Origin of the sequence: Micromonospora sp. NPDC005194, from assembly GCF_040608335.1 — a bacterium.
In the GTDB taxonomy this organism is placed as follows: domain Bacteria; phylum Actinomycetota; class Actinomycetes; order Mycobacteriales; family Micromonosporaceae; genus Micromonospora.
The window spans coordinates 112,245-167,098 of the sequence record NZ_JBEXIA010000006.1 but is presented as its reverse complement, the minus strand read 5'-3'; the positions used below and the strand labels follow the sequence as shown (position 1 = coordinate 167,098).

61 protein-coding genes (1 of these 61 only partly in view) are annotated in these 54,854 nt (G+C 72.3%); 27 read left to right on the top strand and 34 right to left on the bottom strand.

The annotated features are described in order from the left end of the window. The 3 genes in view from ABZU53_RS07550 to ABZU53_RS07540 are tightly spaced (at most 20 nt apart) and all read right to left on the bottom strand, a layout consistent with a single transcriptional unit that may run on beyond the window. Positions 1 to 415, bottom strand: partial view of an HAD hydrolase-like protein gene (locus ABZU53_RS07550; RefSeq protein WP_354854501.1) — the 5' portion only. The gene continues 251 nt to the left of window position 1, outside the view; the window shows 415 of its 666 coding nt (coding positions 1-415); the start codon lies at positions 413 to 415; its stop codon lies off the left edge, out of view. A gap of 20 nt (positions 416 to 435) precedes the next feature. Continuing rightward, positions 436 to 690 (bottom strand): glutaredoxin family protein, encoded by a 255-nt coding sequence (locus ABZU53_RS07545; protein WP_354854503.1) that lies wholly within the window; start codon positions 688 to 690, stop codon positions 436 to 438. Further along, positions 680 to 2,305, bottom strand: a complete 1,626-nt coding sequence (locus tag ABZU53_RS07540) for an AMP-binding protein (RefSeq protein WP_355064528.1) — start codon at positions 2,303 to 2,305, stop codon at positions 680 to 682. The genes ABZU53_RS07545 and ABZU53_RS07540 overlap by 11 nt, the downstream gene beginning before the upstream one ends. A 556-nt stretch (positions 2,306 to 2,861) precedes the next feature. Here ABZU53_RS07540 and ABZU53_RS07535 point away from each other — a divergent pair. The 3 genes from ABZU53_RS07535 to ABZU53_RS07525 all read left to right on the top strand — a co-directional run bounded on the left by ABZU53_RS07535 (position 2,862) and on the right by ABZU53_RS07525 (position 6,004). After that, on the top strand, positions 2,862 to 3,824 hold the full coding sequence (locus ABZU53_RS07535; RefSeq protein WP_354854506.1) for an ECF subfamily RNA polymerase sigma factor, BldN family: 963 nt from the start codon (positions 2,862 to 2,864) through the stop codon (positions 3,822 to 3,824). Between the two features lie 281 nt (positions 3,825 to 4,105). Then, positions 4,106 to 4,993, top strand: a complete 888-nt coding sequence (locus tag ABZU53_RS07530) for a DUF5667 domain-containing protein (RefSeq protein WP_354854508.1) — start codon at positions 4,106 to 4,108, stop codon at positions 4,991 to 4,993. 135 nt (positions 4,994 to 5,128) lie between these two features. Further along, the gene (locus ABZU53_RS07525; RefSeq protein ID WP_355064527.1) at positions 5,129 to 6,004 is read left to right on the top strand and encodes an HAD-IB family hydrolase; all 876 of its coding nucleotides are present in this window, start codon (positions 5,129 to 5,131) and stop codon (positions 6,002 to 6,004) included. Positions 6,005 to 6,013: 9 nt separating this feature from the next. Here ABZU53_RS07525 and ABZU53_RS07520 read toward each other — a convergent pair whose 3' ends face one another. The 11 genes from ABZU53_RS07520 to ABZU53_RS07470 all read right to left on the bottom strand — a co-directional run bounded on the left by ABZU53_RS07520 (position 6,014) and on the right by ABZU53_RS07470 (position 16,298). Further along, positions 6,014 to 6,871, bottom strand: coding sequence for a lysophospholipid acyltransferase family protein (locus ABZU53_RS07520; RefSeq protein WP_355064585.1), 858 nt, complete (start codon positions 6,869 to 6,871; stop codon positions 6,014 to 6,016). A gap of 340 nt (positions 6,872 to 7,211) precedes the next feature. Further along, positions 7,212 to 8,288, bottom strand: coding sequence for an NAD-dependent epimerase/dehydratase family protein (locus tag ABZU53_RS07515; RefSeq protein ID WP_354854512.1), 1,077 nt, complete (start codon positions 8,286 to 8,288; stop codon positions 7,212 to 7,214). 122 nt (positions 8,289 to 8,410) lie between these two features. Then, a complete protein-coding gene (locus ABZU53_RS07510) occupies positions 8,411 to 8,512 on the bottom strand; it encodes an AURKAIP1/COX24 domain-containing protein (RefSeq protein WP_007465623.1) in 102 nt (33 codons plus the stop codon). Positions 8,513 to 8,726: 214 nt separating this feature from the next. After that, positions 8,727 to 8,936 carry a helix-turn-helix domain-containing protein gene (locus ABZU53_RS07505; protein ID WP_007465625.1) on the bottom strand — a complete coding sequence of 70 codons (210 nt, stop codon included), beginning with the start codon at positions 8,934 to 8,936 and terminating at the stop codon, positions 8,727 to 8,729. Positions 8,937 to 9,148: 212 nt separating this feature from the next. Then, positions 9,149 to 10,333, bottom strand: coding sequence for an ABC transporter permease (locus ABZU53_RS07500; RefSeq protein WP_354854513.1), 1,185 nt, complete (start codon positions 10,331 to 10,333; stop codon positions 9,149 to 9,151). Then, a complete protein-coding gene (locus ABZU53_RS07495) occupies positions 10,330 to 11,202 on the bottom strand; it encodes an ABC transporter ATP-binding protein (protein ID WP_354854514.1) in 873 nt (290 codons plus the stop codon). The genes ABZU53_RS07500 and ABZU53_RS07495 overlap by 4 nt, the downstream gene beginning before the upstream one ends. Continuing rightward, on the bottom strand, positions 11,199 to 12,581 hold the full coding sequence (locus ABZU53_RS07490) for an efflux RND transporter periplasmic adaptor subunit (protein ID WP_355064525.1): 1,383 nt from the start codon (positions 12,579 to 12,581) through the stop codon (positions 11,199 to 11,201). Before ABZU53_RS07490 ends, ABZU53_RS07495 begins: the two co-directional genes overlap by 4 nt. A gap of 34 nt (positions 12,582 to 12,615) precedes the next feature. Further along, positions 12,616 to 13,905 carry a hypothetical protein gene (locus ABZU53_RS07485; RefSeq protein ID WP_354854516.1) on the bottom strand — a complete coding sequence of 430 codons (1,290 nt, stop codon included), beginning with the start codon at positions 13,903 to 13,905 and terminating at the stop codon, positions 12,616 to 12,618. A 61-nt stretch (positions 13,906 to 13,966) separates the two neighbouring features. Further along, a complete protein-coding gene (locus ABZU53_RS07480) occupies positions 13,967 to 14,542 on the bottom strand; it encodes a WHG domain-containing protein (RefSeq protein WP_355064523.1) in 576 nt (191 codons plus the stop codon). Then, the gene (locus ABZU53_RS07475) at positions 14,535 to 15,335 is read right to left on the bottom strand and encodes an alpha/beta hydrolase (RefSeq protein ID WP_355064521.1); all 801 of its coding nucleotides are present in this window, start codon (positions 15,333 to 15,335) and stop codon (positions 14,535 to 14,537) included. The genes ABZU53_RS07480 and ABZU53_RS07475 overlap by 8 nt, the downstream gene beginning before the upstream one ends. 42 nt (positions 15,336 to 15,377) lie before the next feature. Then, entirely contained in the window at positions 15,378 to 16,298 is a 921-nt protein-coding gene (locus ABZU53_RS07470; RefSeq protein ID WP_355064519.1) for a proline dehydrogenase family protein, read from the bottom strand. On the opposite strand from ABZU53_RS07470, the gene ABZU53_RS07465 reads away from it, so the two are divergent. The 3 genes from ABZU53_RS07465 to ABZU53_RS07455 are packed head-to-tail and all read left to right on the top strand — an operon-like array spanning position 16,297 to position 18,428. Next, positions 16,297 to 16,653: a hypothetical protein gene (locus ABZU53_RS07465; protein ID WP_354854523.1), complete on the top strand. Its 357-nt coding sequence runs from the start codon at positions 16,297 to 16,299 to the stop codon at positions 16,651 to 16,653. The genes ABZU53_RS07470 and ABZU53_RS07465 overlap by 2 nt on opposite strands. A 1-nt stretch (position 16,654) precedes the next feature. Beyond that, positions 16,655 to 17,821, top strand: a complete 1,167-nt coding sequence (locus ABZU53_RS07460; protein WP_354854525.1) for a glutathionylspermidine synthase family protein — start codon at positions 16,655 to 16,657, stop codon at positions 17,819 to 17,821. A gap of 19 nt (positions 17,822 to 17,840) precedes the next feature. Next, positions 17,841 to 18,428 (top strand): CGNR zinc finger domain-containing protein, encoded by a 588-nt coding sequence (locus ABZU53_RS07455; RefSeq protein WP_234582354.1) that lies wholly within the window; start codon positions 17,841 to 17,843, stop codon positions 18,426 to 18,428. Positions 18,429 to 18,446: 18 nt separating this feature from the next. On the opposite strand, the gene ABZU53_RS07450 is transcribed toward ABZU53_RS07455, so the two are convergent. Together ABZU53_RS07450 and ABZU53_RS07445 are read right to left on the bottom strand one after the other, a co-directional pair. Further along, positions 18,447 to 19,253, bottom strand: coding sequence for a sugar phosphate isomerase/epimerase (locus tag ABZU53_RS07450; RefSeq protein WP_354854527.1), 807 nt, complete (start codon positions 19,251 to 19,253; stop codon positions 18,447 to 18,449). 76 nt (positions 19,254 to 19,329) lie between these two features. Continuing rightward, on the bottom strand, positions 19,330 to 20,274 hold the full coding sequence (locus ABZU53_RS07445; protein WP_355064517.1) for a Ppx/GppA phosphatase family protein: 945 nt from the start codon (positions 20,272 to 20,274) through the stop codon (positions 19,330 to 19,332). An 80-nt stretch (positions 20,275 to 20,354) separates the two neighbouring features. Between ABZU53_RS07445 and ABZU53_RS07440 the strand changes: the two genes are divergently transcribed. From ABZU53_RS07440 to ABZU53_RS07430, 3 genes are read left to right on the top strand one after another with little or no spacing between them, the layout of a single operon-like run. Continuing rightward, positions 20,355 to 21,152, top strand: coding sequence for a hypothetical protein (locus tag ABZU53_RS07440; protein WP_354854569.1), 798 nt, complete (start codon positions 20,355 to 20,357; stop codon positions 21,150 to 21,152). 34 nt (positions 21,153 to 21,186) lie between these two features. Further along, positions 21,187 to 21,387 (top strand): hypothetical protein, encoded by a 201-nt coding sequence (locus tag ABZU53_RS07435; protein ID WP_354854531.1) that lies wholly within the window; start codon positions 21,187 to 21,189, stop codon positions 21,385 to 21,387. Next, positions 21,387 to 21,770, top strand: a complete 384-nt coding sequence (locus tag ABZU53_RS07430) for a type II toxin-antitoxin system death-on-curing family toxin (RefSeq protein WP_355064583.1) — start codon at positions 21,387 to 21,389, stop codon at positions 21,768 to 21,770. The genes ABZU53_RS07435 and ABZU53_RS07430 overlap by 1 nt, the downstream gene beginning before the upstream one ends. 13 nt (positions 21,771 to 21,783) lie before the next feature. On the opposite strand, the gene ABZU53_RS07425 is transcribed toward ABZU53_RS07430, so the two are convergent. Next, complete coding sequence (locus ABZU53_RS07425; RefSeq protein ID WP_354854535.1) at positions 21,784 to 22,362, bottom strand: TetR/AcrR family transcriptional regulator; 579 nt, start codon at positions 22,360 to 22,362, stop codon at positions 21,784 to 21,786. Positions 22,363 to 22,605: 243 nt separating this feature from the next. On the opposite strand from ABZU53_RS07425, the gene ABZU53_RS07420 reads away from it, so the two are divergent. After that, positions 22,606 to 23,259, top strand: a complete 654-nt coding sequence (locus ABZU53_RS07420; RefSeq protein WP_354854536.1) for an NAD(P)-binding domain-containing protein — start codon at positions 22,606 to 22,608, stop codon at positions 23,257 to 23,259. A 61-nt stretch (positions 23,260 to 23,320) separates the two neighbouring features. On the opposite strand, the gene ABZU53_RS07415 is transcribed toward ABZU53_RS07420, so the two are convergent. Together ABZU53_RS07415 and ABZU53_RS07410 are read right to left on the bottom strand one after the other, a co-directional pair. After that, complete coding sequence (locus tag ABZU53_RS07415; RefSeq protein WP_039906992.1) at positions 23,321 to 24,004, bottom strand: response regulator transcription factor; 684 nt, start codon at positions 24,002 to 24,004, stop codon at positions 23,321 to 23,323. Positions 24,005 to 24,027: 23 nt separating this feature from the next. After that, a complete protein-coding gene (locus ABZU53_RS07410; protein ID WP_355064515.1) occupies positions 24,028 to 25,308 on the bottom strand; it encodes an ATP-binding protein in 1,281 nt (426 codons plus the stop codon). 203 nt (positions 25,309 to 25,511) lie between these two features. Here ABZU53_RS07410 and phoU point away from each other — a divergent pair, with 203 nt between their 5' ends. Next, a complete protein-coding gene (gene phoU, locus ABZU53_RS07405) occupies positions 25,512 to 26,165 on the top strand; it encodes a phosphate signaling complex protein PhoU (protein ID WP_354854540.1) in 654 nt (217 codons plus the stop codon). Between the two features lie 49 nt (positions 26,166 to 26,214). On the opposite strand, the gene ABZU53_RS07400 is transcribed toward phoU, so the two are convergent. Beyond that, on the bottom strand, positions 26,215 to 26,982 hold the full coding sequence (locus tag ABZU53_RS07400) for a phosphoglyceromutase (protein ID WP_354854542.1): 768 nt from the start codon (positions 26,980 to 26,982) through the stop codon (positions 26,215 to 26,217). A gap of 153 nt (positions 26,983 to 27,135) precedes the next feature. Here ABZU53_RS07400 and ABZU53_RS07395 point away from each other — a divergent pair, with 153 nt between their 5' ends. Further along, positions 27,136 to 28,419 carry an MFS transporter gene (locus tag ABZU53_RS07395; protein ID WP_355064513.1) on the top strand — a complete coding sequence of 428 codons (1,284 nt, stop codon included), beginning with the start codon at positions 27,136 to 27,138 and terminating at the stop codon, positions 28,417 to 28,419. Positions 28,420 to 28,536: 117 nt separating this feature from the next. Continuing rightward, on the top strand, positions 28,537 to 29,826 hold the full coding sequence (locus ABZU53_RS07390) for an MFS transporter (protein ID WP_355064511.1): 1,290 nt from the start codon (positions 28,537 to 28,539) through the stop codon (positions 29,824 to 29,826). A gap of 369 nt (positions 29,827 to 30,195) precedes the next feature. On the opposite strand, the gene ABZU53_RS07385 is transcribed toward ABZU53_RS07390, so the two are convergent. From ABZU53_RS07385 to mshA, 3 genes are all read right to left on the bottom strand, one after another. Further along, positions 30,196 to 31,230 carry a hypothetical protein gene (locus tag ABZU53_RS07385; protein WP_355064582.1) on the bottom strand — a complete coding sequence of 345 codons (1,035 nt, stop codon included), beginning with the start codon at positions 31,228 to 31,230 and terminating at the stop codon, positions 30,196 to 30,198. Positions 31,231 to 31,665: 435 nt separating this feature from the next. Next, positions 31,666 to 32,175, bottom strand: a complete 510-nt coding sequence (locus tag ABZU53_RS07380; RefSeq protein WP_354854549.1) for a YbjN domain-containing protein — start codon at positions 32,173 to 32,175, stop codon at positions 31,666 to 31,668. A gap of 134 nt (positions 32,176 to 32,309) precedes the next feature. Next, entirely contained in the window at positions 32,310 to 33,674 is a 1,365-nt protein-coding gene (gene mshA, locus ABZU53_RS07375) for a D-inositol-3-phosphate glycosyltransferase (RefSeq protein WP_354854551.1), read from the bottom strand. A 207-nt stretch (positions 33,675 to 33,881) separates the two neighbouring features. Here mshA and ABZU53_RS07370 point away from each other — a divergent pair, with 207 nt between their 5' ends. After that, positions 33,882 to 34,646: an SDR family oxidoreductase gene (locus ABZU53_RS07370; protein ID WP_355064509.1), complete on the top strand. Its 765-nt coding sequence runs from the start codon at positions 33,882 to 33,884 to the stop codon at positions 34,644 to 34,646. 16 nt (positions 34,647 to 34,662) lie between these two features. After that, positions 34,663 to 35,451: a class I SAM-dependent methyltransferase gene (locus ABZU53_RS07365; protein ID WP_355064507.1), complete on the top strand. Its 789-nt coding sequence runs from the start codon at positions 34,663 to 34,665 to the stop codon at positions 35,449 to 35,451. Positions 35,452 to 35,462: 11 nt separating this feature from the next. On the opposite strand, the gene ABZU53_RS07360 is transcribed toward ABZU53_RS07365, so the two are convergent. Further along, positions 35,463 to 36,545 carry a UDP-N-acetylmuramate dehydrogenase gene (locus ABZU53_RS07360; RefSeq protein ID WP_355064506.1) on the bottom strand — a complete coding sequence of 361 codons (1,083 nt, stop codon included), beginning with the start codon at positions 36,543 to 36,545 and terminating at the stop codon, positions 35,463 to 35,465. Positions 36,546 to 36,614: 69 nt separating this feature from the next. On the opposite strand from ABZU53_RS07360, the gene ABZU53_RS07355 reads away from it, so the two are divergent. The 8 genes from ABZU53_RS07355 to ABZU53_RS07320 all read left to right on the top strand — a co-directional run bounded on the left by ABZU53_RS07355 (position 36,615) and on the right by ABZU53_RS07320 (position 44,623). Further along, positions 36,615 to 37,373, top strand: a complete 759-nt coding sequence (locus ABZU53_RS07355; RefSeq protein WP_355064504.1) for a maleylpyruvate isomerase family mycothiol-dependent enzyme — start codon at positions 36,615 to 36,617, stop codon at positions 37,371 to 37,373. A gap of 183 nt (positions 37,374 to 37,556) precedes the next feature. After that, on the top strand, positions 37,557 to 38,864 hold the full coding sequence (locus ABZU53_RS07350) for an extracellular solute-binding protein (RefSeq protein WP_355064502.1): 1,308 nt from the start codon (positions 37,557 to 37,559) through the stop codon (positions 38,862 to 38,864). 70 nt (positions 38,865 to 38,934) lie between these two features. Continuing rightward, positions 38,935 to 39,927: a sugar ABC transporter permease gene (locus tag ABZU53_RS07345; RefSeq protein ID WP_355064500.1), complete on the top strand. Its 993-nt coding sequence runs from the start codon at positions 38,935 to 38,937 to the stop codon at positions 39,925 to 39,927. After that, positions 39,924 to 40,757 (top strand): carbohydrate ABC transporter permease, encoded by an 834-nt coding sequence (locus ABZU53_RS07340; RefSeq protein WP_354859777.1) that lies wholly within the window; start codon positions 39,924 to 39,926, stop codon positions 40,755 to 40,757. The genes ABZU53_RS07345 and ABZU53_RS07340 overlap by 4 nt, the downstream gene beginning before the upstream one ends. Next, the gene (locus tag ABZU53_RS07335) at positions 40,754 to 42,133 is read left to right on the top strand and encodes a GH1 family beta-glucosidase (protein WP_355064498.1); all 1,380 of its coding nucleotides are present in this window, start codon (positions 40,754 to 40,756) and stop codon (positions 42,131 to 42,133) included. The genes ABZU53_RS07340 and ABZU53_RS07335 overlap by 4 nt, the downstream gene beginning before the upstream one ends. 19 nt (positions 42,134 to 42,152) lie before the next feature. Continuing rightward, on the top strand, positions 42,153 to 43,160 hold the full coding sequence (locus ABZU53_RS07330; protein WP_354859779.1) for a LacI family DNA-binding transcriptional regulator: 1,008 nt from the start codon (positions 42,153 to 42,155) through the stop codon (positions 43,158 to 43,160). A gap of 151 nt (positions 43,161 to 43,311) precedes the next feature. Then, positions 43,312 to 43,725 carry a RidA family protein gene (locus ABZU53_RS07325; protein ID WP_354859782.1) on the top strand — a complete coding sequence of 138 codons (414 nt, stop codon included), beginning with the start codon at positions 43,312 to 43,314 and terminating at the stop codon, positions 43,723 to 43,725. A 1-nt stretch (position 43,726) separates the two neighbouring features. Next, a complete protein-coding gene (locus tag ABZU53_RS07320) occupies positions 43,727 to 44,623 on the top strand; it encodes a GNAT family N-acetyltransferase (protein ID WP_355064496.1) in 897 nt (298 codons plus the stop codon). On the opposite strand, the gene ABZU53_RS07315 is transcribed toward ABZU53_RS07320, so the two are convergent. After that, positions 44,624 to 44,752: a hypothetical protein gene (locus ABZU53_RS07315; RefSeq protein WP_355064494.1), complete on the bottom strand. Its 129-nt coding sequence runs from the start codon at positions 44,750 to 44,752 to the stop codon at positions 44,624 to 44,626. Here ABZU53_RS07315 and ABZU53_RS07310 point away from each other — a divergent pair. Beyond that, the gene (locus tag ABZU53_RS07310; RefSeq protein ID WP_355064492.1) at positions 44,751 to 45,491 is read left to right on the top strand and encodes a DUF5753 domain-containing protein; all 741 of its coding nucleotides are present in this window, start codon (positions 44,751 to 44,753) and stop codon (positions 45,489 to 45,491) included. The genes ABZU53_RS07315 and ABZU53_RS07310 overlap by 2 nt on opposite strands. Then, positions 45,488 to 45,676 (top strand): DUF397 domain-containing protein, encoded by a 189-nt coding sequence (locus tag ABZU53_RS07305; RefSeq protein WP_354859857.1) that lies wholly within the window; start codon positions 45,488 to 45,490, stop codon positions 45,674 to 45,676. Before ABZU53_RS07310 ends, ABZU53_RS07305 begins: the two co-directional genes overlap by 4 nt. 337 nt (positions 45,677 to 46,013) lie before the next feature. On the opposite strand, the gene ABZU53_RS07300 is transcribed toward ABZU53_RS07305, so the two are convergent. Further along, positions 46,014 to 46,529 carry an O-acetyl-ADP-ribose deacetylase gene (locus tag ABZU53_RS07300; protein WP_355064490.1) on the bottom strand — a complete coding sequence of 172 codons (516 nt, stop codon included), beginning with the start codon at positions 46,527 to 46,529 and terminating at the stop codon, positions 46,014 to 46,016. A gap of 1 nt (position 46,530) precedes the next feature. After that, positions 46,531 to 47,322, bottom strand: coding sequence for an EI24 domain-containing protein (locus ABZU53_RS07295; RefSeq protein WP_355064488.1), 792 nt, complete (start codon positions 47,320 to 47,322; stop codon positions 46,531 to 46,533). A 68-nt stretch (positions 47,323 to 47,390) separates the two neighbouring features. Between ABZU53_RS07295 and ABZU53_RS07290 the strand changes: the two genes are divergently transcribed. Continuing rightward, entirely contained in the window at positions 47,391 to 48,374 is a 984-nt protein-coding gene (locus ABZU53_RS07290) for a WYL domain-containing protein (RefSeq protein WP_354859797.1), read from the top strand. A 45-nt stretch (positions 48,375 to 48,419) separates the two neighbouring features. On the opposite strand, the gene ABZU53_RS07285 is transcribed toward ABZU53_RS07290, so the two are convergent. The 6 genes from ABZU53_RS07285 to ABZU53_RS07260 all read right to left on the bottom strand — a co-directional run bounded on the left by ABZU53_RS07285 (position 48,420) and on the right by ABZU53_RS07260 (position 52,838). After that, positions 48,420 to 49,334 (bottom strand): SDR family oxidoreductase, encoded by a 915-nt coding sequence (locus ABZU53_RS07285; protein ID WP_355064486.1) that lies wholly within the window; start codon positions 49,332 to 49,334, stop codon positions 48,420 to 48,422. A gap of 46 nt (positions 49,335 to 49,380) precedes the next feature. Then, positions 49,381 to 50,118: an alanyl-tRNA editing protein gene (locus ABZU53_RS07280; RefSeq protein WP_354859800.1), complete on the bottom strand. Its 738-nt coding sequence runs from the start codon at positions 50,116 to 50,118 to the stop codon at positions 49,381 to 49,383. A gap of 11 nt (positions 50,119 to 50,129) precedes the next feature. Beyond that, positions 50,130 to 51,017: an alpha/beta hydrolase gene (locus ABZU53_RS07275; protein ID WP_355064485.1), complete on the bottom strand. Its 888-nt coding sequence runs from the start codon at positions 51,015 to 51,017 to the stop codon at positions 50,130 to 50,132. Next, positions 51,014 to 51,328 (bottom strand): DUF2516 family protein, encoded by a 315-nt coding sequence (locus ABZU53_RS07270; protein WP_234582317.1) that lies wholly within the window; start codon positions 51,326 to 51,328, stop codon positions 51,014 to 51,016. Before ABZU53_RS07270 ends, ABZU53_RS07275 begins: the two co-directional genes overlap by 4 nt. A 71-nt stretch (positions 51,329 to 51,399) precedes the next feature. Beyond that, positions 51,400 to 52,122: a hypothetical protein gene (locus tag ABZU53_RS07265; RefSeq protein WP_355064483.1), complete on the bottom strand. Its 723-nt coding sequence runs from the start codon at positions 52,120 to 52,122 to the stop codon at positions 51,400 to 51,402. After that, complete coding sequence (locus ABZU53_RS07260; protein WP_355064481.1) at positions 52,119 to 52,838, bottom strand: helix-turn-helix domain-containing protein; 720 nt, start codon at positions 52,836 to 52,838, stop codon at positions 52,119 to 52,121. Before ABZU53_RS07260 ends, ABZU53_RS07265 begins: the two co-directional genes overlap by 4 nt. Positions 52,839 to 52,950: 112 nt before the next feature. On the opposite strand from ABZU53_RS07260, the gene ABZU53_RS07255 reads away from it, so the two are divergent. Then, positions 52,951 to 53,748, top strand: a complete 798-nt coding sequence (locus ABZU53_RS07255; protein WP_355064479.1) for an alpha/beta hydrolase — start codon at positions 52,951 to 52,953, stop codon at positions 53,746 to 53,748. 99 nt (positions 53,749 to 53,847) lie between these two features. Here the strand turns inward: ABZU53_RS07255 and ABZU53_RS07250 are convergent, their stop codons facing one another. Beyond that, positions 53,848 to 54,807, bottom strand: coding sequence for an asparaginase (locus ABZU53_RS07250; protein ID WP_354859813.1), 960 nt, complete (start codon positions 54,805 to 54,807; stop codon positions 53,848 to 53,850). Positions 54,808 to 54,854 lie beyond the last annotated feature (47 nt).

Here is a 54,854-nt window from a genome sequence, read left to right as displayed (position 1 = left end):
CGACCGTGGCCCGCAGGCCGTCGACGCGGGTGAAGTGGCCGGTCAGCCCGTAGGTGTGCACGGTGGGCACCAGCTCCTCGTGGAACCACATGGACAGCAGGCTCTGGCTGCCCTCCCAGGCGGCCATCGCGGACTGCGCGTCGGCAGCCAGCTCGCAGGTCGTCAGGCCGCTGCGGTACGCGTCGTGGAAGATCCGGTCGAGGCGGCCGAACGCGTCGTCGTCGACGGCCTGACCGAGCACCTCGGCGTAGTAGTCGGCGATCGGCCGGCGGAACCGCGTCCGGTGCTCGTCGAGGGTGACCGTCGGCCCGCCCACGCTGGCGAACGCGGCGTTGGTGGCGGCCACCACCAGGCTGAGGTCGTTGAGCAGGGTGCCGTTCCAGTCCCAGACCAGGTGGGGTTGCGCAGGGGTCATCAGAGCACCATAGGCACCGCTCAGAGCTGCGGGGTGGTCAGGTCCCGCAGCAGCCGCTCCTCCTCCACCCGCCAGTAGCCGTGCTCCTTGCCGTCGAGCAGCACCACCGGCAGGCGGTCGCCGTACTCCCGTTCCAGCTCCTCGTCGCCGGTGACGTCCCACTCGACCCACTTGTCGCCGGTCACCGCGACCACCCGGTCGAGCGCCACCTTGGCGTCGTCGCACAGGTGGCAGCCGGGTCGGGTGATCAGGGCGAGTCGGGCGTCAGTGGCCATCGGTTACCTCCGTGCGGTCGGTCGGCGTCGCCGACCGGAGCTGGGTCTTGCGTACCTTGCCGATCGCCGAGTGCGGCAGGGCGTCGACGAACTCGACAGCGGTGGGGCACTTGAACCGGGCCAGGTTGCGTGCGCAGTGGGCGAGCAGCTCCTCGCTGGTCACCGGTCGGCCCTGCACCGGCACCACGTACGCCCGCACAGTCTCGCCGGTCCGCGGGTGCGGCACACCCAGTACCGCCGACTCGACCACCCCGGGGTGCCCGGCGAGCACCAGCTCGACCTCGTGGGGATACACGTTGAACCCGTTGACCAGGATCAACTCCCCGAGCCGGTCGACCAGGAAGAGGTCACCGTCCTCGTCGGCGTACGCGATGTCACCGGTGCCCCACCAGCCGTCGTCGTCCGGGCCGTCGCGGCCGTCGGGCCAGTAGCCGCCGAAGAGGTTGCGCCCGCGAACGACGATCTGCCCCGGGTCGGTGCCCGGGGCGACATCGGAGATGTCCAGCTCGTCCGGGTCGTCGTCGGGGACCGCCTGGCCGTCGCGCCACAGGTCCTCCCCGGTCGGGCCGACCAGGCGCAGCTCCACGCCGGGCAGCGGCCGGCCGATCGAGCCGGGCTTGACCACCGGACCGACCAGGGTGGAGGTGAGCACCGGCGCGGTCTCGGTGAGGCCGTACCCGACGTGCACCTGATGACCGGTGGCCTCGGTGAAGCGCGCCGCGACCGCGGGATCCAGCGGCGCCGCGCCGCACACCGCCACGCGCACCGACACGGTCGCCGCGCGGACCGCGTCGGCGTCGGCCCAGGCCAGGAAGATCGACGGTACGCCGACCAGCACGCTGACCCGGTGCCTGGCGATCTCGGCGAGCCCCGCCGTAGGCCCCGGCTCGTCGAGCAGCACGCCGGTGGCCCCGTGGTGGACGACGGCGCCGAGCACCGAGTTGAGCCCGTACGCGTGGAACAGCGGCAACGCCAGGAGAACGGTGTCCGTCGGCCCGACGACCGGCGGCTCGATCTCCGCGACCTGTTCGTGGTTGGCCAGCAGCGCACGGTGCGAGAGCATCGCGCCCTTCGGACGGCCCTCGGTGCCGGACGTGTAGAGCAGTACGGCCAGGTCGTCGCCGCCTCGGCGCGGACGGGGGCGCGGATCGGGCGCGTCGGCGGTCGGCGGCGTGTCGTGCACGGCGGTGAGCGCGGGCAGGTCGGCGGCCACCTCGGCGACCAGGCGGCGGACCCGCTCGGTGCCGATGAGCACCGACGCGCCGGAGTCGGCCAGTACGTGCCGCAGCTCCGGGGCGGTGAAGCCGGGGTTGACCGGGACCGCGACCAGGCCGGCTCGCAGTGCGCCGAGCCAGCCGATCACGAAGTCGGGGGTGTTGTGCAGCCCGATCGCGACCCGCGGCGGCGGGCCACCCGGGTCGGTGGGTGGCACGGCGGCGGCGAGGCCGTGCGCGGCGGCGGTCACGGCGGCGTCCAGTTCGGACCAGGTGACGCGCCCCTCCCGCCAGTACAGCGCGGGCCGGTCACCGTGGTCGAGAGCCGCCCGATGGACCCGGTCGGCGAGGTTCGGCGCGGGGTCTGCCGAGAAGTCCTGCACGGTGGTCGAGTCTGGCACAGCGGCGGTCGACAGGCCACGCCCGACGGTCGGGCCGCCAGGGCTGCCCGGCGTCCCGTCAATGGGACAGTCGCGGTGTCGTCGACACTCCGATCGAGTCCGGCCGATGGGACGGGTGGTGGGCCGGCCGACGCTTCGTCCCGGCCCACGCGGCGGCCGGCCGGGACGGCGCGGCCGATCGGCCAAACTGCCCCCGACCTGGGGATCCATCCAGGACCACCGGCCCGGGTCAAAGTCAAACGCACACGACGGACAACCGGTCCGCCACCGGTGCGACACAGCGGGAAATACTTCCGCCCTGTGTAACGGACTTGCCACGCGCGGGTGACGTTGGCCCTATTATCACTCGGGTCGGCTCACCCCATTTGCCGTGAGTCGACACCCCTCAGCCCGAGGAGGCCCCCGTGCCTGTGAGCGCATTGGACCAGCACCTCAAGGGGAACTGCCGCCCGTCGGCACACCCCGGAACCGTCCTGCCCGACCGGTTGCCCGGTCGGTCCGCACCGACGACCCGTAAACCAGCCCGGCCGGCCACCAACGGGACGGGGGCCGCGCGGTGACCACCTTCGGATACGCGGAACGCCCGGTCGGCCTGACTGGCCAGACGACCCGCTCCCCGGTCAACGAACGACCGGCGGCCCGCGCGCCGCTGGGCGACCCGCACGCCGCGATGCGTGGCGACAACGCCGCCCAGCGGACCCGCAACCGCCCACACACCAACGAGCCACCACCGAGACCGGCGGTCCCGGGTGGCAACGCGATGCCGACCGGTGGCCGTGTCGCCGCACCGGCCCGACCGACCATGCCCTCCCAGGGCCGTCGGGTCGGCGACGCGCCGACGGCGGCCACCGATCCGACGGCGGGCGAGACGGCGGTGATCCCGGCGGTCCCGGCCGCCACTCCGACCACCCCGACCACCCCGACCGGCTTCCCCAGCCGCCCGGACCCGTCCGACCCGGCCACCGAGGTCTGGACGCTTGTCGAGCGGGCGCAGGCTGGCGAGTCCGAGGCGTTCGGCCTCATCTACGACCGGTACGTCGACACCGTCTTCCGGTTCGTCTACTTCCGGGTCGGCAACCGCCAACTCGCCGAGGACCTCACCTCGGACACGTTCCTGCGCGCTCTCAAGCGGATCGGCAGCTTCACCTGGCAGGGCCGCGACCTCGGCGCCTGGCTGGTGACGATCGCCCGCAACCTGGTCGCGGACCACTTCAAGTCCGGCCGGTACCGGCTGGAGGTCACCACCGGCGACGTGCTCGACGCCGACCGCGAGGACCGGGGCCCGGAGGGCAGCCCGGAAGCCGCGGTGGTCGAACACATCACCAACGTCGCCCTGCTCACCGCCGTCAAGCAGCTCAACCCGGAGCAGCAGGAGTGCATCGTGCTCCGGTTCCTCCAGGGCTTCTCGGTCGCCGAGACAGCCCGCGCGATGGGCAAGAACGAGGGTGCCATCAAGGCCCTGCAGTACCGGGCCGTTCGCGCCCTGGCACGGCTTCTGCCCGACGGCTTCCAGCCGTGATTCTCGGCGGCGGGGCCGACGAGCGTCGATCAATGTCTCGGCAGCTCAGGCCCGGTCGCACCCGGTGACGGCGATCACTTTCTGTGATTTCCGCCCCGCCAGGCCCGTAACCCGTGCCCGGTCCGCCGCGTTTCTCCGGGTGCGACCGGTGGTTGTCCCGGCAGGCCCGGGGCACCGAGGTCCGACCGGCACGCCGGACGGCACCTCACCTCCGTGGTGTCACACCGCCGCCCGGTCGCTGGCAATTATGGCGGCCGACCGGCCGTGACCAGCGAGAGGAGGTGCCTGCGGTGGACGACATCCTCTTCTCCCGCCGGCGCGCCGAGCGCTTCGCGCAGCTTCTCGACGAGGCCAACGGCGGCCGGCGGCACCACGTGCGGTCCCGGGTGGACAGCCAACTGGCCCCGCTCGTCGCAGTGGGTCAGCGGCTCAGCGTCGATCCCCCCACGGCCGAGGTGGACCCCGAGTTCCGCACCGGCCTGCGAGCGATGCTGCTCGCCACCGCCGAGCGCGAGGGAATGGGCACCCCACCGGCGACGGCCGAGCCGGCTGCCCCGCGGGCCGCGGCCACGAGCCGCGGCTCTCTGCTACCCGCGGTCACCGCCCGGCGGGCCCGCGCCCGGGGCGCGATCCTGGTCGGCATCGCCGCCGGCGCCATCGCCGTCTCCGGGATCTCCGCCGCCAGCGAGAACGCCGTTCCCGGCGACGCGCTGTACGGCATGAAGCGTTCCACCGAGCGGGCCCAGCTCGCCCTGGCCAGCTCGGACGTCAGCCGCGGCCAGCTGTTCCTGGACTTCGCCCGGACCAGGCTCGGCGAAGCAGCCGAACTGCGCGGCGACCGCATCGGCTACAGCGCCGTCCTCGACGACATGGACGCCGACACCCGGCAGGGTATCCGCCTGCTCACCGCCGCCGCCGTGCAGCGGGCCGAGCCGGCCAGCCTGGACACCGTCAACACGTTCGTCGCCAGCCAGCGCCGGGCGGTGACCAACCTGCTCGACGGCGCCAGCCGGGCCGACCGCGAACGGACCCGGAGGTCGCTGGCCCTGCTGGACAGCATCCGTGAGCGCTCGGACTCGGTACGCGCGGCGATCGCCTGCGGCCTGCCGGCACCGACCGGCAGCGACGCGCTCGGACCCACCCCGACCACCTGCCCCGGCGAGCGCTGACCCGCCAGCCCCGGGACCGCCATACCGCACGTCTGACCGGCCGGGCCACAGTTCCCTGTGGTCCGGCCGGTCGACCGTGCGCTCCGGCTACCCTCGCTGGAGGCATCCGTCGTACCTGGTCAGGAGAGGAGTCGCGTGGCGCGCAGCCGCAAGGTGACGGTCAGCACCGACGCTCACGGTCACACCGCCGGGTGGGCGGAGACCGCGCTGGCGCCGGTGACCCCACCCGCACCGGACCCGGCCGCCGCGGCGTTCTTCGACGTCGACAACACGATGATGCAGGGCGCGTCGATCTACTGGTTCGCCCGCGGGCTCGCCGCCCGGAACTACTTCACGACCGCCGACCTGGCCCGCTTCGCCTGGCAGCAGCTCCGGTTCCGGCTGCTCGCCCGCGAGCACGCCGGGGACATGTCCCAGGCGAAGGACGCCGCGCTCGCCTTCGTCGAGGGGTGGCGGGTGGACGACGTCGAACGCCTCTCGGAGGAGATCTTCGACGAGCTGATGGCCCCTCGGATCTGGGCCGGCACCCGGCAGCTCGCCCAGCGCCACCTGGACGCCGGTCAGCGCGTGTGGCTGGTCAGCGCCGCCCCGGTGGAGATCGGCCGGGTGATCGCCACCCGACTTGGCCTGACCGGCGCGATCGGCACGGTGGCCGAGGTGCGGGCCGGGGCGTACACCGGGCGGTTGGTGGGCGACCTCATGCACGGGCCGGCGAAGGCCGAGGCGGTCACCCAGCTCGCCGCCGTGGAAGGGCTGGACCTGAGCCGCTGCGCGGCCTACAGCGACTCGGCCAACGACCTGCCGCTGCTCCGCTCGGTGGGCCGTGCGGTGGCGGTCAACCCGGACGGCACCCTGCTGCGGCAGGCCCGGCAGTACGGCTGGGAGGTGCGGGACTTCCGCACCGGCCGTCGGGCCGTCAAGATCGCCGTACCGTCGACGGCGGCGGCCGGTCTGGTCGCCGGCGCGGTCACCGCCGGCCTGGCGTTGCAGCGCCGCCGCCGCGCCGGCTGACCGTCGGGCCTACGGCCCGAAGGGGTCGGGTCGCCGTTCCAGCAGCGAGTGCAGGGTCTGCTGGATGGTCTCCCGCACCTGGTCGGCGAGGTTGAAGACCACCAGCGGGTCGTCCGCCGAGTCGGTCAGGTGCGCGGTGGGGATCGGCGGGCAGAACTCGATCAGCCATTTGCTGGGCAACGGCACCATGCCCAGCGGCCCGAGCCAGGGGAAGGTCGGCGTGACCGGGAAATACGGAAGCTTGAGCAGCCGAGCCAGGGGCTTGATGTCGGCGAGCATCGGGTAGATCTCCTCGCCGCCGACGATGGCGACCGGAACGATCGGCGTGCCGGTGCGCAGCGCCGCCGAGACGAAGCCGCCCCGACCGAACCGTTGCAGCTTGTACCGGTCGGCGTAGAGCTTGCCGACGCCCTTGAACCCCTCGGGGAACACACCGACCAGGTCACCACCGCCGAGCAGCCGCTCGGCGTCCGGGTTGCAGGCCACCGTGCCACCGGTCTTGCGGGCGATCTCCGACACCACCGGCATCCGGAAGACCAGGTCGGCGCCGAGCAGGCGCAGGTAGCGGTGAGCGGGGTGCTTGTCGTGCAACGCCGCCGAGAGGATCAGCGCGTCCAGGGCGACGGTGCCGGAGTGGTTGCCGACCACCAGCGCGGGCCCGTCGACGGGGACGTGCTCGACCCCGCTGACCTCGGTACGGAACCAGTCCCGATAGAGCAGCCGCAGCAGCGGGTGGAAGACCGCGTCGGTCAGGTCCGGGTCGAACCCGAACTCGTCGACCTCGTAGTCACCGGCCAGCCGTCGGCGCAGGAACGCCAGCCCGTTCGCGACCCGGCGGTCCCACTGGTCGCCGGGCCGATCCGGCACCGCCGGACCGGTGCCGCCCGCCCCGCCCGCGGTGGGCGGGACGCCCCCGCTCGCCGGTTCGTCGGTCGTCGTGTCGACCTCGTCGGCGGCCGGGTCGCCGCCCGCCACCGCCGGCTCGTCGGTCGCGGTGTCGACCTCGTCGCGCGGCGTCCCGGCCGGCGTGAGCCTGCTCGCCGGTCGGTGGCCGTTGCGCCGCGCCGGCTCCGCGTCCGGCACGGGTGGCCCCGGCGGTACGTCGAACGGCCCCATGCCCGCCGGCTCGCGCCCCTGCGTCGGCCCGGTCATGACGCCACCTCGGTTCGCGACCGCGGGGCTCGCCCAACCGGCGCACGCCGCGCGCTCATGACGACCGCTCCCGCACCGCGGCACGGACCTGCCGGATGCCGTCCAGGACCAACTGCTCGGCGGCGGCCAACTGACCCCGGCTGAGCACCACCCCACCGTTGTGGGCGCGGATGAAGTCGTCGAACGCGGCGGCGGTGGAGCGGGGTGTGAAGCCGTACTCCTGTTCAAGGCGCGTGGTGTCGACGACCCGCCCGTGCACGAAAAGATCGACCTGGTCCAGGCCGTAGCGGCCGAACCCCATGGTGCGGGCCAGCGCCGCGGCGCCCGAGAGACCCGGCTCCAGCACCGGCACGGCCACCCGACCGGCCCGCCGGATCGCCTGGGACAGCGACAGCACCCCCGGACCGGCGACGTTGTAGGTGCCGGGGTGATCCTCCACGATCGACCGGTGCAGCACCTCCAACGCGTCGTCGAAGTGCAGGAACTGCAACCGGGGATCGCGGCCGAAGACGGTCGGCACGAACGGCTGCGCGAAGTAGCGCGTCAACGTCGTGTCGGCGGTCGAACCGATGAACGGAGCGAAACGCAGCACCGTCGCGGTCACGTCGGCCCGGCGGCGGCGGAAGCCGCGAACGTACCCCTCGACGTCGAGGATGTCGCGGCCGAAACCGCCGCGCGGCACCTCGCGCGGCTCGGTCTCCTCGGTGAACACCGCCGGATCGCGGAACGACACCCCGTACGCGGCGGTCGACGAGCGGACCACGAGCTTGCGCAGACGGGGCGCCCGTTGGCAGGCGGCGAGCAGTTGCATGGTGCCGATGACGTTCTGGTCCTTCATGGCCGACCGGCCGCCGTGCTGCTGGTCGGGGGCGCTGACCAACGCGAGGTGCACCACCGCGTCGACCTCCAGGTCGGCGAGGAGCCCGACGAGCGACCCCGGGTCGACGCGAATCCGCTCGACCCGGTCCAGCAGATCGGTGAACTCGGCGCCCGGCTCCGGCGCGTCCACGCCGATGACCCGCTCGATGCGGGGGTCGGCGGCCAGCCGGGCAGCCACGTGCGCGCCCAGGTACCGACCGACCCCGGTGACGACGACGACCCCCGGAGCACCTGAGGTGCTTCCGGGGGTCATCTGACGCACCTACGCCGACAGGAGGGATCGAGCCGGGACGACCACGGCCTGATCACCTGAGCCTCCGGGGGTCGACAGTTTGGCAAGTGAGGCCTTATGCCGGGCTCAGCGCCCGGCGACGATCACTTGCCGAGACGGCGACGCTGGACGCGGGTCTTGCGCAGCAGCTTGCGGTGCTTCTTCTTAGCCATGCGCTTACGGCGCTTCTTGACCACCGAGCCCATACGACAGCCTTTCGATACAACGTGCGGGGCGGACCGGATGACACCACGCAGGTGGCGACGGCGACCGCATGCGGACAACGGACCGGACCGGTCTGGGCGGCAGGGCGCACCGGTGGGGTCTCGGTCGGGCTCCAGGGTAGCCGGAGAGCGTCAGCAGGACCAACGCGCCCCCGTCCATGCCGCCTACGTGGCACTCGATCGGCGGACCGGTGGCTCAGGCGGTTTCCTGAAACGCGCCCCGCAGGTATTCGTGCACCGCGTGCTCGGGCACCCGGAACGACCGCCCCACCCGGACGGCGGTGAGCTCACCGCTGTGCACGAGGCGATAGACAGTCATCTTTGACACCCGCATGACCGTCGCCACCTCCGCGACGGTCAGGAACTTGACCTCCGACAGCCGTCCATCGGACTGCGACCCGGCCATGGCTCACCGACCCATCCCATGCCCGGCGCGTGCCAACCCGACGGATGCTCCGGGCCGGGCGGCGACGCGCGTGTTACCAGTACGGTAGCGGGGCGGCTGTGACCGGCGCGATCCCTTCGTACAACTGATCATGCCCAGATCGTCGGTTCACCCGATCCGCGCTCCCGCTATCCCCCCGCCTGCGCCGGTCGTCCGATTGGCCCGGCCCGATCTCACTCGGCGCGCAGCGCCACCACCGGGTCGAGCCGGCCGGCGCGCTGCGCGGGAACCACCCCGAAGACGATCCCCACCGCCGCCGACACACCGAAGGCCAGCGCCAACGACCACCAGGTGATCGCCGCCGGGATCGGTGACAACGCGTCCACCAGCAGGGCGGTGCCCACGCCCAGCGCCATCCCGGTCAACCCGCCGATCGTGGTGAGCAGCACCGCCTCCAGCAGGAACTGCACGCCGATGTCACGGGGCCGCGCGCCGACGGCCTTGCGCAGCCCGATCTCCCGGGTCCGTTCCCGGACGCTGACCAGCATGATGTTGGAGACGCCGACGCCGCCGACGAGCAGCGAGATGCCGGCGATGGCGGCGAGCACGCCGGTGAGGACACCGAGGATGTCGCCGAGCACACCGAGGATCTGCTGCTGCGTGACCGCGCTGAACTCGGTGTCCGGGTGGCGGCGGTTCAGCTCGGCGACGATGCGCTCGCCCAGCTCGTCGATGCGCTCCCGGTCGGGCGCCTTCACCGCGATGCCGTCCACCCGCTGGGTGCCCCACAGGCGCTGCGCCGCGGTGACCGGCACGTGCACCTCGTCGTCCCGGTCGACGCCGAGGCTCTGCCCGAGGGGCGCGAAGACGCCGATGACCCGGAACCGCACCCCGGCGAGGGTCACCTGCTGACCCAGGGGATCTCGGTCGGGGAACAACGCGCGGGCCACCGAGTCACCGAGGACCGCTACCCGCCGGCTGGTGTCGACGTCCGTGCCGGTGAGGTAGCGGCCCCGGGCCAGCGACCGGGTGAACACCGTCGGGGTGGTCTCCAGCACGCCCTGGACAGTGGTGAAGTCGGAGCGGGCGCCGGCCCGTGCGGTCGCCCCGGAGGCGACGGTGACCGCGACCCGATCGGGATCGCCGACGACCCGGGAGACCGCGTCCACGTCCTTGAGCGTCAACGGCGACACGACCGGCGCGGTGCCCACCTCGATCTTGCCGGGGACGACCAGCAGCAGGTTGGAGCCGAGCCCTTCGACCTGCTGCTCCACCTTCTGCTTGGTGCCGGTGCCGATGGCGACCAGCAGCACCACCGAGGCCACCCCGATGATCACGCCGAGCATGGTGAGCGAGCTGCGCAGCCGGTTGGCCCGGAGCGCGTCCAGCGCGACCCGCCACGCCTCGGCGACCCTCACGCCGCACCGTCCTCGGGCTCGCGCGGAAGGCGCCCGGTGGCTCCGGCGGCGCCACCAGAGCCACCGGACGGGTGCCCCGGGCCGCTTCCGGACACGGACCGGGGCTCCGCGCTGGGAGCGGGGACCAGTGTCTCAGGTCGACCGTGATCGACGGACAGCGGTCGATCATGAGGTGCGGTGGCGCTGTCCGCCACCACCACACCGTCGCGCATGGTGATCCGGCGGGCGGCCCGAGCCGCCACCTCCTGGTCGTGGGTGACCATCACCAGCGCCACCCCGGATTCCGCGTTCAACCGCTCCAGCAGCTCCAGGACCGCCGCGCCGGTGACGCTGTCGAGGTTGCCCGTCGGCTCGTCGGCCAGCAGGACCGTCGGCTCGGTGACCAGGGCGCGGGCGATGGCGACGCGCTGCTGCTCGCCACCGGACATCTGGTTGGGCCGGTGGTCCAGCCGGTGCCCGAGACCCACCCGGCCCAGCATCGCCGCCGCCCGCTCCCGGCGCTGCCGGGCCGACACACCCCGATAGACCAGGGGCAACGCCACGTTCTCCACCGCCGACGTACGCGGCAGCAGGTGGAACGCCTGGAAGACGAACCCGATCGTCTCGTTGCGCAGGGCGGCCATCTCCGGCGGGGAGAGGGCGTTGACGTCCCGCCCGCCGATCACCAACCGGCCACCGGTCGGTCGGTCGAGCCCGCCCAACAGGTGCATGAGCGTGGACTTGCCCGAGCCGGACGGCCCCACCAGCGCCACGTAGTCACCGGGCTGCACGGTCAGCGACACCCCGCGCAGCGCCTCCACCGACACCCCGTCAAGGTGGTACGTCCGCGACACGTCCACCGCCTCGATGGCCGGCGGGGTGTCGGTCACCGGACCTCCTGGCCGTCGCGCACCTGGTCGGTGCCGCGCACCACGACCCGGTCGCCGGCCTGGACCCCGTTGAGGATCTGCACCAGGTCGGCCCCCTGGACGCCCACGGTCACCGGCGCCCGGTCGGCCTTGCCGTCGCGGACCACCCAGACCGCGTCCCGGCCGTCGGCGGAGAACACCGCCGAGGCGGGGACGGTCACCGCGTCGGCGGCCTCGCGTACGCGCAGGTGCACGATCGCGTTCATGCCGGGGCGGGGCGTCGGGGCCGGCGCGTCCTCGGCCAGCTTCCCGGGACCCAGCGTGAGGCGTACCCGATAGGTGACGCCGCCCTGCGCGGAGCTGGTGGGGAGCACGTCGACCGAGCGGACCGTGGCGTCGTAGCTGGCGCCGGTGACGGCGTCCAACTCGACTGTGGCGCCGACCCCGGCCTTGACCAGCAGCACGTCGGTCTCGTCCACCTCGGCGAGCAGCCCCAACTGCCCGGTGTCCACCACGGTCAGCACGGGCGTGCCGGCGGTGACCTGACCGCCGACCGCGACGGCGTCGTCGACCCCGGCGGGCGGCCCGCCCTGGGCGGGGGCCAGCGCGGACGGGTCGAGCCCGGCCCCACCGGCCTGCTCCAACAGCCCGGCCAGTCCGCCGTTGGCACCGCTGCCGGCCCGGGTGCCGCCGGGCTGCACCACCCCGGCGACCGGGGCACGCAGGGTCAGCGCGTCGACTGTCGCCTTCGCCAGGTCGTACGCCTGCTGAGCCTGGAGCCGCTGCGCCGCGGAGAGCGAGCCGACGGCGGAGTTCAGCCCGCTGATCCCCCGCTGCACCGCGCGGACCGCCGCGTCGGCGCTGCGCGCGGCGGCGGCGTACTGCCGCTGGGCGGACGTCACCTGGGTCAGCAGCGCGTCGCGCAGTTGCGGGTCGGCGATCTTCTCGGCGGCCTCGCGGGCGGCGTCGAACGCCTCCTCGGCCGCCTTGTCGGTGCCCCGCCGGCTGCTGCTCAGGTTGCCGGTGGAGACACCCCGGCCGGCGCGCTTGGCGGCGTCCAGCGCCTCCTTCGCCTGGCGCAGCCGCGCCTGGGCCGACGGGGACGCGACCACCGCGAGCACCTGGCCACGCTTCACCCGCTGTCCAGGTTGGACGCGCAGGCTGGCCAGGGTGCCGTCGGCGGGCGCGGTCAGGGTGGCGGCGGCGCGGGCCGTCACCGTCGCCGGGGCGTCGATCACCTCGCTGACCGGGTTGCGGGCGGCCGAGGCGAGCGCGACCGGCGGCTGGTCGTCGCCGCACGAGGCGGCGGTGGTGGCGGTGAGGACGGCGACGGCGGTCAGGGCGATGAGCAGGCGGGGCCGCGTGGCGCTTGCGGGCCGCGGCAACTGGGGGCGGCGCACCCATCGATCGTACGGCGCACCGTCGCGCCGACCGTCAGGCGGAGGTCGCGCGGACGTACGCCACGCACTCGTCGTGCAACGTCGACCACTGCTCGCCGAACGCCTGCTCGGCGGCGGCGTCGGGGGTCTTGCGCTCGTGCACCACGGCCTTGAAGAAGGTCAGCAGCCGCTCCGGCCCGAACCGGTCGACGAGGTGCCGGACGGCGAGGTAGCCGACGCCGTAGCTGCCGCCGACCCGCTCGGCGGGGGCGTCGTCGGCGGGCGTGACGCCCTCCAGCCGGCCGTCCCAACCGCCCCGGACCAGCTTGCGCACCTCCGCGAGCCCCTCGTACCGGTCGACCGGCTGACCGCCCGAGCCGGCGAACTCGGCAAGCCCTTCGACGAGCCACCAGGTCGTCTTGCCCGGGTAACCGCGCTCCGGCAGCGAGGCGGCGTGGGTCAGCTCGTGCCGGAGCAGGTCGTCGGTGCTGCTGCTGGACAGCCCGTCGGCGTTGAGCACCACCTCGTGGTGGCCGCCGCCCACGGTCACCGCGTAGCCGCCGGTCCACTGTGGGCGTCCGCCGCCGTACCAGCGCTGCCACTCCGTCCGACCGGCGTAGAAGATCCGGTAGCGGTCCGGCGGCGAGCCGGTCACGGCGTACGTGTCGGCGACGGCGGCGGCCGCCTCCGCCTGGGTCAGCAGGCCGGGCAGCTTGCCGCGCAGCGCCGGCGTGGTGGCGACGATGGTCCGCGCGCCGACCGCCACGGTCAGCTCGCTGATCTCCCACGGTCGGGTGCCGGTCTCGGCGGACTTGGACTCCTCCAGGGCGACCAGTCGCGGCTGGTCGCCGTTCTCCCGCCAGCGGGTGCCGATCAGCACCGGGCTCGGTCGGCAGCCGGGCGCCACGAAGCAGTACTGGAAGCGCACCAGCAGCCGCCACTCGCCCGGCCTGCCGACGACCGGTACGGGCAGGCCGCTCGGCTCGGCCCGCCACACCGTCACCTTCAGGGCGCGCAGCGCGGCGAAACGACGGCGCAGGTCGGGATGCGCGGCGGGGTCCGCGACGGCGAGGAAGGCGGGCCGGTCGCCGCCGAGCAGCGCCGTGGACTGCCGCTGGAGCTGCGCGGTCATCCGGTCGGACAGAGCACGGGCGACGGCGGTGGCCGGGTCGTCGGTCGCGGTGGCGCCGGCCCGGCTGACCGTGGCCCGGCCGCCGGCCTCGCGTACCGCACCGACGACCAACGCCGCCGGAAGGCCGCAGCCCAGCAGCAGGACCACCACGACGAGCACGGTCCACAGCGGCCAGAGCCGCCGCGGTGCTGGCTGCTGCACCCCGTCAGTCACCCGCCGAAGGGTACGACCAAAGACCGGATCGGGCGAGGCCGACCCGGCCGATCGGACCGGGTCAGGCTCCGCGAGCCGGCCAGGAGCGGAATGCCACGTCCAGGCCGGCGACCAACTGGTGGTACGAGCGGTCGACCTCGCGCGGCAGGCCGAAGCCACCGGCGGCCTCCAGGGCGACGAACCCGTGCAGGGCACTGCGCAACGCCCGGGTCGCGTCCACCGCGTCGTCGCCGGTGAGTCCGTAGCCGCGCAGCACCGCGAAGATGGCGCCGACCGCGCGTTCGCCCGCCTCGACGTGTTCCGGGTCGGACGGGTCGGGCACCCGCTGGGTGGCGGGGTAGCGCCCGGGGTGCCGGTGGGCGTAGGCGCGGTAGGCGTCCGCCATCGCCCGCAGCGCGTCCCCACCCGAACGGCCGGCGGCCGCCGTGGTCAGCTCTGTGGCCAGCTCGACGGTGGCCAGCGCGGCGAGCTTCTGACTCAGCGCGTCCGCCCCTCGGATGTGCTTGTAGAGGCTGGGCAGCGCGACTCCGAGCCGGCTGGCGAGCGCGGCGAGGGTGAGCTGCTGGTAGCCGACCTCGTCGGCCAGCCGGGCGGCCTCCCGCACCACGGTCTGCTGGTTGAGCCCGGCCCTAGGCACCGGCACACACCGCCAGGAAACCCACCAGCTCGTCGGCGGTGGCCCGCGGCCGGTCGGCGTGCGGGTAGTGCCCGGCCTCCTCGATCATCCGGGCCTCGGCGACGCGGAAGAGCCGGCGGGCCGCCCGCGCCTCGGCGCCCGGGTCGGGGAAGTCCGGGTCCTTGGCGCCCATCAGCACCAGCACCGGTTGGCGCACCTGCGGCGCGCGGGCGGTCCAGTGCGGCTCGACCGGCGCGATCACACCGCGGGTCGCGGCCATCCGGCCGGGTTCGCGCAGGTTGGCCACCATCGACCGGCGGTACGCCGCGTCGTCGGCCGGCCGGTGCACGGGAAAGAGCGTGTTGTGGAACATCCCGAACAGTCGGGGACTGCGCAGCACGGCCGCCATCGCCGCCCGCAGCAGCGGGTTGAGTTTCGGCTGACCGACGAACGCGCCGATCTGCACGATGCCGGAGACCAGCTCGGGCGCGTCGGTCGCGGCGAAGACCACCGCCGCGGCGGCGGACGAGCTGCCGACCAGCACGGCCGGCCCGGCGTCGAGGTCACGGACGACGGCCAGCAGGTCGGCGCCGACCTCCGCCGGGGCGTACGTGGGCCAGCCGACGCTGGACTCCCCGTGCCCGCGTACGTCGACCGAGGCGACCCGGTAACCGGCGGCCACGAGCAGCGGCACCAGGTGTCGGAAGCTCGCCCTGTTCTCGCCCATGCCGTGCGCGAGGACGACCAGTGGGCCGTCGCCGTGCACCTCGTACGCGATGTGTCCGCCGTCCCGCCGCACCTGGCTAACTGTCATAGCTTTAAGCTAACCCAATTAGCCAAGCGCGTCAAGCGGCGACTACTTCTTGGAGATCAGGGCGCGGCCGAAGAAGACCAGGTTCGCCGGGCGCTCGGCGAGCCGACGCATCAGGTAGCCGTACCACTCGTCGCCGTACGGGACGTAGGTGCGCACCGTGTAGCCCTCGCCGGCCAGCCGGGCCTGCTCCTCGGGACGGATGCCGTAGAGCATCTGGAACTCGAAGCGCTCCGGCCCCCGGTCGAACCAGCGGGCCCGGTCCTCGCCGACCGCGATCATCCGCGGATCGTGGGTCGCCAGCATCGGGTAACCGTCACCGGACATCAGGATGTTCATGCAGCGGACGTAGGACTTGTCCACCTCGCGGGCCGACTGGTACGCCACCGACTCCGGCTCCCGGTACGCGCCCTTGCACAGACGCACCCGCGACCCGGCGGAGGACAGCTCCCGGCAGTCCGACTCGGTGCGCCGCAGGTACGCCTGGAGCACCGCGCCGGTCGACGGAAAGTCCTTGCGCAGCTTGGCCAGCACCTCCAGCGTCGAGTCGGTGGTGGTGTGGTCCTCCATGTCCAGGGTGACCGTGGTGCCCGCGGCGTCGGCGGCCGCGCAGATCGCCCGCACGTTGTCGTACGCCAACTGCTCGTCGAACATCTGGCCGAGCGCGGAGAGCTTCACGCTCACCTCGGCGGCCGGGGTGAGCCCGGCCCCGGAGAGCATCGACAGCAGCTTCAGATACTCGTCCCGGGTGGCCGTGGCCTGCTCGGGGGTGACGGTGTCCTCGCCCAGGTGGTCGAGGGTGACGGCCAGACCGTCGTCGACGAGCCCGCGGGTCGCGCGCAACGCGTCGTCGGTGGTGGCGCCGGCGACGAACCGGCGAACGACGTCCCGGGTGTACGGGGCGGTCGCGACGAGCCGCTCGACCTGGGATGACCGGGAGGCGGCGAGGATGACGGAACGGAGCATGAGCCGAGCGTATCGCCCCTGCCAGGACCCCCGCCGAGGGGCGGCCGGGGCTGCGGTGCTGGCGTCGATCGACTACAACGATGCCGTGGACCAACGCCCCCGCCGCCGGCTCCGGTCGGCCTCCGTGCAGCTCGGCGCGCTCACCGCTCTCGCGCTCGCCCTCTCCGGCTGCAACATGACCTCGGACGACGACGATGACGACTGCGCCCTCGGGCCGGTCGGCGGCGGTGACACGGTCGCGCTGGCGATGCGGGTCCCCGCGCCTGTCGCGGGGCGGACCGCCGGGGAGCCGACCACCGCCGCCCTGCCCGAGCGCGGCGGGTTCGGCACCCACCTCGCCTCCTGCGGCGGCTGACGTGCGCCGTGAGTCCGTGCCGCCCCGGCCCGACTGGGACGCCACCATCCGCGCGCAGGGGCTGGTCTACGTCGACACCGAACTGCCCGACGGCGGGATCATGTCGTACTGGGACGAGACCGCCGCGTACGCCTTCGACCTCGACGAGGTGCTGCGGCTGGAGGAGGCCACGGAGGAGCTGCACCGGATGTCGGTGGCCGCCGCCGAGCACGTGGTGGCGCAGCGCCGGTACGCCGAGTTCGGCATCCCCGCCTGGGCGGCCGACGCGGTGGCCCGGTCGCTGCGCGAGGCGCCACCCACCCTCTACGGGCGCTTCGACCTGGCGTACGACGGCACCTGGCCGCCGAAGATGCTGGAGTACAACGCGGACACGCCGACGGCGCTGGTCGAGGCGAGCATCATCCAGTGGTACTGGCTGGAGCAGACCCGCCCCGAGCTGGACCAGTGGAACAGCCTGCACGAGCGGCTGGTCGGCGCCTGGGCCAAGATCGGCGCCGGGCTGCACGACCCCCGGGTGCACGTGCTCTGGTCGAACGAGGAGGAGTCGGGCGAGGACCACATGACCGCCGGCTACCTCGCCGAGACCGCCCGACAGGCCGGCCTCGACGTCGAGCTGCAACCCATCCAGGAGATCGGCTGGGACGGCCGGCGCTTCGTCGACGCCGCCGACCGCCCGGTGACCACCTGCTTCAAGCTCTACCCGTGGGAGTGGATGCTGGCCGAGCCGTACGGGCCGCCCGCGCTGGCCCCGGGCACCCCGACGACCTGGATCGAACCGGCGTGGAAGTTGCTGCTGTCCAACAAGGCGCTGCTCGCGATCCTCTGGGAGCTCTACCCCGACCACGAATACCTGCTCCCGGCGTACCTCGACTCGCCGCGCGGCATGCCCGAGTACGTGGCCAAGCCGCTGCTCGGCCGGGAGGGCGGCTCGGTACGCATCGTGACCGCCGAGCAGGAGATCACCAACCCGGGGATCTACGGCGACGAGGGCTGGTGCTACCAGGAGTTCCGGGCGCTGCCGCAGTTCGCCGGCAACCGGGTGGTGCTGGGCAGCTGGATCGTCGACGGCGAGTCGGCCGGGGTGGGGGTTCGGGAGAGCGCGAGTCTGATCACCGACGGCTACGCGCGGTTCCTGCCGCACTACATCGACGCGCCGCGCACCCCGTGAGTCGTCTACCGTTGGGGGCGTGAACTTCGACGCGTACGCCCGGACCGGCGTTGACCTGGTCAACGCCCGCCTGGACGACCTCGACGACCTGCGGGCCCTCTTCCCCGACGACAACGCCTGGATGCGCGACGAGGTCGCCGATCGCGACGTCGCGATTTTCCGGCGGGCGCAGAAGCGGCTCCGCGACGTCTTCGAGTACGGCACCTCGGGGCGCGACGCCCAGGCGGTGACCGAGCTGAACGCGCTGCTCGAGGCGTTCCCGGTCCAGCCGCGCATCTCCGGGCACGACTCCAGCGACTGGCACATGCACGTGACCAGCCGGGGCGCGTCGGTCAGCGCCGAATACCTGGCCGGCGCGGTCTGGGGGCTGTCGGTCTGGCTCTGCGAGTACGGCAGCGCCCGCTTCGGGGTCTGCGCCGACGAGCGGTGCGGCAACGTCTACCTGGACACGTCGTCCAACTGCTGCCGGCGGTTCTGCTCCGAGCGCTGCGCCACCCGCTCGCACGTGGCGGCACACCGGGCCCGCAAGCGGGCCGCCATCGGGGAGCAGCTGCCGGTCGCCCCGCAGCCGACCTCGACCACCGAATCACTGACCCCGGTCAGCTGACGCCGGGCCCCGCCGGGGTCAGACGTCGACCGGTGACTGGGCGGGCAGGTGCTGGCGGGCGAACTCCAGCGCGGCGCGCAGGTCCGCCTCGCGCACCGCGCGACTCTTCGCGCCCCGGGTCGCCACCTCGACGGCCACCGCGCCGGTGAAGCCCCGCGCCGCCAGCGAGGAGAGCAGCTCCCCGCAGGGCTGGGTGCCGCGCCCGGGCACCAGATGCTCGTCGCGACCCTCGCCGGTGCCGTCGCCGAGGTGCACGTGGGCCAGGCCCGCGCCCATCCGGTCGGCCATTTCGAGGGGGTCGCTGTGCGAGGCCGCGCAGTGCGACAGATCCAGGGTGTACGACGGGTAGCCGCTGTCGGTGGGATCCCACCCGGGGACGTACGGGACGAACTGCCGGCCCGCCATCCGCACCGGGTACATGTTCTCCACCGCGAAGCGCAGGCCGTTGAACCGGTCCGCGACCGTGGCCAAGCCCTCGGCGAAGTTGCGCGCGTAGTCCCGCTGCCAGGAGAACGGCGGGTGCACCACGACCGTCGGCGCTCCCAGCGTCTCGGCCAGCTCGGCGGCCCTGCGCAGCCGCTCCCACGGGTCGGGGCTCCACACCCGCTGCGTGACCAGCAGGCAGGGCGCGTGCACCGACAGCACCGGCACGCCGTAGTGCGCCGACAGGCCGCGCAGCGCGCCCGCGTCCTGGCTGACCACGTCGGTCCAGACCATCACCTCGACGCCGTCGTAGCCGAGCGCCGCGGCCAGTTGGAACGCCGCCGCGGTCGGCTCGGGGAAGACCGACGAGCTGGACAGGAGCACCGGAACGCGGGAAGTCACATCAGCCAGCGTAGCTTGGCTGTCGTGGGGCCATCAGGACGAGCACTGGCAAACCACTCGTAACCCGGCACCCTGCTCAGATCGGCTCGAGTTGATCGAGTCGGCGGAGGATGACCCCCTCCCGCAGGGCCCACGGGCAGATGTCCAGCGTGTCCAGGTCGAGCCTGCGCATCACCGCCTCGGCGACCACCGCGCCCGCCAGCAACTGGTGGGCCCGGCCCGCGCTGACCCCCTCCAGCTCCACCAACTGGCTGGGCGGAATGTGCCGGATGAAGCCGATGACCTGCCGCAGACCTTCACGGGTCAGGCTGCGCCGCGCCCAGAGACCGGCCCCGGACGGCGCCGCGCCGGCCAGTCGCGCCAGGGTGCGGAACGTCTTCGAGGTGGCCACCGCCCGACCCCAGCCCACCTCGGTCAACTGGTCGACCACCTTGTCCAGCCGGCCGTCCACGTACTCCCGCAGTTTGTCGACGGCCTCGGCGGACGGCGGCGTCGCGCTGTCCGGGTCGACCCGCAGCCGCTCCCGGCTCAGGCGGCCGGCGCCGAGCGGCAGCGAGATCGCGACGTCCGGGTCCTCGTCGATCCCGGCGGCGATCTCCAGGGAGCCACCACCGATGTCGAGCACCAGCAGACGCCCCGCCGACCAGCCGAACCAGCGCCGCACCGCCAGGAAGGTCATCCGTGCCTCGTCCGCGCCGGAGAGCACCTCCAGGCGTACGCCGGTCTCGTCGCGGACCCGGGCGAGCACGTCGGCCGCGTTGGTGGCGTCGCGGACGGCGGACGTGGCGAACGCGATCAGGTCGTCGGCCTCCAGCCCGGTGGCCGCCGCCTTGGCCATGCCGACCGCCTTGACCAGGCTGTCCGAGCCGGCCTCGGTCAACGCGCCGTCCGGGCCGATCTGCTCGGCGAGACGCAGGACGACCTTCTCCGAGTGCGCCGGCCAGGGGTGCGCGCCATGGTGCGCGTCGACCACCAGCAGGTGCACCGTGTTGGATCCGACGTCGAGGACACCCAGTCGCATGGTGAAGACACTAGGTGCAACACGTTCGTGCGGCTCGTCGGCCCGGGGACGTCACCGCGCGTACGCTGGTCCGAGTGACGATGGAGCTCCGCGTGCTGGTGGACGATCCGGGCGACCCGCGCAGCCGCGAGGTGCCGCTGGACTTTCCCCGGGAGTGGATCGAGTTCGCCGACCCGGCGGACGAGACCCACCTGATCCGGGCCGACCTGACCTGGCTGCTGTCCCGCTGGACCTGCATCTTCGGCCGGGGTTGCCACGGCATCATCGCCGGCCGGTCCGCCGACGGCTGCTGCTCGCACGGGGCGTTCTTCACCGACTCGGACGACGAGAAGCGTGTCCGCAAGGCCGTCAAGCTGCTCACCCCGTCGACCTGGCAGCACTTCCGGCGCGGTTTCAAGAACTGGACCGACGAGGACACGATCGACGGCAAGAACCCCGCACGCCGCACCGCGACCCAGGACCCCGACGGGCCGTGCGTCTTCCTCAATGACGCCGACTTCGCTGGCGGGGGAGGCTGCGCGCTGCACGCCCAGGCGCTGCGCGACGGGGTGCACCCGCTGGAATACAAGCCGGACGTCTGCTGGCAGCTGCCGATCCGGCGGGACCAGGACTGGGTCAAGCGACCCGACAACACCAAGGTGCTGGTCTCCACGCTGTCCGAGTTCGACCGGCGCGGCTGGGGCGCCGGCGGGCACGATCTGGACTGGTGGTGCACCTCCTCGACGGACGCCCACGTGGGCGCCGAGCCGATGTACCTGTCGTACGGGCCGGAGCTGACCGCGCTGATCGGCGCCGCCGCGTACGAGCGACTTGCCGAGCTGTGCGCGGCCCGGGTGAAGCAGGGCCTGGTCGCCCCGCACCCCGCCGACGATCTCTAGCTGATCTTGGTAGCAAACTTGCTACCATTTCCCCATGGCAATGACGCTCCGCCTCGATGACGAACGTGAACGGCAACTCCGCCTCGTCGCGGACGAGGAGGCGCGGTCGATGCACGCCGTCGTCGTCACCGCGATCGATGACTACCTGGCACGGCGAAACGCCAAGGAGTTCGGCGACCTGGCCGACGAGATCATTGAACGCCACGCCACCCTGCTCGCTCGCCTGGCGGAGTGATGACGGACATCCGCTATCCCATGCTCGCCGACGTGGCCGCCATCGCCCGCAAGCTCGGTGTCGGGATCAGGGACGCCGGCCTGGTGGAGTCGGCGGTGGCTCGACCGAAGACGAGTGTGTTCGGAGAGGATGCCTACCCGGACCTCTGGACCAAGGCGGCGGCACTGCTGCACTCGCTGGTCAACAACCACCCGTTCGTGGACGGCAACAAGCGGATCGGCTGGATCGTGACGATCGCCTTCCTGCTCCAGAACCGCGCCTTCACCGTCGCCCAACTTGACGAGACCGACCAGGACATCGCGTACGACCTGGTCATCAGCGTGGCGGAGAGCCGTCTGACCGAGGTGGCCGACATCGCGGTGGCGCTGCGCAAGCTGTTCTGAGCTGCGCGCCCGGTCAGCGCAACGCCGCATCGACGAGCGTGCGGGCGCTGCGCCGGGCCGCGTCGGCGATCACCGGGTCGCCGTCCAGCACGCCGCTGGCCAGCCCGCCGTCGAGCAGCAGGGTGAGCTGCCGGGCGAGCAGCTCCGGGTCGGCCGCGCCGGCCTGCCGGGCCAGCTCCGTCACCCAGGCCCGGACCACGGTCTTGTGCTCGACCGTCCGGGCGTGCACCGGGCCGCCGGCCGGTGACTCGGCGGCCGTGTTGATGAACGCGCAACCGTGGTAGCCGTCCCGCCGGCAGGCGCCGGCGAGCGCGTCGAACATCCCGACCAACTGGTCGCGCGGCTCGTCGCCGGCATCCCGGGCGGCGGCGCGCAACGCACCGAACCACGCCTGGTCGACCCGGTCGAGGTACGCCAGCACCAGGTCGTCCTTACGCGGGAAGTGCTTGTAGAGCGTCGCCTTGGCCACGCCCGACTCGGCGATGACCGTGTCCACCCCCACGCCGCGCGGTCCGTGGGCGTAGAAGAGCCGGAACGCGGTCTCCAGGATCCGGTCCCGGGCCGAGCCGGCCGGCGTGCGGTGGGCAGGCATCGACACTCCCTCGACGTGCTGGTGGCGGGCCGATTCTACAGACAGCTCCGTCTGCGGCCGCGAGCCGTCGTCTGCGCAGCTCGGGCGGACGATGCCCCATCTCCGGGGCAGCTCGACAGGACGCGGTAGGCAAACCGCTGCCCACGGCCCGCACTCCCCGAGGGACAGCAGTAGACAGACCTGTCTGTTAGCCTGCGGACAGTCGGCGCGAGGCCACCGCGCCCGAGTGGAGGATCGATCCACATGCGCATCGCAGTTCTCGGCACCGGCTCGGTCGGCAGGACCATCAGCGCCCGCGCGGCGGAGTTGGGCCACCAGGTCACCATCGGCACCCGGGACGTCGCGACCACCCTGGCCGGCGATTACGCCGCCTGGACCGCGGAGCACCCCGAGGTGGGCCTGGCAACCCAGGCGGACGCGGCCGCGGACGCCGAGCTGGTGGTCAACGCCACCAGTGGCAGCGGCTCCCTGCCGGCGCTCACCGCGGCCGGCGCGGCGAACCTGGCCGGCAAGGTCCTGCTCGACATCGCCAACCCGCTCGACTTCAGCGCAGGCTTTCCACCCACCCTGACGGTGCAGGACACCGACTCCCTCGCCGAGCAGATCCAGCGGGAGTTCCCGCAGGCCAGGGTGGTCAAGTCACTCAACACGCTGACCGCCGAGCTGATGGTGCGTCCGCGCCAGCTCGCCGACGGCGCGCACAGCGTGTTCGTCTCCGGCGACGACGCGGAGGCCAAGCGGATTGTCACCGGGCTGCTCGTCAGCTTCGGCCACACCGACGTGATCGACCTCGGTGACCTCTCCACCGCCCGGGGCACCGAGATGCTGATGCCGCTCTGGTTGCGGCTCTACGGCCGGCTCGACACCGCCAACTTCAACCTCAAGGTCGTCCGCTGACCGGACCCGGACAGCCCGAAGGGGGCCCACGCCGAGCGTGGACCCCCTTCGGGTCGGCCGATCACGGCTCGAACTTGTATCCCAGGCCCCGCACCGTGACGATGAAGCGGGGTGCCGACGGCTCCGGCTCGATCTTGGAGCGCAGCCGCTTGACGTGCACGTCAAGCGTCTTGGTGTCGCCGACGTAGTCGGCGCCCCACACCCGGTCGATGAGCTGACCGCGGGTCAGCACCCGGCCCGCGTTGCGCAGCAGCAGCTCCAGCAGCTCGAACTCCTTGAGCGGCAGCTGCACGGCCCCACCCTCGACGGTCACCACGTGCCGCTCGATGTCCATCCGGACCGGGCCGGCGGCCAGCGTCGGGGCACCCGCCTCGGCCACCTCCGGGCTCTGCCGGCGCAGCACCGCGCGGATCCGCGCGACCAGCTCCCGGGGAGAGTACGGCTTGGTGACGTAGTCGTCGGCGCCGATCTCCAGGCCGACCACCTTGTCGATCTCGCTGTCCCGCGCGGTGACCATGATGATCGGCACGGCCGAGCGCTGCCGGAGCTGCCGGCACACCTCGGTTCCCGACATCTCGGGCAACATCAGGTCGAGCAGCACGATGTCGGCGCCGGTTCGGTCGAACTCGGTGAGGGCGTCGGTGCCGGTCGCGGCGACCGAGACCTCGAAGCCCTCCTTACGGAGCATGTACGACAGGGCGTCGGAGAACGACTCCTCGTCCTCGACCACCAGAACGCGGCTCAACGGGGATTTCCTTTCCATTGCTGTCAGACCTGCCGAAGCTCGGCCGGACCGGCCTCGATCCCAACCGGCGGCAGTGTCGCCAGCAGGTCGTCCGGTGGGCTGGCGGGCAACCGTAGGGTGAACGTCGATCCACCCCCAAGAGTGCTCGACACCTCCACCCGACCGCCATGGTTGCTCGCGATGTGTTTCACGATGGCCAGACCGAGCCCGGTGCCACCGGTGGAACGCGAGCGGGCCTGGTCGGCCCGGTAGAACCGCTCGAAGATCCGATCCACGTCCGTCGGGGCGATGCCGATGCCCTGGTCAGCGACCGCGACCTCGACATGTTCGCCGTCACCGCGGAGGGTGACCCGCACCGTGGTGTCCTCGCCCGAGTAGTTGATGGCGTTCTCCACCAGGTTCGCCACCGCCGTGGCGAGCTGACTGTCGCTGCCGTACGCGGTGAGACCCCGCTCGCCGTCGACCGTCACCTCGACCCCCCGGGCGGCGGCCGTGGTGCGGGTGCGGTCGACCACCTCGGCGATCACCCAGTCGAGCGCGACGGGCTCCGGTGGCGGCTGCGGCTCGGCGCCCTGGAGCCGGGTCAGCTCCAGCAACTCCTGCACCAGCCGGCCCAGCCGGGTCGACTCGTGCTGGATCCGTTCGGCGAACCGGCGGGCGGCGACCAGGTCCTCGGAGAGGTCGGGTACCGCGGCGTCGGCCGGCTCGGTGGCGTCCAGCAGCGCCTCGGCGAGCAGTTGGAGCGCGCCGATCGGTGTCTTGAGCTCATGGCTCACGTTCGCCACGAAGTCACGTCGCACCCGGGTCAGGCGGTGCGACTCGGTCACGTCGACCGCCTCCACGGCGATGAAGCCGTTCCCGAGGCCCATGGCCCGCAGGTGCACGCCCAGCGGGTTCTCACCTGCGCTGTCGCGACCCCGCGGCAGGTCCAGCTCGATCTCGCGCCGCACGCCGGTGCGCCGCACCTGGCCAGCGAGAGTACGGATCAACGGGTGCGCGGCGATCGAGCCCGGGGTGCTGCCGGTACGCAGCAGACCCATCGCACGGGCGGCCGGGTTGATCAGCACGGGCACGTCGTCGTTGTCCAGTACCACGACACCGGCCCGGAGCGAATCGATCGTCCGGCGGCCGAGCCCGGCCTGCTGCTCGTCGGCTATCGCGGGCCTCCCCCTGCTCCAGCGGGAGCTCGCGCTGCCCGTCGACGTGGAGCGGCCGCGCGCCGGCAGGAACCGGGGCAGCAGAAGGCCGACGACCAGTCCGGCCGCCAACGCCACGGCCACCACGACCGTCACCGCCCACTCCACCCGGCGATCGTAGGGTCATTGTTAACCTGGCTACCACACAGAACGGGACGAACCACCCGCACTTCCGGAAGTGTTCACCCCCACGTCTGGCGTCGTTCACCGTGGTTCATCCGGGATCCGTTCACGCGCCCTACCGTTGGCGTCGCACCTGCTCAACCCCTGCGCCGGCACCCGTCGGCGGCGACCGACCACAGGACGTGATGATGCGCGACGAGTTCCGGGCCGACCTCCAGATCGTCAGCCAACTGCTGGTGGACATGGCGGAGGGCGTCCGCGCTGCCATGCGCCAGGCCACCCGGGCCCTGCTCACCGCCGACCGGCAGGCCGCCGAGACGGTCATCGAGCGGGACGCCGAGATCGACGACCTCTACCGGCACGTCGAGGAGCGGGTGTGTGACCTGCTCGCCCGGCAGGCGCCGGTCGCCTCCGACCTGCGTGCCATGATCACCGCGCTGCACGTCGCGGCCGACCTGGAGCGGATGGGCGACCTGGCCGACCACGTGGCGAAGACGGCGCTGCGGCGGCACCCCTCGCCCGCCGTACCGGCCGAGCTGCGGACGATCTTCACCGAGATGGCCGACATCGCCGACCGGATGGCGGCGAAGATCGGTTCGGTGCTGGCGAAGCCCGACGTCGACCTGGCCGGCGAGTTGGACCGGGACGACGACGCCATGGACGAGCTGCACAAGAGCCTGTTCTCGGTGCTGCTCGGCGACGACTGGCCGTACGGGGTGGAGACCGCCATCGACGCCACCCTGCTGGGCCGCTTCTACGAGCGCTTCGCCGACCACGCGGTCAACGCCGGCGAGCACGTGATCTACCTGATCACCGGTGAGAGCACGCCCACCGGCAACTGACACCCGTCAGAAAGGGGCCCCCGCGTCGCGGGGGCCCCTTTCGCTGCTCTCAGCGGCCCTGGTTGGCGACCGCGGCGGCGGCTGCCTTCGCCGCTGTCGGGTCGAGGTAGGTGCCGCCCAGGGTGAGCGGGCGCAGCTGCGGATCGAGGTCGTAGCGCAGCGGGATCCCGGTCGGGATGTTCAGCTTGGCGATCGCCTCGTCGGAGATCTGGTCGAGGTGCTTCACCAGGGCGCGCAGCGAATTGCCGTGCGCGGCCACCAGCACCGTCCGGCCGGCCAGGATGTCCGGCACGATCGAGTCGTACCAGTAGGGCAGCATCCGCTCGACGACGTCCTTGAGGCACTCGGTACGCGGCATCAGCTCGGTCGGCAGCAGCGCGTAGCGCGGATCGCCCACCTGCGACCACTCGTCGTCGTCAGCGATCGGCGGCGGCGGCGTGTCGTACGACCGGCGCCAGAGCATGAACTGCTCCTCGCCGTACTCGTCGAGGGTCTGCTTCTTGTTCTTGCCCTGTAGGGCGCCGTAGTGCCGCTCGTTGAGCCGCCACGACCGGCGCACCGCGATCCAGTGCCGGTCGGCGGCGTTCAGCGCCAACTCGGCGGTGCGGATCGCCCGGCGCATCACGCTGGTGTGGACGACGTCCGGCAGCAGGCTGTGCTCGCGCAGCAGCTCACCGCCGCGCCGCGCCTCGCCCTCGCCCTTCTCGGTCAGGTCGACGTCCACCCAGCCGGTGAAGAGGTTCTTGGCGTTCCAGTCACTCTCGCCGTGCCGCAGCAGGACCAGCGTCCCGACGGTGGGCCCCTCGCTCGCAGTCATGCGGATCATCCTGCCTCAACCCCGTACCGGACACGCGGGCACCCGTCGTGACGACCACCACGTGATAAAGCGGATGACCTGTGAATCCGACCGCCACTAGGGTTGTAAGGCGCTGCAGTCACATCGGTCATTACTTGCAAGCGGGGGCACCACGTGCGGACGATGCGGAGCTGGTTCCGGGACACCACCGGCGGCCTGCCGGCCACCTTCTGGTACCTGTGGTCGGGGACTCTGATCAACCGGCTCGGCTCGTTCGTCCTCGTCTTCCTCGCCATCTACCTGACCCAGGAACGCGGCTTCTCCCCCTCCCAGGCCGGCCTGGTGCTCGGCCTGTGGGGTGTCGGCGGCGCGGTCGGCACCACCGCCGGCGGCACCCTGGCCGACCGGTGGGGCCGCCGACCGACGCTGCTCACCGCGCATGTCGGCGCGGCGGCCATGATGCTCGCCCTCGGCCTGGCCCGTGACCTCTGGGCAGTGGCGCTGGGTGCGCTGCTGCTCGGCATGTTCGCCGAGGCGGCCCGGCCGGCGTTCGGGGCCATGATGATCGACGTGGTGCCGGCCAAGGACCGGCTGCGCGCGTTCTCGCTCAACTACTGGGCGATCAACCTGGGCTTCGCCTGCGCCGCCATCCTCGCCGGTCTCGCCGCGCAGGCCGACTACCTGCTGCTGTTCGTGGTCGACGCGGGCACGATGCTGATCACCGCGTTGATCATCTTCGCCCGGGTGCCGGAGACCCGGCACGGCGGATTCACCGTCGCGGCGACCACGGCCCCGCGCGGCGCCCTGCGCACCATCCTCAGCGACCGGGTCTACCTCGGCTTCGTGGCTCTGAACCTGTTCGCCGCGATGGTCTTCCTCCAGCACATCTCGATGCTGCCGATCGCCATGGGCGACTCCGGCCTGAGCCCGGCCACCTACGGCTCGGTGATCGCGCTCAACGGCTTGCTCATCGTCGTCGGCCAACTCTTCGTGCCCCGACTGATCCGGGGTCGGAACCGCTCGCAGGTGCTCGCCCTCGCCGCCGTGGTGATGGGTGTCGGGTTCGGGCTGACCGCGTTCGCCGGCAGCGCCTGGTTCTACGGGCTGACGGTGCTGATCTGGACGGTCGGCGAGATGCTGAACTCGCCGTCCAACTCCACGCTGATCGCCGAACTCTCCCCGGCCGAGCTGCGCGGTCGCTACCAGGGCGTGTTCGGGCTCTCCTGGCAGATCGCCGGGGCGAGCGCGCCGATTCTCGGCGGCCTGGTGCGGGAGCACGTCGGCAACGCGGCGCTCTGGTTCGGCTGCGCCGTGATCGGCGTACTGACGGCGGTGGCCCACCTCGCCTCCGGTCCGGCCCGGGAGCGGCGTGCCGTCGCGCTGCGCCACGCCGCCGACGCGTCCGCACCGGTCAGCACCCGCGCTGCGGCGTCGCACCCCGCCGAGGCGGCAGCCTGAGCCCGGTGTGACCGCTGAGACGAACGGCTCATGATCAGGAACCCGACTGGCGCAACCCGGCCCGACTTCCTACCGTCCAGGAGAAACGGTTAAGAAACCGAACTGTCGGGAGGTCGGATGCACGCCCTGCGGCGCTGGTGGCAGGACACCGCGGGCGGGCTACCCGCCACCTTCTGGTACCTCTGGGCGGGTTTGCTGATCAACCGCGCTGGCGCGTTCGCCATGCTCTTCCTGTCGCTCTACCTGACCGACGCCCGGGGCGCCAGCGAATCGGTGGCCGGCACCGTGGTCGGGGCGTACGGGGCCGGCGGGGCGGCCGGCGCGCTGCTCGGCGGGGTGATGGCCGACCGGTGGGGTCGCCGGGCCACCCTGCTCGCCGCCCACCTGGCCACCGCCGCCCTGATGGTGGCACTGGCCTTCAGCCGGCCCCTGCTGCTGATCGCGGCGCTCTCCGCACTGGTCGGCGTGGTGCACTTGATGCCCAGCCCCGCCTTCGTGGCGGCAATCGTCGACGTGGTGCCGGCGCAGCGCCGCTCACGCGCGTTCAACCTCCAGTTCTGGGCGTTCAACCTGGGCATGGCCGTCGCGTCGCTGCTCGCCGGCGTGCTGGCCGAGGCGAGCTTCACCGCACTGTTCCTGGTCGACGCCGGCGCCACGCTGACCGCCGCCGCCGTCATCGCCTGGAAGGTGCCGGAGACGCTGCGACGGGCCGGCCCGGCCGCGCCCCTCCCGCCCGCCGGCCAGCAGGGGGCCGGCCGCTCCCGTCGACAGGGGCTGCACACCGCGCTCACCGACCGGACCTTCCTGATCTTCGTCGGGCTCACCTTCGTGCTGGCCGTCCTCACCCTGCAGACCTCGACGATCATGCCGCTGGCGATGCGCGCCGACGGTCTGGGACCGTCGGCGTACGGGGCGGTGGTGGCACTCGGGGGCGCGCTGATCGTGCTGGGGCAACTGTTCGTGCCCCGGCTGATCGACCGGCACCGCAAGGACGTCGTGCTGGCCATCTCCACGGCCCTGCTGGCGGTCGGCTTCGGCGTGCTCGCCGTCGCCGACCACCTGGGCGTCTACCTCGGTGCGGCGGTGGTCTGGACGGTCGGCTCGATGCTCGCCGCGCCGCCCAACGCGCAGATCAACGCGGATCTGGCGCCGCCGCAACTGCGCGCCCGGTACCAGTCGGTCTTCTACCTGACGTTCCCGGCCGCGGCGTTCGTCGCACCCACCCTGGGCGGGGTGAGCCTGCAGCACCTCGGTGACCGGCACTGGCTGATCGTGGGCGGGCTGGGCCTGCTGGCCGCGCTCGGGCACCTGCTGGCCGGGCCGCCCCGTGACCGGCACGTCGCCGCGATGCGCCGGATGGTCGACCGGGAGCCGGCGCCGCGCGGGGACCGCGTCCAGACGGGCTGACCGTACGACGGCAAAGCGCCCACCATGTCCCGAAGGTCATGGTGGGCGCTCGCCGGTGGGGCCGGCGGCGGCGGGCAACACTCACCCCCGTAAGCATCGCCCGCTCGCGCCGCCGGTCCAAACAGGTGGGCACCGTCCCCCAACGGTTGATCCACCCGTCCCCTCGCACCTCGCCTGGTGCGCGGATCTGATCGATCCGCCGCTCCCCCGAACGTTTCCAAGCGTGGCGCGGTGCAATAAAGCTAGTTCGGCCGGATTCTGGATTCAACCCAGATGGGTGTCTCGCCGGTCACAACTGACGAGTATCCCCAGCTCGGGCCTCGGTCTGTGGCAACAGCCGGGTACCCGTCGGGCATTCCCTCAAACACCTCAGCCGTCCTCACGATCGGGTGACTCGGTCCGGAAGAAGTTGCTCTGCCGGCCGTCACGCATCTGCTCCTGATAGATCAGGTTGAGCCGGCGCAGATCAAACGTGTGAAACCACTCATCCCAGGGGATCTCACGAATCCGGCTGCTTTCCCGGTAGCCGGGGATGTTGAAGGTCAACACTCCGGCCCGACCGTCCCGCTCAGTGCCCGCGATGGTCGCCGGCTTCGCGCCACGCTCCCGCGCCCAACGTTGGATCACCTCGTGATTCGCGGTGATCAGGCTCCGTCCCGGCCGCTCCGGCCGGTCCGCCGTCGACGAGATCACCTGCGAGCTGCGGACCGACCGTCCGCTGCCCCGTCCGGTCCGGATCCCACCGGCCGTCGTGCCACCAGCCGCCGGCCGGCTCGCCGTGGCCCGCTTGGTGGGAGCCGCCCGCTTCGCCGTGGCCCGCTTGGCGGGAGCCGCCCGCTTCGCCGGCGCCGCCTTCGCCGTGGCCCGCGTGGCAGCCGGTCGCGACGGCGCCTTCTTCGCGGGCGCCTTTCGCGCTGGCGCGGCACGCGCGGTCGTCGACGTCCTGCGAGCGGCGGTCGACCTGGCCGTTGTCGTCTTCTTCGCCGCGGCCGTCTTACGGGCCGCCGTCGATGTCCGTGCGGTGGTCGTCCGCTTCGCAGCGGTCGACCTGCTCGCGGCGGTGGTGCGCTTGGCAGGGGTGGTCCGCTTCGCCGCTGTCGTCTTCTTCGCCGCTGTCGTCTTCTTCGCGGCGGCCCGCTTCGCGGGAGCGCTCTTGTTCGCGGGCGCAGCCTTTGCGCGACTCGGTGCCGCCCTCGACGCCGACTTCTTCGTCGCGGCGGCCCGACCGGCCGACGCCCTGGTGCCGGCGGCCCGACCAGCCGGTCCGGTACTGCGCCGGCCCGCCCCACCGGCGTCCGAACGCATCGAACGCACCAACTGTTTCACCAGGTCAGGCTTGCGCATCGCGGAGATCCCAGAGACCCCGCGTTTGCGCAACTGCCCGCGGATGTCGTCCACCCGCATCCGGGAGATCTCCGACTCGGAGATCCCGGGTGTCGCCGGGCTCTGGTTGCCGGCCTGCCGTCTGGTCCTGGTCGCAGTCCCGCCGCGACCTGAGCTGTTCCGCTGAGCCATGGGATGCTCCGCTCCTCGACACTCCGTCCTCGGCGCGCGGGGGTCCCTCTGCCGCACCGCGCGGTGCGGCATACCCAGCAAGGGCAGTCCGAACCCTCCGTTCGTCGCCGCCCGCTGTGACGGTAGGGATTGAGCCGGGCGCACCCGTACCCCACACATCCTTTGCTCTGCTTACACCCAGGCAACGCTCGGAGCCCGTAAGTGTTGCGTCGGTTGAAGCAGAGCAAAGGAGGCGTCCCACCACCTCGGCCCGGAAGCCCGCCTGATAAACCCCGCAGTCGGGGCGCAGGCCCCCGCGCGTGGAGCCGCCGAGAACGCCAGTTGTCAGGCGGGGCCGGGGCCGGACGGCTCGAAGAGGTGGGCGAAAGCGGCCAGGTTCGCGGTCGACTCGCCGCGCTTGACGCGCCACTCGTACTCGCGCCGGATCGAGCTGCCGAAGCCGATCTCCAGCATGGTGTCGAAGGACTCGTCGGAGTAGGTAAGCACCGAACCGAGCAGCCGGTCCAGCTCGTCGGCGTCCACACCGGCCGGGTTGACCCGCCCGGTCAGGTACACGTCACCGACCGCGTCGGTGGAGAAGGAGACCCCGTACATCCGGGCGTTGCGCTGCAGCAGCCAGGCCCACAGCTCCTCGCGCCGCTCGTCGGGCTGGCGCATGACGAACGCCTCGATCCGCAGCGCGTGCTCACCGACGATCAGGTTGCAGATCGTCTTGAGCTTGTGGGTGCCCGGCAGGGTGATCGCGTACGAGCCGGGGCCGGTCGACTCCCAGGCCAGGTCACGTTCGGCACACACCGACTCGATCAGGGTCGCAAGATCGCTCTTCGGGCTCACCGGACCCACTCTACGACCGCCCCGGCCCACGCACCGGATGACGACCGGCCCGCGGTCACCCACCAGCACGATCGGCGCGCGGTCAGCACCGGCACGATCGGCGCGGGGTCACCACCGGCACGACCTGTCCCCGGTCACCAAGAGCAGGAGAGGGCGGGGCCTCCGGCCAGGTCGGCGGCGAGGCGGGCCCGGCGCGCGGCGATCGCCTCGCCGTAGACGTCGAGCAGGCCCGTGACGGTGCGGTCCCAGGAGAAGTGTCGGGCGTGCTGCGCGGCGCCGCGGGACAGCCTGGCCCGCAGTGCACGGTCCGGCAGCAGGCGGCCCAGGGCCCGGGCCCAGTCCACCGGGTCGTGCCCGTCGATGAGCACCCCACTGGCCTGGTCCCGAACGGCGGTGACCAGACCACCGACGGCGGCGGCCAGCACCGGCGTACCGCAGGCCTGCGCCTCCAGGGCGACGAGCCCGAAGGATTCGTTGTGCGACGGCACCGCGACCAGATCGGCGGCCCGGTACAGGGCCGGCAGGTCGTCGCCGGTACGCGGCGGCAGGAAACGGACCCGGTCGGCGACGCCGAGCGTCGCGGCCAGCTCGATCAGGGCGGTCGGCCGGTCCAGTCCGCTGCCGCTGGGCCCGCCGCAGATCACCACGGTCACCTCGTCGGCCAGGGCCGGATCACGCTCGCGCAGGGCGGCGATCGCGCGGATGAGCACGTCCGGCGCCTTGAGTGGTTGGATCCGACCGACGAAGGCCACCACGTACCCGTCGACCGGCAGCCCCAGCCTGCGGCGGGCGGCGCGGGCGGCCACGAACCGGTCGCCCGGCGCGGGCCGGAACCGGGCCAGGTCGACGCCCGGCTGCACGACGGAGACCTGGTCGGGGGCGGCGTCGTACCGCTCGACGAGGTCGCGGGCCTCCACCCGGGTGTTGGCGACCAGCTGGTCGGCCTCGGCGACGACCTGCTCCTCGCCGATCACCCGAGCCTTCGGTTCCGGCCGGTCGTCGGCGGCGAGTTGGGCGTTCTTGACCTTCGCCAGGGTGTGCGCGGTGTGCACCAGCGGCACTCCCCAGCGCTCCTTGGCCAGCCAGCCGACCTGCCCCGACAGCCAGTAGTGGGAGTGGATCAGGTCGTAGTGCCCGGGTGGGCGGGACGCCTCGGCGCGCAGCACCCCGGCGGTGAAGGCGCAGAGCTGGCCGGGCAACTCCTCCTTGGTCAGCCCTTCGAGCGGACCGGAGGTGATGTGCCGGACCTGCACGCCGGGGGCCATCTCGACCACCGGGGGGAGGTCACCCGAGGTGGCCCGGGTGAAGATCTCCACCTCGACGTCGGCCTCGGCGAGCCGCCGGGCGACCTCCAGGATGTAGACGTTCATCCCGCCGGCGTCGCCGGTGCCCGGCTGGTGCAGCGGGGAGGTGTGCACCGACAGGGTGGCGATGCGGCGGGGCCGGGGCCACGGTCGGGCACCTCGCTGACGACCGACACCGGTGTGCAGTTCCGCCACGTCCGCTCCTTCAGTCACGGTTAATGCCGTCTCGCACGACCGGCGCTTCTCGGTCAACCTGTACGCCGGATGTCATCTTCCCCATCGGGCTACGGAAATGCGTCGGCGCGGCCGGCCGGGGTGACGGACCTCATCAACCGTCGGCCCGCACGGCGAAGCCCCGCGCCCGATCGCAAGGCCTCGGACGACCGGGGCGACAATGACCGGATGACCTCTGTCGCCATCGTCACCGGAGCGTCCAGCGGGATCGGAGCGGCCACCGCCCGCCGGCTCGCCGCCGAGGGTTTCCACGTGCTCGCCGCCGCCCGCCGCGCCGAACGGCTCGCCGACCTGGTCGCCGAGATCACCGCCGCCGGCGGGCAGGCCACCGCGGTGACCTGCGACGTCACCTCGGACGAGTCGGTGGCCCGGTTGGCCGAGGCCGCCGCCCAGGCGCCCGGGCCGGTCACCCTCCTGGTGAACAACGCCGGCGGAGCACGCGGGCTGGACCCGGTGGAGTCCGGCTCGGTCGCCGACTGGCAGTGGATGTACGACGTGAACGTGCTCGGCACCCTGCGGGTCACCCAGGCGCTGCTGCCGGCGCTGGAGGCGTCCAGTTCCGGCACCATCGTGGTGGTCTCCTCCACCGCCGGCCTGACCGTGTACGAGGGTGGCGGCGGCTACACCGCGGCGAAGCACGCGCAGACCGCCATCGCCGGCACGCTCCGCCTGGAGCTGTGTGGCCGGCCGCTGCGGGTCATCGAGATCGACCCCGGAATGGTGAAGACCGACGAGTTCGGGCTGGTCCGCTTCGAGGGCGACGCCGAGCGGGCGGCCGCCGTCTACGCCGGGGTGCCGGGGCCGCTGGTCGCCGAGGACGTCGCCGACTGCATCGCCTGGTGCGCCACCCGCCCCGAGCACGTCAACATCGACCGGCTGGTGGTCCGGCCACGGGCGCAGGCCGCGCAACACAAGGTGCACCGGGTCTCCTGAGTCGGGGACAGGACCGATGAGCGGGGCTCCACGACGCCGACCGCTCGGCGTGGTCACCCGGGGCACCACCAACCCGAACCGGCTGCGCCGGGTGGACAACTGGATCGTGGCGACCTGCGCCGACCGGCTGCGGGCGGCGGTCGATCCGCTGGTGGTGGACCTCGGGTACGGCGCCACGCCGGTGACCGCCGTGGAGTTGCGGGCCCGGCTTGCCGCCGGGGTCCGTCGGGACGTACGCCTGGTCGGGCTGGAGATCGACCCGGCGCGGGTGGCCGCCGCGACGCCGGCCGCCGACCCGCCCGGCCTGACCTTCGCCCGGGGTGGCTTCGAGTTGGCCGGGCTCCGGCCGGTGCTGGTCCGCGCGTTCAACGTCCTGCGCCAGTACGACGAGCGCGAGGTGCCCGACGCCTGGCGCACGATGACCGCCGCGCTCGCTCCGGGTGGGGCGCTCGTCGAGGGCACCTGCGACGAGCTTGGCCGGCTGGCGAGCTGGCTGCTGGTCGACGCGGACGGCCCGCGCACGCTGACCCTGGCCGCGAAGCTCACCACGCTGGGCAGTCCCGCCGAGTTGGCCGAGCGGCTGCCCAAGGCGCTGATCCACCGCAACGTCCCGGGTGAGGCGGTGCACGACCTGATCCGGGCCCTGGACGACGCCTGGCAGGCTGCGGCCCCCTACGCCACCTTCGGTCCACGGCAGCGCTGGCTGAGGGCCGTGGGCAGGCTGCGGGACGACGGCTGGCCCGTGCGTGACGGCCCGCACCGCTGGCGGCACGGCGAGCTGACCCTCTCCTGGCCCCTCCCCTGAGCGGGGTGGGGTCAGAGGGCGCAGTTGATCAGGACCGGCTCGGGGTGCAGGGTGACCCCGAGGCGGGCGTGCACGGTGTCACGGATGGTGCCGGCGAGAATGAGCAGGTCGCTGGTGCTGGCCGTGCCGCTGCGATTGGTGAGGGCGAGGGTGTGCTTGCTGGAGATGGCCACGCCGTCCGGGCCGGGGTGGCCCTTGGTGAAGCCGGCCTTGTCGATCAGCCAGGCCGCGCTCACCTTGACCAGGCCGTCCGCCCCGGGCCAGGACGGGGGCTCGCCCAGGTCGGCGGCACGCTCCCGGAGCAGCTCGTACGTCGCCCGGTCGAGCACCGGGTTGGTGAAGAAGGAGCCGACCGAGCGGGTGTCGGGATCGGCGGCGTCGAGCACCATGCCCTTGCCGGCGCGCAGCCGCAGCACCGTCGCCCGCGCGTCGGCCAGCGGCACCCGCTCGCCCACCTCGACCCCGAGCGCCCGGGCCAGCTCGGCGTAGCGCACCGGGCCGGACAGCGGCGAGCGGGTGAGCCGGAAGTCGACCGAGAGCACCATCCAGCGGTCCTGGTACTTGAAGATGCTGCCCCGGTACGCGAACCCGCACTCTGCCGCGGGGATGATCCGACGGGCGCCGTCGAGCCGGTCGTACACCTCGACGCCGGTGATCGTCTCGGCGACCTCCTGGCCGTACGCGCCGACGTTCTGGATCGGGGTGGCGCCGGTCGAGCCGGGAATGCCGGAGAGGCATTCCAGGCCGGCCCAGTCGTTGCCGATCGTCGCGGCGACCAGGTCGTCCCACGGCTCGCCGGCTTCGACGCGTACGGTGACCGACTCGGCGTCCTCGGTGAGGACCCGCAGGCCACGGGAGCGCACCAGCACGACCGTGCCGGGGAAGCCGGCGTCGCCGATCACCACGTTGCTGCCGCCGGCCAGGACCAGGATCGGCTCGTCCGTGGCCTGGACCGCCCGGATGATCTCGTCGGCGCTGGTCGCGGCCACGATCCGCCTGGCCGGCCCGCCCATCCGTAGCGTGGTGTAACCGGCCAGTGGACCCGGGATGGCACGATCGGCTTCGGTTGTCGGCTGGGCGTAGGCGTCTGACACGTCTTTCACCTTAGGCTGATGGGCAGCCGTGGCACCTACTGGTGGCCCGGCACCCCCGGGAGGATGGCGATGAGCAGACTGCAGGGCAGCAAGGACTTCTGGATTGGGGCGCTGCGGGCCGAGGGCCCGGCGTTCGCCGCGGCGGTCGCCGAGGCGCCGCCGGAGACACCCGTGCTGTCCTGTCCGGGCTGGACAGTCAATGATCTCACCCTGCACCTCGCGGGCATCTACCACTGGGTTTATTCGTTCGCCGGGTCGGGGCAGACGGAGGTGCCGGCCCGCCGGGACGCGTCCGTGGCACCCTCGGGCCTGAGCGCGCTCCAGCTCTGGCAGCAGGGGTACGACCAGCTGATGACCCTCTTCGACGGGCTCGACCCGGAGGCGCCGGCGTGGAACTGGGCGCCGCAGCCGAAGAAGGCCGGCTTCTGGCCGCGCCGGATGGCACACGAGACGGCGGTGCACCGCTGGGACGCCCAGCTCGCCATCGCCGCCGGTGAACCGGTCGAGGCCAAGCTCGCCGCCGACGGGGTGAGCGAGGTGCTGGACACCTGGTTGCCGGCCGGCCGGCGGCAGGTCAAGGGCGACTGGCACGGGGTGGTGCAGCTCGCGGCGACGGACGCGGATCAGGAGTGGTATCTGCGGCTGCGCGGCGAGGGGGTGGCGCTGCTCGACACGGCGACCATCTTCGACCACGACGATCACCACGCCCGCGCGCAGGTCAGCGGCACCGCGAGCGATCTGCTGCTGGCGCTCTGGGGGCGGGTGAGCTTCGAGACCCTCGACGTCACGGGCGACCGCACGCTGCTGGACGGGCTGCGTACCGGCTGATTCCAGGGCCAGACCCGCGACGAGGGCGTCACTCCGGCAGGGGTGGCGCCCTCGTCGCGTATCGATGGACAGATTCAAGAGAGCGCTCTCTTGACACTGCCCGGGGAAGCCACCACCCTGACGTGAGAGCGCTCTCTTGGCCTCCTGCCACCACCTGACCACCTTGAGAGAGGTCCATATCCGATGGCTGTCTTTCCGCGCCGCCGCCTCGCCGCGGTGGCCCTCGCCGCCACGACCGCCCTGCTCGTCACCGCCGGCTGCGGCGGCGGTGACGACGCCGAGGCGGACGGGCCGATCACGCTGACCGTCGACGTCTTCGGCCAGTTCGGCTACGACCAGCTCTACCAGGAGTACATGGCCGCACACCCCGGCGTGAAGATCGTCGAGCGGGGCACCGGCAGCAACCTCGACGAGTACTCGCCGAAGCTGACCCAGTGGCTCGCCGCCGGCCGGGGCGCCGGCGACATCGTGGCCATCGAGGAGGGTCTGCTGGTCGAGTACAAGGCGAATCCGAACAACTTCGTCAACCTGCTGGACCACGGCGCCGCCGACCTCAAGGGCAACTTCCTGGAGTGGAAGTGGAACGCCGGCCTGACCCCCGACGGCAAGCAGCTCATCGGCCTCGGCACCGACGTCGGCGGCATCGCCATGTGCTACCGCAAGGACCTCTTCGAAAAGGCGGGCCTGCCCACCGAACGGGACGCGGTGTCGAAGCTCTGGCCGACCTGGCAGGACTACATCGCCACCGGTGAGAAGTTCGTCGCGGCCAAGACCGGGGCGTCCTTCCTCGACGCGGCCACCAACACGTTCAACACGATCCTGCTGCAGACCGCCGGCAACACCACCGGCTACAGCTACTACGACACCAACGGCAACGTCGTGGTCGACAGCAACCCGGCGGTACGGCAGGCCTGGGACACCACCATGGACATCATCGACTCGGGCCTCTCCGGCAAGTACGGCTCCTGGTCCGAGGAGTGGGTGTCGGCCTTCAAGCAGTCGAAGTTCGCCACCATCGCCTGCCCCGCCTGGATGACCGGTGTCATCGAGCAGAACTCCGGCCCGGCTGCCAAGGGCAAGTGGGACATCGCCCGGGTGCCCGGCAACGGCGGCAACTGGGGCGGGTCGCACCTCGCCGTGCCGAAGCAGAGCAAGCACCAGGCCGAGGCCATCGAGCTGGCGAAGTTCCTGACCAGCGCCAAGGGCCAGATCGGCGCATTCAAGGCCAAGGGTCCGCTGCCCTCCTCGCCGCAGGCGCTCGACGACCCGGCGATCGCCGGCTCGACCAACGCGTACTTCTCCGGGGCGCCCGTCGGAGCGATCTTCGGCACCGGCGCGAAGAGCCTGAAGCCGGTCTACATGGGCCCCAAGAACCAGGCCGTCCGCACCGAGGTGGAGAACGCCGTACGGACCGTGGAGCTGGGCCAGCGCAGCCCCACGCAGGGCTGGACGGACGCGGTGACCAACGCGAAGAAGGCCGCCGCCAAGTAGCCCGAGCCAGCGTGCGGGCGGGCTCCGGGACCCGGGGTCCCGCCCGCACGACGGAAAGGAGTCCCCGGGCATGACCGTCCAGCTCGACGCCCGACCGCCGGTCGCACCGGCAACCGGGCACCAACGCCGATCGTCGGGTCGGCTCAGCCGGCTCGACACCCGCTTCTCGCCGTACCTCTTCATCGCCCCGTTCTTCCTGATCTTCGGAGTCTTCGGGGCGTATCCGCTGGCGTACACCTTCTGGGTCTCGCTGCACGACTGGGACCTGCTCGGCACCGACCACCCGTTCGTCGGCGCGGAGAACTACACCCGGCTGCTCGCCGACGCCGACTTCTGGCACGCGCTGGTCAACACGATGGGCATCTTCGTCATCTCCACGGTGCCGCAGCTGCTCGCCGCGCTCTGGCTGGCCAACCTCCTCAATCGAGGGCTGCGGGCGCGTACGGGCTGGCGGATGGCGGTGCTCGTCCCCAACGTCACCTCCACCGCCGCCGTGGCGATCGTCTTCGGGGTGCTCTTCGGCCGCGAGTTCGGCATGATCAACTGGCTGCTCGACCTGGTCGGGATGGACGCGATCGAGTGGAAGTCCAACCGGGTCGCCTCCTGGGTGGCCATCTCCGCCATGGTCGACTGGCGGTGGACCGGCTACAACGCGCTGATCCTCCTGGCCGCGATGCAGGCCATCCCTCGCGACCTGTACGAGGCGGCGGCGATCGACGGCGCCAACCGCGCCCGGCAGTTCTGGTCGGTCACCGTGCCGCTGCTCAAACCGACGATCATCTTCTGCACGATCATCGCCACCATCGGCGGCCTGCAACTCTTCACCGAGCCCCGGATGTTCAACTCCGGCACCAACCCGATCCGCGGCGGGCCGCTGCGCGAGTCGCAGACCCTGACCATGTACATGTTCGAGAACGCCTTCGCGCCGCACTACAACTTCGGTTACGGGTCGGCGGTGGCGTGGCTCCTCTTCGCGCTCATCGCGATCGTCGCGGCGGTCAACGTGCTGATCCTGCGCCGACTCGGCGGCGGGGCCGGCCCTCGCAAAGGAGCAACCCGATGAGCCGCCTCTGGCGGGCGAGCCCGCTCACCTACCTGGCCCTGATGTTCGCCGCCGTTCTGTCGATCTTCCCGATCTGGTGGATGTTCGTCGTCGCCAGTCGCAGCAACGACGCGATGGGCCAACTGCCACCCCCGGTCACACCGGGCGGCAACCTGGGCGCGAACATCGCCCGCCTGTTCGACAACACCGACGCGTACTTCCTCACCGGTCTGATCAACTCGGTGATCGTGGCCACCACGGTGACCGTCTCGGTGGTGTTCTTCTCCAGCCTGGCCGGGTTCGCCTTCGCGAAGCTGCGCTTCCGGGGGCGCAACGCGCTGCTGTTGGTGATCATCGCGACGATGATGGTGCCGACGCAGCTCGGCGTGATCCCGCTCTATCTGCTCATGACCAAGTTGCAGTGGAACGACCGGCTGCCCGCGGTGATCGTCCCGGTGCTGGTCACCGGCTTCGGGGTGTTCATGATGCGGCAGTACGCCGGCCAGGCCATCAGCGACGAGCTCATCGAGGCCGCCCGGATGGACGGCTGCGGCACCCCGCGGATCTGGTGGCACGTGGTGCTGCCGGCGCTGCGCCCGGCCGCCGCCGTGCTCGGCCTGCTCACGTTCATGACCACCTGGAACGACTTCCTGTGGCCGTACGCTGTGCTGAACGACCCGGCGAACCCGACCGTTCAGCTCTCCCTGCGAGCGCTGTCCGACGGGTATTACCAGGACATGTCGCAGGTGTTCACCGGGACGGCCATCGCGACGCTCCCCCTGCTGCTGGTCTTCGTGCTGTTCGGCCGCCAGATCATCGGCGGGATCATGGAAGGTGCGGTCAAGGCGTGAATGAACTCCGGTTTCCCGAGCACTTCCTCTGGGGTGCGGCCACCGCCGCGTACCAGATCGAGGGCGCGGCCCGCGACGATGGTCGCGGCCCGTCCATCTGGGACACCTTCTGCCGTACGCCAGGCAAGGTGTACCAGGGCCACACCGGCGACGTCGCCTGCGACCACTACCACCGGTACGCCGACGACGTGGCGCTGATGGCAGAGCTGGGCCTGCGGGCGTACCGGTTCTCGGTCGCCTGGCCCCGGATCCAGCCCGACGGCAGCGGCCCGGTCAACCCGCGCGGGCTGGACTTCTACGACCGGCTCACCGACACCCTGCTCGCCCGGGGCATCGATCCGATCGTCACCCTCTACCACTGGGACCTGCCGCAGAGCCTGGAAGACCGGGGCGGCTGGACCAACCGGGACACCGCCGAGCACTTCGCCACGTACGCCACCGCCGTGTACGCCCGCCTCGGCGACCGGATCGACACCTGGACCACCCTCAACGAGCCGTGGTGCTCGGCCTACCTCGGTTACGGCAACGGGGTGCACGCGCCGGGCAAGCAGGACGGCGCGGCGGCCTTCACCGCCGTACACCATCTGCTGCTCGGGCACGGCCTGGCGGCGCGGGCGCTGCGGGCGGCCGGCGCGCGCAGCGTCGGCATCACCGTCAACCCGGCCGATGTACGGCCGGCGGACCCGCAGAGCGCGGCCGACGCCGCCGCCGTCCGCCTGGTCGACGGCCTGCACAACCGGATCTTCCTCGACCCGCTGCTGGCCGGCGGCTATCCCGACGACGTACGCGAGCACGTGGCCCGCATCGTCGAGCCGACGTTCATCCGCGACGGCGACGAGAAGCTGATCGCCGCCCCGATCGACCTGCTCGGCATCAACTACTACGCGCCCACCTACGTCGCCGGCCGCCCCGACGGCGACGGCGACGGCGCCTACCCGGGCACCGAGGGCGCGGTGCACTTCCTGCCGCCGGCCGGGCCGCTCACCGACATGGGCTGGATGATCGAGCCGTCCGGGCTGACCCGGTTGTTGGAGCGGATCGCCACCGACTATCCCGGTGTGCCGCTGCTGATCACCGAGAACGGCGCGGCGTTCCCCGACAAGGCGGGCACCGACTCGCCGGCCGGGCCGGGACAGGTGATCGACAACGACCGGATCGCCTACCTCGACGGGCACCTGCGGGCGGCGCACGAGGCGATCTCCCGGGGCGTGGATCTGCGCGGGTATCTCGTATGGTCATTCCTGGACAACTTCGAGTGGTCGGAGGGTTACCGCAAGCGGTTCGGGATCGTGCACGTCGACTACCTGACCCAGCGGCGCACACCGAAGGCCAGCGCCCGGTGGTACCAGGAGGTGATCTCCCGGAACGGGCTGTGACGAGCGGGGGAGAGTCGCGATGACCACTGCACAGCGGCCGACGCTCGAGGCGGTGGCGGCACGGGCCGGGGTGTCCCGGGCCACCGTCTCCCGGGTCGTCAACGGCTCCACCACCGTCGCCGAACCCATCCGGGAGGCCGTCAACCGGGCGGTCGCCGAGCTGGGGTACGTGCCCAACCTGGCCGCCCGCAGTCTGGTCACCCAGCGGACCGACTCGATCGCCCTGGTCATGCCGGAGGCGGCCACCCGGGTCTTCTCCGACGACCAGGTCTTCCCCGGCATCATCCGGGGCGTCAGTCAGGAGTTGGAGGCCGCCGACAAGCAACTGGTCCTGATGCTGGCCGGCTCACCGGCCGGGCACCAGCGGGTCGAGCGGTACACCACCGGTCGCCACGTCGACGGAGTCCTCTTCGCCTCGCTGCACGGCGCCGATCCGCTGCCCGGCACGCTGGCCCGGCTCGGCATCCCCGTGGTGGTCAGCGGCCGGCCGCTCGGCGACGTACCCGTGCCGTACGTCGACGTGGACCACGTCGGCGGGGTCACCGCCGCCGTCCGACACATGATCGACGGTGGTCGCCGGCGGATCGCCACCATCGCCGGCCCGCAGGACATGGTCGCCGGGATCGAACGGCTGATCGGCTACCGGGAGACGGTCGCCGCCGCCGGGCTGCCCGAGCTGATCGCCGTCGGCGACTTCACCCGGGAGTCCGGTGCGGCGGCGATGGACCGCCTGCTCGCCGACCATCCCGACCTGGACGGGGTGTTCGCCGCCTCCGACCTGATGGCACACGCCGCCCTGCGCACGCTGCGCGCGGCCGGCCGGCGGGTGCCGGAGGACGTCGCGGTGATCGGCTTCGACGACATCGAAACCGCCGCCTACACCGAGCCGCCGCTGACGACCGTCCGGCAACCGATCGTGGAACTCGGCCGACGGATGACCCGGCAACTGCTCCGGCTGGCGGCCGGCGAAGCGATCGAACCGGCCGTCATGCTCGATACCGAGCTGATCATCCGCGCGTCGGCCTGACCCGTCTCGCTCTCAAGATCCGCTTTCAAGATCCGCACAACTTCGGTGTTGTTGCTGCTTCCCGGCGTCGGGAGGCAGCAACAACCCTGAAGTTGCTGCCCGGCGCGTTAATGCGTCGCCACCGTGCGCGATCGTCGTTAGCCTCGCCGGCATGCCGGATCCTGTCGCGTTGCTGCACGTGCCCGCTCTCTGCGACGTCGCCGAGTACGCGTACGCGGCCACCGTCGAGCCGCCCGCCCGCCTGGTGTTCACCGCCGGGGCGTGCCCGCTGGACGCCGAGGGCCGCACCGTCGCGCCGGGTGACCATGCCGCGCAGGCCCGGCAGGTGCTGGCGAACATGGAGACCGCCCTCGGCGCGGCCGACGCGCGGCTCACCGACGTCGTCAAGACCACCGTGTACGTGGCATCGTCGCGGCAGGCCGACCTGGTGACCGTCTGGGAGGTGGTCCGGGACTTCTTCGGCGACCACGATCCGCCCAGCACCCTGCTGGGTGTGGCCGTGCTCGGCTACACCGACCAGCTCGTCGAGGTCGAGGCCGTCGCCGCCGTACGGACGGGGGCCTGAGATGCGCATCCGTGTGGCGCAGCCCGACGACGCCCCGGGCGTGGTGGCCCTGCGGGCGAACGTCCACCCGTACCTGGTGCGTGGGGTCGAGTCGACCCGCAAGATGATCGCCGAACCACCGCCGATCGACGGCTGGACCGCGTTCGTGGCCGAGGTCGACGGCCAGGTGGTCGGCTGGACGTCCGCCGAGCCCAACACCTCGACATCGGTGCAGGGTTTCGGCGACGTCAGCATGCTGCACGTGCACCCCGAGCACCGCCGCAGGGGAATCGGGACGGCGCTGTTGACCGCCGCGACCGACCACCTCCGCCCTCTCGGGGTCCGCCGCGTACGCACCATGGCCGCAGCGGACTCGCTGCCCTTCGCCCGCCGGCACGGTTTCACGCCCAGCCGCGAGGTGCGCTACTCGGCGCTGGACCTGACCCCGCCGCCCGCGCTGCCCGAGCCGCCTCCGGGTGTACGACTGCGGCCGATCGCCGAGCTGGACCCGCACCTGCTCTACGAGGCGAACGTCGCCGCAGCCGTCGACGAACCCGGTGACGTACCCGTCGACGCGGTCACCTTCGAGAGCTGGCAGTACGACGTGTGGGACAACCTCGGACTGGACAAGACCGCCAGCACCGCCGCCGAGGTCGACGGCGAGGTGGCCGCGTTCAGCCTGGTCAAGCGGGACGGGGAGCGGATGTGGTCGGACTACACCTGTTCCGTCCCGACGTACCGGGGTCGAGGGCTCGCCCGACTGGCCAAGACGGCGGCGCTGCACCGGGCCGCCGAAGCCGGCGTACGGGTCGCGTACACCTCGAACGACGAAGCCAACGCGCCGATGCTGGCGATCAACGCCCGGCTGGGCTACCGACCGGTGGCGACCCTGTGGGCCTGCCTGGCCGACCTGACCTGATCAGTCAGCTCGGTTGTCGCTGCGCGGGCGCGTCCACTCCAGGAACCGCGCGACGTACACCGCGGGGTCCGGGCGCAAGCCGAGCTTCAGCGCGTCGGCGAACGCCTCCCACGCGAGCGTGGTCAACATGAGCAGCATCCCGACCCGGTCGCCATGCCAGCGGGACAGTAGCGACAACCGCGCGGCTGAACACGGCCAGTGGACACCGCAGCGGGTACAGCGCCAGTGCGGCAGCCCGGGCCGACACCGCCGCCGAGCGGCAGCGGCGAGCGTCCTAGGGCTTGATGTGGGGGACATTTGGCCGGACGTTTTAAAGCGCCGTGAGCCGGCGTGGCTGCGGCCGTGGGTCGAGACAGAGCTTCAGGCGACCGCCCTCCGCGCGTTTCAGGTTTCTGTGATTCCCGGTCTGCTACAGACACCGGAGTACGCGTCGCTAGTCCTCAGTAGCGGGTTGCTGGACGCGGACGAGGTTGCGGGTTACGTCGAAACGCGACTCCGCCGACAGGCGGCGGTCCTTAACCGGCGTAAGCCCCCGCTCTTCATCGCAGTCATCGACGAATGCGCGTTGCGCCGTGGGGAGCCCGACATCATGCATCCCCAGCTAGACCACCTGATCGAAATGGCGCAGCGGCCTAACACCTTCCTTCATGTGTTACCGCTTGACGCGGGCATGCACGCCGGGCAGGCCGGGCCGTTCGTCATTGCTACCACCGAGGATGGCGACGTGGGATACCTGGACGACCAGGCAGCCGGCCGACTGACCAACGAGACAGCCCCGCTCTGGGCCATCTGGGATACGCTGCGATCAGTGGCTCTTCCACGCCGCCACACCATCGATTTCTTGAAGGCACGAACATGGCTGACCTGACCGGCGCCGAATGGCGTACCAGCACCCGAAGCAGCTCTAACGGCGGCGACTGCGTCGAGGTCGCGGACAACCTGCCGGGCGTCGTCGCGGTCCGCGACTCGAAGGATCGCGATGGCGGCACGCTCCGGTTCGACCGTCACACCTGGCGGGGCTTCGTCGACATGGTGAAGACCGCCGCCCTCTGAGCAGCCACATCAACAAGACCCTCGGGTAGACCGGGGGTCTTTCGGTATGCCCACTGCCGGCGATGGCGCACCGATACGACGAGATCTTGGACAGTTTCCGTTAGCTGCTAACGGAAACTGTCCAAGATCTGCGGCCGGACCCGCGGGGCCGGCGGGTCCCCGGGGCCGGCCGGGGCCGACGGGCCGGCGAGGGCCGACGGGCCGGCCGGGACCGGCGGGCGCGGCAGCGCCGCGCGAGCGCGTCGCACTTCGAATCCTTGATCACTTGATGGTGACCAGTTCGAACCCGCTTCTGACAACTGGTCAGCGTCACGTGATCAAGGAGGGAGCGCGCGCCCTACGCGACGTCGAAGACTTCGCGTGCCGTCGCGTACGTATCCGCGCCGAAGAGCACCAGGCGTGCCTCGGTGACCGTCGCCGGAGTGGCCGACCGCAGCACCGACAGCGCCTGACGGACCGCGTCGTCGACTGGCCATCCGTAGATGCCGGCGGAGATCAGCGGAAACGCGACCGTCGTCGCGCCCAACTCGTCTGCCACGCGCAGGCTGTTGGCGTAACAGTCGCGCAGCAGCGCCGAGCGGTCCTCGGTGGACGACCAGACCGGGCCGACGGTGTGGATCACCCAACGGGCGAGCAGTTCCCCGGCGGTGGTTGCCACCGCCTGGCCGGTGGGCAGGCCCCTGCCGTACCGGGACGCCCGCAGCGCCCGGCACTCGGCCAGGATGGCTGGTCCGCCGCGCCGGTGGATGGCACCGTCGACTCCGCCGCCGCCGAGCAGGGACGAGTTCGCGGCGTTGACGATGGCATCCACCCGCTGGGCGGTGATGTCCCCCTCGACCAGGGTGATCTCCATGTCAGCTCTCCTCGATCGACTGGCCCAACGAGCGGCGGGCCAGCAGGGTGGCACCGGCGACCGCGGCCGGCATGACCAGCACCGCGCCGAGCGGAATGAGGAAGCAGAGGAAGACCGCCACCCCGAAGCCGAGCGCCATGGGCCGGTCCGCCTTGAGGATCGTCCGGCGTTGCGGCAACCGCATGCCACGTCGGTAGAACGGCGCTCCGACCAGCTCGACGGCGAGGAACCAGCCACCCACCGCCGCCCCGATCACCGGCACGACCGTCTGGCCGACCACCGGAATGAAACCGGCGAAGAAGAGCGGGATGCCGACCAGCGCCGTGAGGGCCACCAGGCGTACCGAGTCGGCGAAGCTGCGACGCAGTGACGACCAGAACGGCACGTCCACGGCGTCCGGGGTGCCGCCGAGCCGCTCCTCCACCATCTCGGAGATCTTCTCGTAGAACGGGTCACCGATGACCAGGGTGACCGCGGTGAAGCTGACTACCGCGAGCAGGCCACCGAGCCCGATGAAGGCCAGCCCGGCGATCACCCGGACCAGGCTGCGGCCGGTGCTCGACCAGTCGTCGGCGAACGGGGTGACCAGGGCCGCGAGGTCGTCCACGAAGTACACGAGGGTGGCGATCGCGACCACGAAGAGCGCGCCGGAGATCAGCGCCGGCACCAGACCGAGCAGCATGAGCTTCGGGCTGCGGACGTACATGCCCAGTCCGCGCAGGAGCAGCCTGACCCCGAGGAGGAAGCGTCCGACGACCCCGGTCACCGGGCTGGCGATTCTGCTGACGTCCACGATCGAGCAGCCTAACGACAGGTGATCGAATTCGCCGGACGGCGAGCGGCACGAGGCAGGATGGGCGGGTGCGCGCGTCCCGACTGATCTCGCTGCTGCTGCTGTTGCAGTCGCGCGGATCGATGACGGCGGGCGAGCTGGCACGGGAGCTGGAGATTTCCGAGCGGACCGTCTACCGGGACGTCCTGGCGCTCTCCGCAGCGGGCGTGCCGGTCTACGCCGACCGGGGTCGGGCCGGCGGTTACCGCCTGCTCGGCGGCTACCGCACCCGGCTGACCGGTCTGACCCGGGACGAGGCGGAGGCGCTCTTCCTCGCTGGGCTACCGGGGCCCGCCGGTGACATGGGGCTCGCCGACGCGGTCGCGTCCGCCGAGCTGAAGGTGCTCGCCGCGCTGCCACCCGCCCTGCGCGACGCGCCGGCCCGTACCGGGCAGCGGTTCCACCTGGACGTGCCGGGCTGGTTCCGGGAGACGCCGCCACCACCGTGGCTGGCCGAGCTGGCGCGGGCGGTCTGGAGCGACCGGGTGGTGGATCTGCGCTACCGACGCGGCGAGAAGGAGGTGACCCGCCGAGTCCAGCCGTACGGCCTGGTGCTCAAGAGCGGCGTCTGGTATCTGGTCGGCCGGGTCGGCGAGGATGTCCGCACCTACCGGGTGGACCGCGTGACCGGGGTCGAGGTGGGCGAGGAGCACTTCGAGCGCAACGAGGGCTTCGACCTGGCCGGGCACTGGCGGGAGCAGGCCGGGGAATTCCTGCGGACCATGCTGCGGGCCGAGGTGACCGTCCGGCTCAGCCCCGCCGGCCTGCGTCAGCTCCGACGCCTGGTCGATGCCCCTTACGTGTACGACGAGGTGGTCGCCTCCGTGGGCGAGCCCGACGAGCAGGGCTGGGTGGTGGCCCGGCTGCCCGTCGAGTCGGTCGGCGTCGCGTACGCCCAGTTGCTGGCGCTGGGCCCGGAGGTGGAGGCGCTCGACCCGCCGGAGCTGCGCGCGGAAATGGCGGGCGCGGCACGCCGGGCCGCCGCGCGCTACGACGGCCCGGCCGTGCCGTGACACCGGCCCACAGATCAGCGGGCCCGCAGGTGACCCTTCAGCGAGTCAGCGGTAGCCGGTGACGTCGGCCGGCTTGCCGGCGCCGACCACCTCGGTGATGTACCGGATGGCCTCCGGCTGGCTGCCGTCGACGTCGGTGAAGCCGTACACCTTCGACAGCGTGCCCGCGTCGACGGACTGGCCGTTCCAGCGGGCCTTCTCCTCGTCGGTGGCGAGCGCGGCCACCGCGCGGCCGACGAAGGCTGGCGTCTCCGAGATGAGGAAGTGCGGGTCGGTGGCGGCCCCGTCGCGCCAGTTCTCCTCGGTGACGCCGAAGTGCTCCAGCATGGCCTCGGAGCGGAGCCAGCCGGGGGTGAGCGCGACCGCCGTGCCGCCGTGCGGCTTCAGCTCGTGCGCCTGGGTGAAGGCGAGCCGGTTGACCGAGACCTTGGCCAGGTCGTAGAAGACCGAGAGGCGGTAGTTCTCGTCGTTGTACGCCTTGGTGCCGTCGCCGATCTCCACGACCAGGCCACCGGGCTGACGGATCAGCAGCGGCAGGGCGAAGTGGCTGGTGATGATGTGCGTGTCGACGGCCAGCCGCAGGGTGCGGAAGCCCGCCTCCAGCGGCTGCTCCCAGACCGGCTTGTCCCAGGTCACCAGGGGGTCGCCGCCCCAGATGTCGTTGACCAGCACGTCGAGGCGGCCCTGCTCGGCGTCGATCCGGGCGACCAGGTCGCGGACCTGTTCGGGCACCAGGTGGTCGACCTGCACGGCGATGCCGGTGCCGCCGGCCGCGGTGACCAGCTCGGCGGTCTCCTCGATGGTCTCCGGCCGGTCCATTTCCGAACGGCCGGCGCGGCTGCTGCGACCGGTGGCGTACACGGTGGCGCCGGCGGCACCCAACTGGACCGCGATCTGTCGGCCGGCACCCCGCGTGGCACCGGCGACGAGCGCGATCTTTCCTGCGAGCGGTTGTGTCATGCCTGCGAGGCTGCCAGCGATACCTGACAGCCGGCGTCCGAATTTGTCAGTCCACCAACCGGACGCGGACCCGGCGGTTGGCCCGGCCCTTGCTCTCCACCTTGACCACCTGCACCTTGCCGATCTGGGCGGTGGACGCGACATGGGTGCCGCCGTCGGCCTGCACGTCCAGTCCGACGATGTCGACGATCCGGACCTCCTGCTCGTCCGGCGGGATGAGGTTGGACTGGGTACGGATGATGTCCGGAAGGGCCAGCGCCTCGGTGCGCGGCAGCACCCGGGTGGCGACCGCGCGGTCGGCGGCCACCTCGGCGTTGACCAGCTCCTCGATGCGACTCTTGAAGTCCGGCGGAACCTCGGGGAGGTTGAAGTCCATCCGGGCCTCGCCCGGCTCCATCGAGTTGCCGGTGACGAGCGCGCCGAAGTCGCGGAACACCACACCGCAGAGCACGTGCAGCCCGGAGTGGGTACGCATCAGACGGGTGCGGCGCTCGTCCTCCACCGCGCCGACAACCTCGGTGCCGACCGGCGGCAGCGGGTCACCCTCGGCGGGGATCAGGTACGGGTCGTCGCCCTTGCGGGTGCCGACGATCCGGGTCTGCACGCCCTGCCAGAGCAGCACGCCGTGATCCGGCGGTTGGCCGCCGCCGCCCGGGTAGAACGCCGAGCGGTCCAGGACGATGCCCTGCTCCGGGTCGGCGTGCAGGACCGTGCAGGTCCACTCACGCACGGTCGGGTCGGCGAGATCCAGCCGGTGCGTCCGGCCATGCTGTGTGACGCCCATGACAGGCCACGTTACCCGTTGAGGAAGCCGGAGATCCGCTCCCGCAGGTCGGCGCGTTCCGTCCAGAGCACCCCCGGTCGGTCGTACACGTGCAGGGTGGCCTGGGGCAGCGCGGCGGCGAGCTGCTCGGCGACCTCGACCGGGTGCAGGTCGTCGCCCGCGCAGCCGATCACCAGGGCCGGCGCGGTGACCGCCGCCAGGGCGGTCGCGTCCTGCAGCGGCGCCTGCTCCGGAAGCGTGGCCAGGCCGTCGGCCAGACCGTCGCGGAGCAGCTGGTCGAGCCGCTGCCGCAGGTACGCCCAGCCGGCCGGCGTGTTGCGGACCGCCGCCGGCAGCTCCAGCGCGACGACGTCGGCGACCGCCGACGCCTCGCCGCTCTCGACGGCCTCCAGCAGGGCGGTGATGCGGTCCCGGGCGACCGGACCGCGGGGCTGGTCGAGGACCGCCGGCAGGAAGAACACCAGTTTCTCGAAGCGCTCCGGGCTCTCGGCCAGCAGGCGGCACAGTGCGCCCGCGCCGAGGCTCGCCCCGAACGCCCGGCTGGCGCCGCCCAGATCCGCGATGGCCCGCAGATCGCGGGCCAGGTCGAGGTAGGTCCACGGGCCGGCCGGCGCCTCGGAGCGACCGTGACCCCGGAACTGGAAGAACAGCCGACGACCGGCCACCCCGCTGCCGAACGGGCGTGTGGTGGCGATCCCGTTGCCCAGCCCGTGCGCGAACACGGTGACCGGGTCACCGACGCCGGTGACCAGGCGCTCCAGCTGCACGCCGTGCGGGGTGGCGACCAGCTCCGTCTCCGGCTCCGGCAGAGCCGGCCGGCCGGTACGCGGCCCGCCCGGACCCGGCCCCCAGGTGCGGGGGCCGCTGTCGGGCGGAGGCGGCCAGCGAAAACCTCTCACCAGAACCCTTTGCCGTCACTGAGGTCGCGGAGACCGACCCGGACGTCGAGCAGATAGATCAGCGCGGCGGCGATGCCGATCAGTCCGAAGAGGCTGATCGGACCGCGGCTGAGCAGGATCAGCACGAGGCAGACCGCCAGGATGGCGATCCAGCCACCCTTGGGCAGCGTCCCGATGGCGGAGAAGGCGTCGGAGCGCTGCGTGATGGCATGCACCAACGCGACACCCTGGATGATCAACGCGAAGACGAGCAGGATCAGCTCGATCACGTAACGGACTTCGAACGCGAAGATCGGCGCGGCGGTGGCCATGCCGGCAAGTTTATGTCGGCGACCCCGACTACGTCCGTCAAGGACGCCGTCGGGATCGCCGACAGGACGAACTACTCGGCCGCCGGGCGGGTCCGCTTGGTGGCCCGGGGCAGCTTGGCCGACGGGGTCTCGGCCGGCTTCGCGGCCTTCGCCCGGGCAGCCTTCTTGACGGCGGCCGGCTTGGCCTCGGCGATCTCGGCCACCTCGGCCGGGCTCGGCACCTCGGCCGGGGCCGGGGTCACAGCCGGGGCGGTGGCAGCCGGCGCGGCCGGGGCGGGCGCGGCCTGGGTGGCCTCGATGTCGGCGTTGACCGTCTCGGCGGCCTCCAGCACACCGGCGCCGACGACCCGCTCACCACGGGCCACCAGCGCGCCGTACGCGGCGTACGCCCGCTCCTGCGCGGCCTGGGCACCGGCGACCACCACGGCGGCGTTGCGGGTCGCGGCGGCCCGCAACTTGTCGATGTCGGCGACCTCGCGCAGCTTGGTCAGGTCGGCCGCCTCGCGGAGCTTGGTCAGGTCAGCCGCCTCGCGCAGCTTGGCCAGGTCCAGCTCGGCCTGCGCGCGCCCGCGCAGGGTCTCGGCGGTCTCGTTGGCGGTACGCAGCGTCTCGGTGGCCTTCTGGCGCAGCTCGAAACCGGTCAGCACGGCCCGGCCACCGAGGTCGGCGACGACCCGGGTGCCGTGGAGACCGACGGCCGCGGGCAGCTTGCGCAACTGCTCGAGGGCCAGCTCGGCGACACCGGCGGCGGCGTAGATCGGGGCGGGGATGCGGTTGGTCTTCGGCTCGGTCATGACGTCTCCTCCTCGGCCGCCTCGGCGGCCTTGCGGACCGCCGGTCCGGCGGCCTTCTTCTCGGGGGTGCTGGTGCTGCTCTTCTCGGGGGTGCTGGTGCTGCTGCCCGGGGCGGGGGCGGTGCCCGCCTCGGTGACGGCGACCGACTCGAGCACGGCCTCGGTCGGGGTGCCGCCCGCGGTGGTGGGGCCGGTGGCGGCCAGGTTGGCCACATCGGCCGGCTCGTCGGCGACGTCGGTCGGGATGGTCGCCCCGGTCACTCCGCCGCTGCCGGCGACATCCGGGTTCCCGCTGGCCGGGCCGGCGGCGGCCGAACCTTCGGCGGCCGGGCTCTCGGCGGCCGGGCCTTCGGCGGCGGCCTGGGCCTCGGCGAGGCGGGCGTTCTCCCGGCGGAACGTCTCGTAGATCTGGCTGAGCGACTGCTTCTGGGCCATCGTGAGGTCGGGGTCCACCGCGATGGCGGCGAGCACCCCGTGGCCCTCCTTGTCGTCGAGCAGGCCGGCCCGCAGGTACATCGCCGGGGTCGAGACCCGCAGCGCGCTGGCCAGTTGCTGGAGCACCTCGGCGCTGGGCTTGCGCAGCCCGCGCTCGATCTGGCTGAGGTACGGGTTGCTGACCCCCGCCTGCTCGGCGAGCTGACGCAGCGAGATCTTGGCGTTGCGCCGCAGATCGCGGATGAACCCGCCGACGTCGGGAAGGTCCTTGGGTGTGGCCATGGACACGACGCTAATGCCGCCTGCTAGCTCTTGCAAGCGAAATGCTTGCCAAAGTTAGCAAGGTCTCAGCATCACGTTTGCGCGCCGCTCGCCGGATCCGTACGGTCCGTTGGTGCACAAGATCACAGTCAACGGAGCATCTCTCGCGTACGACGAGGTCGGCAGCGGTTCGCCCGTCGTGCTGCTGCACGCCGGCATCGCGGACCGGCGGATGTGGCGGGGCGTCGTGCCCGCGCTCGCCGCCCGGCACCGGGTGATCGTCCCGGACCTACGCGGGTACGGCGACTCCGAGCTGCCCCCGACGCCGTTCGCGCACCACGACGACGTGGCCGGCCTGCTGGACGCCCTCGACCTGCCCCGGGCCGCGCTGGTCGGCTGCTCCTTCGGTGGATCGGTCGCCGTCGACACCGCGCTCGCGCACCCGGACCGGGTGAGCGCGCTCGCCCTCTTCGACACGGCGCTCTCCGGCAACGAGTGGTCCGACGAGGCCAACGACCTCTGGGACGACCTGGTCGGCGAGGTCGACCCGGACGACTTCGTCGCCGGGGCGGCCGGCGAGGTGCGGTTCTGGGTGGTCGGGCCCGGCCGCCAGCCGGCCGACGTCGACCCCGAACTGCTGGCGTTCGCGCAGGAGATGGACCAGCGCGCCCTGGCCGCCGAGCTCGCGCTCGGCGCGGTGGAGGTGGGCGAGCTGATGCCTCCGGCGATCGGCCGCCTCAGCGAGCTGCGGGTGCCCGTCCTGGTCACCGCCGGCGCCGCCGACGTACCGGACATCAGCCGCCTCGCCGACCGGATCGCCGCCGAGGTCCCCGGCGCGGTACGGCTGCCGGATGTGCCGGATGCCGCACACCTGTTGCCGCTGGAGCGTCCGGAGCCCGTCAACGCCGCCCTGCTCGACTTCCTGAGCTGACCGGCGGCGCGACTCACCCCGTTGATCATGAAGTTATTGCCACGACACGCCGACGCGAGTGGCAATAACTTCATGATCAACGGCTGGGGCGCGGGGGCGTCACCAGAGCGGGCGGACCGCCCCGACCGGAACGCCACCGCCGAAGAGCGGCACCTCGGCGTACTCGGCCAGCACCGGCGCGTCCACACCGAGCCGGCGCAGCGCGGAGACCAGCACCGGCATCCGGGCCCGGTCGGCTCCATCGTCGATCTTCAGAGCCACCGCGCCGACGCCCGGCAGCCCCACCGCGAACACGCCCTCGGCGCCGACCTTGGCCAGCAGGCCCGGGACACCGCGCATCAGCCGGGTGTCGTCGGCCTGGGTGCCACCGACGATCTCCGGGTGCGCCCGCATCGCGTCGGCCACCGTGCGCGGCGCCGAGCCCGGCTCGGCGCCGACCAGCCGGAGGTACGCCCCGGCCAGGCCGGTCAGCGACACCGCCAGCACCGGGGCACCGCAGCCGTCCACCCCCACCGCCGCCGCCTGCTCGCCGGTGAACTCCTCGATGGCGGCTCGCAACCCCTGCTGCAACGGGTGCTCCGGCCGCCAGTAGCCGTCCCGCGGCCACCCGGCGGCCTCGCAGGTCAGCAGCATTCCGCTGTGCTTGCCGGAGCAGTTCATCTGCACCCGGCTCGGCCCGCCCCCGGCCCGCAGCACCGCCTCCCGGGCCGCCGCACCCACCGGCAGGTCGGGCGGGCAGTGCAGCGCCGAGGCGTCCAGCCCGGCCCGGTCGAGGAGCGCGCCGACCCGGGCCAGGTGGAAGTCCTCCCCCGCGTGGCTCGCCGAGACCAACGCCAGGTCGGCCGGATCGGTAAGCGTCAGGCCGGCGCGGAGCATCCCGATCGCCTGCATCGGCTTGCTGGCCGAGCGCGGGAAGATCGGCGCGGTCACGTCCCCGGCGGTCGCCAGCGGCACCCCGGCGGCGTCCAGCACCACCACCGAGCCGCGGTGCGCGCCCTCCACGAACCCGGACCGGACCACCTCGGCGAGCGGCACGCCGCCCTCGTACGTCTTTCCCACGTGCTGGACGGTACCGAGGGGCCGAGGCTGTCCGTCGGCGGGGTGAC

Bases quoted from the DNA above. Each gene is read 5' to 3' on its own strand.
- ABZU53_RS07285 (WP_355064486.1), bottom strand. From the start codon at position 49,334: ATGACACAACCGCTCGCAGGAAAGATCGCGCTCGTCGCCGGTGCCACG.
- ABZU53_RS07345 (WP_355064500.1), top strand. From the start codon at position 38,935: ATGACCGTCCAGCTCGACGCCCGACCGCCGGTCGCACCGGCAACCGGG.
- ABZU53_RS07370 (WP_355064509.1), top strand. From the start codon at position 33,882: ATGACCTCTGTCGCCATCGTCACCGGAGCGTCCAGCGGGATCGGAGCG.
- ABZU53_RS07435 (WP_354854531.1), top strand. From the start codon at position 21,187: ATGGCAATGACGCTCCGCCTCGATGACGAACGTGAACGGCAACTCCGC.
- ABZU53_RS07265 (WP_355064483.1), bottom strand. From the start codon at position 52,122: ATGACCGAGCCGAAGACCAACCGCATCCCCGCCCCGATCTACGCCGCC.
- ABZU53_RS07325 (WP_354859782.1), top strand. From the start codon at position 43,312: ATGCCGGATCCTGTCGCGTTGCTGCACGTGCCCGCTCTCTGCGACGTC.
- phoU (WP_354854540.1), top strand. From the start codon at position 25,512: ATGCGCGACGAGTTCCGGGCCGACCTCCAGATCGTCAGCCAACTGCTG.
- ABZU53_RS07505 (WP_007465625.1), bottom strand. From the start codon at position 8,936: ATGGCCGGGTCGCAGTCCGATGGACGGCTGTCGGAGGTCAAGTTCCTG.
- ABZU53_RS07390 (WP_355064511.1), top strand. From the start codon at position 28,537: ATGCACGCCCTGCGGCGCTGGTGGCAGGACACCGCGGGCGGGCTACCC.
- ABZU53_RS07320 (WP_355064496.1), top strand. From the start codon at position 43,727: ATGCGCATCCGTGTGGCGCAGCCCGACGACGCCCCGGGCGTGGTGGCC.
- ABZU53_RS07385 (WP_355064582.1), bottom strand. From the start codon at position 31,230: ATGCGGGTGGACGACATCCGCGGGCAGTTGCGCAAACGCGGGGTCTCT.
- ABZU53_RS07315 (WP_355064494.1), bottom strand. From the start codon at position 44,752: ATGTTGACCACGCTCGCGTGGGAGGCGTTCGCCGACGCGCTGAAGCTC.
- ABZU53_RS07440 (WP_354854569.1), top strand. From the start codon at position 20,355: ATGGAGCTCCGCGTGCTGGTGGACGATCCGGGCGACCCGCGCAGCCGC.
- ABZU53_RS07400 (WP_354854542.1), bottom strand. From the start codon at position 26,982: ATGACTGCGAGCGAGGGGCCCACCGTCGGGACGCTGGTCCTGCTGCGG.
- ABZU53_RS07515 (WP_354854512.1), bottom strand. From the start codon at position 8,288: ATGACCCCCGGAAGCACCTCAGGTGCTCCGGGGGTCGTCGTCGTCACC.
- ABZU53_RS07365 (WP_355064507.1), top strand. From the start codon at position 34,663: ATGAGCGGGGCTCCACGACGCCGACCGCTCGGCGTGGTCACCCGGGGC.
- ABZU53_RS07510 (WP_007465623.1), bottom strand. From the start codon at position 8,512: ATGGGCTCGGTGGTCAAGAAGCGCCGTAAGCGCATGGCTAAGAAGAAG.
- ABZU53_RS07430 (WP_355064583.1), top strand. From the start codon at position 21,387: ATGACGGACATCCGCTATCCCATGCTCGCCGACGTGGCCGCCATCGCC.
- ABZU53_RS07310 (WP_355064492.1), top strand. From the start codon at position 44,751: ATGAGCAGCATCCCGACCCGGTCGCCATGCCAGCGGGACAGTAGCGAC.
- ABZU53_RS07300 (WP_355064490.1), bottom strand. From the start codon at position 46,529: ATGGAGATCACCCTGGTCGAGGGGGACATCACCGCCCAGCGGGTGGAT.
- ABZU53_RS07470 (WP_355064519.1), bottom strand. From the start codon at position 16,298: ATGCTCCGTTCCGTCATCCTCGCCGCCTCCCGGTCATCCCAGGTCGAG.
- ABZU53_RS07340 (WP_354859777.1), top strand. From the start codon at position 39,924: ATGAGCCGCCTCTGGCGGGCGAGCCCGCTCACCTACCTGGCCCTGATG.
- ABZU53_RS07350 (WP_355064502.1), top strand. From the start codon at position 37,557: ATGGCTGTCTTTCCGCGCCGCCGCCTCGCCGCGGTGGCCCTCGCCGCC.
- ABZU53_RS07260 (WP_355064481.1), bottom strand. From the start codon at position 52,838: ATGGCCACACCCAAGGACCTTCCCGACGTCGGCGGGTTCATCCGCGAT.
- ABZU53_RS07355 (WP_355064504.1), top strand. From the start codon at position 36,615: ATGAGCAGACTGCAGGGCAGCAAGGACTTCTGGATTGGGGCGCTGCGG.
- ABZU53_RS07330 (WP_354859779.1), top strand. From the start codon at position 42,153: ATGACCACTGCACAGCGGCCGACGCTCGAGGCGGTGGCGGCACGGGCC.
- ABZU53_RS07475 (WP_355064521.1), bottom strand. From the start codon at position 15,335: ATGACAGTTAGCCAGGTGCGGCGGGACGGCGGACACATCGCGTACGAG.
- ABZU53_RS07445 (WP_355064517.1), bottom strand. From the start codon at position 20,274: ATGCGACTGGGTGTCCTCGACGTCGGATCCAACACGGTGCACCTGCTG.
- ABZU53_RS07280 (WP_354859800.1), bottom strand. From the start codon at position 50,118: ATGGGCGTCACACAGCATGGCCGGACGCACCGGCTGGATCTCGCCGAC.
- ABZU53_RS07270 (WP_234582317.1), bottom strand. From the start codon at position 51,328: ATGGCCACCGCCGCGCCGATCTTCGCGTTCGAAGTCCGTTACGTGATC.
- ABZU53_RS07420 (WP_354854536.1), top strand. From the start codon at position 22,606: ATGCGCATCGCAGTTCTCGGCACCGGCTCGGTCGGCAGGACCATCAGC.
- ABZU53_RS07425 (WP_354854535.1), bottom strand. From the start codon at position 22,362: ATGCCTGCCCACCGCACGCCGGCCGGCTCGGCCCGGGACCGGATCCTG.
- ABZU53_RS07465 (WP_354854523.1), top strand. From the start codon at position 16,297: ATGAGCCGAGCGTATCGCCCCTGCCAGGACCCCCGCCGAGGGGCGGCC.
- ABZU53_RS07545 (WP_354854503.1), bottom strand. From the start codon at position 690: ATGGCCACTGACGCCCGACTCGCCCTGATCACCCGACCCGGCTGCCAC.